Raw genomic sequence first — 57,671 nt, 5'->3', positions numbered from 1 at the left:
GGGTTTGCTAAAAATGAGTTTAGTTCATCTTCATCGTCAGGAATTATACCAGTATAGTGGTCCCTATCTGTAATTTGTCCGCCGTAGTAGGCAATAAAACTATTTTTATCCTCATTAAAATTTATTTGATAATCTACACTACCCATTAAAACATTATGTGTGCGTTCTTCAGATTGTTTTGCTAAGTGTGCCGCTTTATCTACTTGTTCTCCTCCATATCTGTACTCGTAAATACTGCTTATACTAGCTTCTATCTTTTCGTTATCAGATGGTAAATAAAATAGGTTAGCTCCAAAAGAATTATTCTTTAGGCTAGGTAATTCAGAGTAATTATCTCCATTATCATCATACGTATTTCTATCTCTTTTGTTAATAAAAAACGTTGCGCCTGCAGTTCTGTCTTCATTAACTACAGTAGCGTTGCCAAGCAAAATATTATCAGACGCATTTTTATTTATACTCTGGTATGTATAGGTTAAGTTGTATTCGTTTTTAATAGGTATTTTGGTAATTACGTTAACCGTGCCACCAATAGCGCTAGACCCATAAAGTGCAGAAACACCGCCTCTAACCACTTCAATTCTTTCTATCATATTTACCGGAATTTGCTCCATACCGTACAAACCAGTCAAAGGACTAAATATTGGCCTGCCATTAATTAGTATTTGAGAATAACCACCTTGTAACCCGTTCATACGTAATTGTGTGTAATTACAAGTTTGGCAATCTGTTTCTACTCTTAAGCCTGGCTGAAAACGCAATCCTTCAGATAAGTTGGTAGCTACAGCATTATCTAAGGTTTTGCTGTTAATAAGATTTACAATTACTGGAGAATCTGTTCTTCTTTTTTCGGTTTTTGTGCCAGTAACAACTACTTGATCTAAGCCTAAAACATCTTCTTTTAAATTTAAGTTTAGTGTGGTGTTTTTAGTTAGTGTTACCTGTTTTTCTAAAGTTCTAAACCCAATACTTTTGCATATTAAAGTATAAGTGCCATTTGGTAAACTTATGTTGTAATATCCGTTTTTGTCAGATACTGCCCCTTGCTTAAGCTCTTTAACCTGTATGGTAGCAAAAGGTATGGGTTTATTTTGGTTGCTTATTGTTCCTTTTAATTCAAAATCTTGAGCATTAATGAAATAAGACGCGAGTAAAATGAGTAAAAATATTTTTTTCATCAGGTTAAACAAATTTTTAGACAAATCTAAAAATTTGTTTTTAATAATAAAAATGTATTTTTGGTAAAAATTAAAATTGATGACGCATTCTGAGGAAAATTATTTAAAAGCAATTTTTCACATTGGTAAGGGAGGAGTTAATGATATTTCTACTAACGCTATTGCAGAGCAGATGGAAACTAAACCATCTTCTGTTACAGATATGATTAAAAAATTATCAGAAAAAAACCTGGTAAATTATAAAAAATACAAAGGAGTTTCATTAACAGATACTGGTAAATCTATGGCTTTGTCTATTATTAGAAAGCATAGGTTATGGGAGGTTTTTTTGGTAGAAAAATTAGACTTTTCTTGGGATGAAGTACATGAGGTAGCGGAACAGTTAGAACATATAGAGAGCGAAAAATTAATAGATAAACTAGATAAGCTTTTAGATTATCCTAAATATGATCCACACGGAGATCCTATACCAGACAAGAATGGTAATTTTAAAGTGATAGATAAAAAACTTTTGAGTGAGCTTTCTATAAAAGATAAAGGTATTTGTGTTGGGGTAAAAGATTCTTCAAGTCAGTTTTTAAAGTTTTTAGATAAAAATAAAATTGCATTAGGAGATGTAATAGAGGTAATAGATAAAGAGGATTTTGATGGTTCTTTTCAGTTAAAAATTAATGCTAATAGCTTTAACGTGTCTAACCAAATTGCGTCTAATTTATTTGTGCAGGTAACAGAATAAATATTTAAATGAAAAAGATAACATACATAATAGTAGGAGCGGTAATACTTAGTTTGTTTGCGTGTAAAACAGATGCTAAAAAAACTAAAAACGGAAAATTAAATGTAGTTACAACAACTACAATGATTACAGATTTGTTATACAATATTGGTGGTGATGCTATTAATGTTGTTGGTTTAATGGGTAGTGGTGTAGATCCGCACCTATATAAGGCTAGTGAAGGTGATGTTACAAAATTAGTTGAAGCTGATATTGTTTTTTATGGAGGTTTACATTTAGAAGGTAAGTTGGTAGAGGTATTTGAAAAAATGGAACATACAGGTAAAAAAACGGTTGCTGTTTCTGATGCTTTAGATAAAAAAGAACTTATTGGCTCAGAATATTTTGCTTCTAATTACGACCCGCACATTTGGTTTAATGTTACATTTTGGAAACAAATAACAGCTTACGTAACAAACGAGCTTAAAAAATTAGATCCTAAAAACGCTGGTGTTTACGAAGAGAATAGCAAAGCATATTTAGAAAAATTAACAAAGTTAGATTTAGATTTAAGAGAAACAATTAGTCAGCTTTCAAAAGAAAAAAGAATTTTGGTTACTGCTCATGACGCGTTTAATTACTTTGGAAAATCTTATGGCTTTAATGTTGTTGGCTTGCAGGGCATTTCTACGGCAACAGAAGCTGGTGTGCAAGATGTACAAGAATTATCTAAATTTATAATAGACAATAAAGTGAAAGCTATTTTTGTAGAGACTTCTGTTCCTAAAAGAACTATAGAAGCTCTACAAGCATCAGTACAATCTAAAAACCATAATGTAACTATTGGTGGTACGTTGTATTCTGATGCGCTAGGAGATAAAGGCACTGTAGAAGGTACTTATTTAGGAATGTTTAAGTACAATGTAACAACAATTGTAAATGCCTTAAAATAATAATTTATGGAAACAAACTATGCCATTACGGTAGATGACCTTACGGTTGCCTATAACTATAAACCAGTTTTGTGGGATATAGATTTGGCAATACCAGAAGGTGTGCTTATGGCAATTGTTGGGCCAAACGGAGCTGGTAAATCTACCTTAATAAAATCTATTTTAGGAATTATTAAGCCTATTGCAGGTAGCGTAAAAATTTTTGGAAAACCCTATAAAAAACAATTTAAAGAGGTTGCTTACGTGCCGCAAAAGGGCAGTGTAGATTGGGATTTTCCTACCACAGCTTTAGATGTTGTAATGATGGGAACTTATGGCAGTTTAGGTTGGATTAAAAGACCTGGGCAAAAAGAAAAAAAGGCGGCATTAGAAGCTTTAGAAAAAGTAGGTATGTTGTCTTTTAAATCTAGACAAATTAGCCAGCTTAGTGGCGGACAACAACAACGTATATTTTTAGCTAGAGCATTAGTGCAAAATGCAAGTATTTATTTAATGGATGAGCCTTTTCAGGGCGTAGATGCTACTACAGAAAAAGCTATCATTAATATTTTAAAAGAACTGCGCAAAGCCGGAAAAACACTAATTGTAGTACACCATGATTTACAAACTGTACCCGAATATTTTGATTGGGTTACGTTTTTAAATGTGAAAAAAATAGCAACTGGTCCGGTTAAAGATATTTTTAATGATGGAAATTTAACCAAAACTTATGGTATAAACTATAAAGTAAGTGTGCAAGAGTAAACTCTAGACAAAACAATTAAACTGTGAATATAACTGAATATTTTAACCTTCTTTTTACAGACTACACGTTACAAACTATAACGTTGGGTACAGCTGTTTTAGGTGCTTTGTGTGGTATGCTGGGGAGTTTTGCGGTGTTGCGTAAACAGAGTTTGCTAGGAGATGCTATATCTCATGCGGCACTACCAGGTATAGCATTAGCCTTTTTAATTACAGGAGCAAAAGATAGTAATACGTTGTTGTTAGGTGCACTAGTGAGTGGTTTAGTTGGTACTTTTTGGATAAGGGGAATTGTTAAAAAAACACATTTAAAAACTGATACGGCTTTAGGTTTAATTTTGTCTTTGTTTTTTGGTTTTGGTATGTTGTTGTTAACCTTTATACAAAAAATGCCTAATGCAAATCAGGCCGGTTTAGATAAGTATTTATTTGGACAAGCAGCTACTTTGGTAGCTAGTGATGTATGGACAATGTGTATTATTGCTGGTTTAAGTTTACTTATTCTATTGGTTTTTTGGAAAGAATTTAAACTATTACTTTTTGATGCTGATTACACAAAATCATTAGGTTTTAATGTAAAATTTTTAGATGTTTTAATTACTTTTTTTATAGTAATTTCTATTGTTGTGGGACTACAAACTGTTGGTGTAGTTTTAATGAGTGCTATGCTATTAGCGCCAGCAGCTGCAGCAAGGCAATGGACAAATAGTTTAAGTGTAATGGTAGTTTTAGCGGCTATTTTTGGAGCTTTCTCAGGAGTGTTTGGTACTGCAATAAGTGCAAGTTCTAATAATTTATCTACAGGGCCAGTAATTGTTTTAATAGCTGCTGTTTTTGTATTGTTTTCGTTTATTTTTTCGCCTAAAAGAGGATTGTTGTTTAGGGAGATTAGGTATCGTAACAACCGTAAAGATTTGGAGTTGAATAAAACCCTGGCCTTTATGTATCAGATTGTGGAGTCGCACGATAACATTGACCATCCGCATGCTATAAAAATTTTAAATAATTTTCACGGATTTACACGTAAATCCCTTCAGAAATTAGAAGATAGAGAACTAATTACAGTAACTAAAACAATGTGGTCTTTAACAGAAAAAGGGTTTACCACTGCGGCTAATTTATATAATCAACTAGAAGAAAATGAGTAGCGCACAATTAGAAATACAACTTATTGCTTGTCTGGTGGCTATTGCATGTGCCATACCTGGTACTTTTTTAGTGCTTCGTAAAATGGCTATGATAAGTGATGCTATTAGTCACTCTATATTACCAGGTTTGGTAATTGGTTTCTTTTTAACCGAAGACTTAAACTCGCCTTGGCTTATATTGCTTGCTGCTGTTACGGGAGTTATTACAGTTGTTTTGGTAGAATACATTCAAAAAACCGGACTCGTAAAAGAAGATACTGCTATAGGATTGGTTTTTCCAGCATTGTTTAGTATGGGTGTAATTTTAATTGCAAAAAACGCGAATGATGTACATTTAGATGTAGATGCTGTTTTATTAGGAGAACTTGCTTTTGCTCCTTTTGATAGGCTTATCGTGAGTGGTGTAGATATAGGAGCAAAATCGCTTTGGGTCATTGGTAGTATTGTAGTTGTAACTTTAATTTTACTGTTTACGTTTTTTAAAGAACTAAAAGTAAGTACGTTTGATAAGCAACTTGCTGCAACTTTAGGTTTTTCTCCTTTAGTAATACATTATGGGTTAATGTCTGTTGCGTCTGTTACTACAGTTGGAGCTTTTGATGCTGTTGGTGCCATACTTGTAGTGGCGCTTATGATTGCTCCTGCTGCAATGGCTTATTTACTTACAAATGACCTAAAAAAAATGCTTATTATAGCAGTTGTTTCTGGTGTGGTTTCTGCGTTAATAGGGTATTGGGTTGCACATTATTTAGACGCTTCTATTGCAGGTTCTATGACTACCGTTTTGGGTGTGTTATTTTTATTAGTGTATTTATTTGCGCCAAGTAAAGGGTTAATATCAGTAGTGTTTAGACAAAAAAGACAACAGGTAGAGGTGTATTTGTTAACCTTTATGTTGCACTTGCAAAATCATACAGAAGAGTCAGAACGACATATAAATCACCTTGGGGAACATATAAATTGGGGAAAAATGCAATCTAAAACTGTATTAGACCTCGCGTTAAAAAATAATATGATTGTAATAGATGATAACATTATATCACTAACAGAAAAGGGGCAAGGTTTTACAAACAAAGCTATAGATTATATTACAACCAATAGTACTGTGGCAATAGAGGAAATGAAAGAAGATTTCTTTTTGTTTAGAGGGTAATTATTAATATTATTTTTCTAAAAATTGTACATTCGTATTCACAATGAAAAATTCAAAAAAACACTGGCTTTGGAACATAGTTATAGTATTAACTCTTGTGTTAGTAGCTATAGCTTTTTTAATGCACTATAAAAACTGGATTAAGGTAGAGGATAATCAATTTAAAATATTATCTGGTATCTATTATAAAAAGTTAGACTTTGCAGATATTAATACTGTAGAAATGGTAGATAAAATACCTTCTCTAGAACGTATTAATGGTTTTTCTGTAAGTGAAACTGAAAAAGGTGTTTTTAGAGATTCTATTTATAATACAGACGTTTATATTTTTGTAGATAAATTATCTAAACAAAAAATAAAAGTTACTTACAGGGACTCTTTACAGCTATTTTTTAACGTCTCAGACTCTTTAGAGACAGAAAAAATGTACACAATGTTTTCTCATAAAATAGATAGTTTATCTAGCGTTAAATAACCTATTCATAAAAATTATACTTATGATTATCACAATAAAAGTATTTGCTGCCTTATACGGTATGTTGGCTGTTGTTTTTGGAGCTTTTGGTGCCCACGCTCTAAAAAAAATATTTACAGATGACCAACTCAAAAATTTTGAAACTGGTGTAAAGTATCAAATGTATCATGCTATTGTGTTGTTAGTTTTGGGTTTTAACTATAGTTTTTCTTCAACCATAGAGGTTGTAATGGGTTATGCTTTTATTATAGGTATCTTTTTATTTTCTTTTAGCATATACGGTTTGTGTATTTCATCAGCTAAAGGAAAAAAAATAAAAATTCTTGGTCCAATAACGCCCCTAGGAGGTTTGGGACTAGTCCTAGGTTGGGCGCTTTTGTTACTTAATTTTATTAATCTATAGTATAAAGTTTTATTCTTCTGCAGTAAACTCTTTTATGGCTTGGTTAGGCTCTATAATATTGTAGCCTTTCCAAAATTCTGGATCATATTTACGCAAGTATTCTGGCTTAATGCCCTTGCTTTCTTTAAAGTCGTTGTAAGTTGATTTTGAAATGTTTTCAGCATCAAAAACAACAATTTCATACTTGGTTACACTTGTAATTGCCATATCTAACTTTACGTAAAGTTCATTTTGCTTATTTCTTCCTTTAACAACCTTATTCTTTTCAATTATTTTTAATGGTCTTCTTATGCCTGCTTTATTTCCGGCCTCTCGTTCTAGATATTGTAAGTCGTAGGTGTTGTTTTCATTTTTTGCAAAAATCATTTTTCCTCTAGATAAATGTTCTTGGTAAGAAATTCCGAATAGCTTAATACTTTTTAATGTTTTTACATTATCATAATCTATACGTATTACAGCAAAATCATCTGCATTTACATACATAGTTCCTTCGTAATCTGCACCTCTCTTAGGTTCAAAATCTATAATGTAAACAGGAGCGTTGCCCCAATATGTATAATCTTTTATGGTAAAGTCATAACGGCCAGATTTTGTTATTACGTTTAGTTTTGCATCATCCATATAAAACAAGTTACTAAATTGGTTGCCTATAGTAGTTTTTTTATACGTTGCATAACTAGCTTTGCGTGCTTCTTCTAATTTTTTCTTTTCCTTTAATTCTTTTTTTAGTGCTGCACTATCTTTTTTTACGTCACTAGGATTGCTTAGTTCGCCATCAACTTTAACACCAATGATACCCGATTTTATTTTAAAATATGAATCTGGCTTTACATTTTTTTTAATAATGTCATTAAACTTTTCTTCAAGCTTAGTAATATCTAATTCAGAGTTTTTATCATATAACCTACATGCCTTTATAGGATCTATTTTTAAGGTTTCTGCATTATAATTTCCATAGATATCACACAAAACTTCAGAATAACTATTATCTCTTTTAGGTAAAGCAGTTATAACGCTATCTAAAAAGGGTTTGTTAAGTTCTTTTATGGTAGATTTCATAAAGGTGTAATTTGTCTTATCTAACCCTTCATAATTAGACTCTCTAAGGAATATTTTTTTTCTAGTGAAATCCTTGTTATAGTTTTTATCTAAACTGTCTTTAACCATATCTATAATTTCTTCTCCTGTGTAGTTTTTATTAGATACCAAAACCTCATTAAGTTCTATGGTTTTTGGAGTCATATAAATAATACTATCTGTAAATGTGCTTACTGGTTGTGCAATGGTCTCGTATCCAATACAACTAATAAAAATAGAATCTATAGCAGTTGTATTTGTGGTGCTTAAAGAAAATTTTCCTTCTCCATTTGTTATAACACCTTTTTTATTAGATAATACAACAGAAACATAAGGTATAGCTTCTTTATTAGCTGCATCTTTAATACTTGCTGTAAGTTCTTGAGCGGTTGAGTAATTGCTTATAATCAGAGTAAAAATTAAGATTACAAGCTGTGTAGTTTTACGCATTTTTTTTGATTTTAGTTTCTTATTAGTATAGACAAGAACTTTTTAGATTCCGTTGCCTGAAAAAGCTAAAACAACTAAAATAAAAATTTAAATCAATGGTAGTTAGTCTGTTGAGTGTTCTCTTTTTTTTGTTGTTTTTTTAGCTGCCGGCTAATTAAAGTAATACTATGACTACAAAAAAGAGTTTTTTGATAATTTTAATACACTATTCTTATTTATTTAACTTAATTGTGAATGTTTTAAGAAAAGTGTTGGGTATTTGGTAAGATTTTAACTGCAGCCACAATCGTCAGAGCCACAAGATTTTTTGTTTTTGTTACTAGCAAAAAGAGATTTAGGAAGAAAGAATTTTTTAGCAATATATCCAAAAGCAATAGCTGCAGTTATAAAAACCAAAATATGTTGCAATGTTTCCATAATCTATAATTTTATAAAGGGTCATTTTGTAGAAAACAACCCTTATTTAGATTGTGTAAAGATAACGAAAATTTATTATTTAAAGGCATTAAGACCTGTAATATCCATACCTGTTATAAGTAAATGAATATCGTGTGTGCCTTCATAAGTGATAACACTTTCTAGGTTCATCATATGTCGCATAATGCTGTATTCGCCAGTAATACCCATAGCACCTAAAATTTGTCTTGCTTCTCTTGCAATATTTAATGCCATATCTACATTATTACGTTTTGCCATAGATATTTGTGCAGTGCTTGCTTTACCTTCATTTTTAAGCTGCCCTAAGCGTAATGCTAGTAACTGTGCTTTGGTAATTTCGGTAATCATTTCTGCTAATTTTTTTTGCTGTAGCTGGTATGCACCAATTGGCTTACCAAATTGTATGCGCTCTTTTGCATAACGTAAAGCGGTATCATAACAATCCATTGCAGCTCCAATTGCACCCCAAGCAATACCATACCTAGCAGAATCTAAACAACCTAACGGTGCCCCCAATCCGTTTTTGTTAGGTAATAAGTTTTCTTTTGGCACTTTTACATTGTCAAAAATAAGCTCACCCGTAGCAGATGCTCTTAAAGACCATTTATTGTGAGTTTCAGGAGTAGAAAAGCCTTCCATTCCGCGTTCTACAATTAGTCCGTTTATTCTGCCTTCTTCGTTTTTAGCCCAAACTACAGCAACATCACAAAAAGGAGAATTAGAAATCCATAATTTAGCACCATTTAAAAGGTAATGGTCGCCCATATCCTTGTATTTAGTCTCCATACCACCTGGGTTAGAGCCGTGGTTAGGTTCTGTTAAACCAAAACTACCCATAAACTCACCACTTGCTAATTTTGGTAGGTATTTTTTACGTTGCTCTTCAGTACCGTAAGTGTATATTGGATACATTACTAATGAAGATTGTACAGACGCCGTAGAGCGTACACCGCTATCTCCACGTTCTATCTCTTGCATAATTAAACCATAACTAATTTGGTCTAAACCTGCACCTCCGTATTCTTCAGGAATGTAAGGGCCAAAAGCGCCTATTTCTGCTAATCCGCTAATTATTTGTTTTGGAAACTCTGCTTTTTGAGCATAATCTTCAATAATAGGAGATACATCTCTTTTTACCCATTGTCGGGCAGCATCTCTCACCAATTTATGTTCTTCAGACAATAAATCGTCTATATTATAATAATCTGGTGCTTCAAATAAATCTGGTTTCATAGCTGTATTTTAGGATATGTAACCAAAGATAGGTAAAGAAATATAACAATACAAAGACTAAATGTTACATTTTTAAATAAAAATCTCTTGTTAAATTAGTATAATCTTCGGTGTATACGTGTCTATCTTTCTCTATAACAAGCTCTTCTGTTTTTAAGTTTGATGAAGGTTTTTTTGTGAACTCCAAAAGGCTTCGTTTTACCTCTGCGTCAGCGTTACCTTTAACTCTTGTAATTTGTTTTGGAAATAGCTGGTAATTTGCAGCAAGTTTGATGAATTCTTCCTCTTCTTTAAAAGGTATAATGGTGCAAAAAGTACCAATACTAGTAAGTAGTTTAGATGCGCCACTTATCAATTCACTAAAAGGAAGTGACGTATTTTGGCGTGCATTGTCTCTTGCTTCATTACCGCTTGTTACATCTTCTGCATAAAAAGGAGGATTAGACACAATTAAATCATACAGCTCATCTTCTTCTGTCTCATCTGTAGCGTATTCATCTACAAACTCATCAAAACCAGCGTGAAAGCAAAATAGTCTATCTGCCCAGTCTGATGCTTCAAAATTCTCTGTGCATTGCTCGTAGGCATCAGCATCTAACTCTATAGCCTCTATGTTATCTGCAGCACTACGTTGCGCTAACATTAAGGCAATAATACCTGTACCAGAGCCAATATCTAAAATAGAGTAAGGGTTATGGTCTAAAGGTGTCCAGGCACCAAGTAAAACTCCGTCTGTACCAATTTTCATAGCACAGCGGTCTTGATTAATTGTAAATTGCTTAAAAGTAAAAGGTTTGCTCATTGTATGGGTTTAAAAACAAAAGAGGCAAGCTTGTAAAAAGCTTACCTCTTACGGTTACAAAATTAAGGAGTTTATCTTACTCTATTTCTAATATCTTGTAAAGAATCATCAATAAGTAATTTACCATCTTTAAAAACTTCTTTTAACTCTCCTGTTTTTTCTTGCTCCCAATTTACTTGATCTACAAGTTTATAAGTACCGTTTTCTTTTTCAATTTTAAGTAAACCTTTGGCAGATTTTTTAGTTCCATCATCTGTAATAGGATCTTTAAAAATTTCTCTTCCCTCACCGTTTACTTCGCCATAGGTAGCTTTCATTGCAAAACCAAAAGTATCTCTAGTGTTGTATTGGTAGGTAAAAGAACCAATGCCTAAAACTACGTTTGTAGACGCAAACCCTTTTTGCTTTAATCTTTCGCAAATATTTGTAGCGCGCTCCGTTGTAATGCTATCGCCATAGATTGCACCAATGTGTGGGTCTAATTCTTTATAGCCTTTACTGTTAGTTTTACCACCAAATATCTCCCATAACAGTTCTATAACTCCTTTTTTCTCCTCTTCAGTTTTTCCGTTAGGATTACCACAAATAATATCTGCAGGGTCGCCGCTATCTGGTCTAATAACAACTTTGCCGTCTCTTGCTAAAACCTCATCTTTTAAGTTGGGTAGGTACTCTGTAAGTACTTTCCATAAATCCCAGGTGTCCGAAACTATAGAAACAATTCCGTTAGGGTAAACCTCAGTAATTAACCTTTTAAATGTTTCTTCTTCTCCTGTGTTTGTTCCCATACACATTACAGAGTGCTCTGTGGCTGCTACAGAGCCACCAACTAGTTCAGTGTCAGAATTAGCGTTATAGTATTCTTCTAAAAAGTCTATAGCAGGTATAGTATCTGTACCAGAAAAACTTAACAAGTGTGCAGAAGCACTCATAACTGAGGCTTCCATACCAGCAATACCTCGCATAGAAAAATCGTGACCTTGCCAATCTACAAATTCAGGAACTGTAGAGGTTTCTTCTGCATATTTATCTAATATTCCTCTATACTGTTTTGCAATTGTTGCAGAGGTACAAGGCATCCAAATAGTTGTGCTTAAAATGGTCTCAAAATAATTTGTTAACCAAAAAAACTCTGGCAATGTGTTGTACATTGTCATCATAGGTACGCGTATTGGTACACTAGAGCCTTCGGGTAATGCTTTTATGACCATTGGTAAATAGCCAAGATCGTGTAAATCTTCTATGTGTTTAATACCAACTGAGTTTGGACCTAGGTAATTATTAATTCTTCTGCTATATTTTTCTGCAATTTCCTTTTTAGGTTTGTTAAAAAAGTTGGTGTTAAATTCTTCAATAATGTACTTTTTAATAAAGTATTGAAGTCCAAAAAACACGACTTCTTCTATAGCATCTATTCTACTTTTTCTAGGTGTCCAGTTAGAGTATACTAAGGTTGTACCTTCTGGATATTGTCTTCTGTGATCTACTTTATAACCGTCTGTATATAATAATGGGTTCATAATATATCTATTTTATAATTAAAGACTTATGCTAATAAGTCCGCTATTTTTAATTGGGTAATATTTGTTTGTTCTTTTAATGTGTTAAAAGAATCTGTTGTGTAAATACCTTTGTAGTAGCTACTTAGGTTCTCTAATCCTTTGCTAAAAATACCGTGACTTACAGCTAGGTATAAGTTGCCCGCATTTTTGTTTTTAAGTTCTTGTGCTAAACCGTTAAATGTGCCTCCGCCATCACAAATATCATCTACCACCAAACAATCTTTACCTTTTAAATCATCTGCGTACACTTTAAAGCCAGATAGTTTTCCTGTTTTTACATCTCTAGATTTAGAGCACTCTATAACTTCCTTACCTCCTAGGTATTCTGCTACTTTGTATATTTTTTTAAGAGCACCACCATCTGGAGAAATTAAAACTACATTGTTATTTAAGGTTGATAGCACTTTTTCTATAAAAGTGTAATTTGTAATAGTAGTGCAGTTGTTTAGCAATGCAGGTGTAACTTCAGAATGTGGGTCGTAAACGGTAACTTCATTTAATTGAAGGTTATTTATAAGATCTGCGTATACTTTTACAGATAAAGATTCACCTGCAACCATTAACCTATCTTGCCTAGCTGCCGGAAAATAAGGAATAAAAACGTTTATAGTATTTACACCCATACGTTTTAGTGCATCTACAGTTATTAGTAATAAGCCAACATCGTTAAAAGATTGTAATCTGTGTGTTACTGTAATAGTTTCTGAGGTGTTAAAATTGTTTTCAATTTTAATGTGAGGTTCTCCGCCAGAAAATAAAAACGATTTAAATTCGATGCTTTTCTGATTTGGGAACGGGTTAAACTGTGGATCTAAATTTAATATCATTTGCGTTTTTTTTACACAAAGTTAAATAAGTAAATGGATTACTGAAAACATTTTGTGTTAAAATTACGCAAACTTAATTTCAAAGTGCATTCCGTTTTCTTCTAATGCTTTGTATTTGTTGTGGTTAAAGGTAAATAGTTGGGCGGGTCTACCGCTGCCATTTTTTTGTTTTTCATTAGATTTTTTTATAAATCCAAAGCTTAAGATCTTTTTTCTAAAATTTCTGCGATCTATTTCTTGTTCTAAAATAGTACTGTATAAATGCTCTAAATCTGAAAAAGGAAATTTTTTCGGAAGCAAATCAAAACCAATAGGTTGGTAATGTACTTTTGCTTTTAGTCTTTTAAATGCAGTTTTTATTATCTGGTTATGGTCAAAAGGTAATGCGGGTATATTATTTATGTTTTGCCATTTTACATCTTGCGCATCTGTAGCAGCAGATAGTTTTAAATTATCTGGATTTACCAAAGCAAAATAAGAAACAGAAATTACGTGGTTTCTTTTATCACGCTCTATATCATCACCAAAAGTATAAAGTTGCTCTAAGTAATTAACAGTAATGCCTGCTTCTTCTTGTAACTCTCTGTGAACTGCTTTGGTTAAAGTTTCGCCATTTTGTACTAGACCACCAGGCAAAACCCACTCATCTTTATACATACCGTACTTTTGTTGTACTAGTAAAATATAAAGAGCGTTGTCTTGGTAGCCAAAAACAACAGCATCTACAGCTATTTTTATATTCTGATTGTTTTGCATAATATGTGTACTATATACGCAAAAATACAGGTTTTATTATGTAAGAGGTAATTTTAACTTAAGTATAAGTCTACTAAGCCTTCTGGTGTAGTTACAGCTATTGTTTTGTTTTCGCGGTCTACGTTTGTAATAATTTCGTCGTTAATAGGTATAAGTAGTTGCTTGTCTCCTTTTTGCACTTCAAAAAGTGCTTGTGATGTGGTGTCGTTAACACTGGTAATTTCTCCAATATCTCCGTGTACACTATCTAGTAGAGTAAAACCTATAACTTCATGAAAATAAAATTTGTTACCAGTTAATTTAGGTAACATTGTAAGTGGTAAGTAAAGTTTAGAGCCCATAATGCGGTCTGCATCAGACTCATTTAAAACTTCTTCAAACCTTATACGTAACAAACTAGACTTGTGTAGTCTACATTTATCAATAAAAAATGGAACCAGGTTATTTCCTAAAGAAATAAACACTGATTCCATATTTTCGTATAAATCGGGTTCATCCGCATCAACCTTAATTAACACTTCGCCCTTAAAACTATATTTTGAAACGATTTTACCTAAGTAGAAACAATCTTCCTTTTGCATATCGTTTTTTATATAAATTTATTCTTCTTCAGAAGCTGCTGCTGCATCTTCAGAATCTGCTGGTGCTTCTTCTGCTACAGGAGCTGCTGCCGCTGCTGCTTCAGCTGCACGTTTTTCGTTAACTGCTTTTTCTGCTTCAAATTTCTTTGCAGCTTCATCAGCTTTTACTTTATCTAAACCTTCAACTTTACCAGCTACAGATTTTTCTTTTTCAGCAATCCAAGCATTGAATTTTTCTTCTGCTTGCTCTTCAGTTAATGCACCTTTACGTACACCACCTTGTAAATGGTGCTTTAATAAAACACCTTTGTAAGATAAAATTCTTTTTGCAGTATCAGATGGTTGTGCACCATTAGATAACCATTTTACTGAACTATCTACATCTAAATTAATTGTTGCAGGATTTGTGTTTGGGTTGTAAGTTCCTAATTTTTCAAGGTATTTACCATCTCTTTTAGCACGAGAATCTGCTGCTACTACCCAGTAGAAAGGTTTTCCTTTTTTACCGTGTCTTTGTAATCTAATTTTAACTGGCATATCACATTAAATTTGTAGGGTGCCCGACCCCTGTTATTAATTCTTTCGTTTGCTTTTGGCTTAAAAGCGGGTGCAAATATACACTTTCTGTTTAATTGACAATGCTTTGCGGTGCAAAAATAATGGTTTTGACTTAACATTTGTTAAGATTAGTAGTTAAACTTAGGCTAAACCGCTTTGTTTTTTTGTAATTGGCTGCTTATCTGTCTAATTTGGAGGGGAAAGATTGTTGATAATCAGCAATGATAATTAATTTAAATGATAAGAGATATTATGAAGTATACAGAAAAAATTACAAAGAGATTAAATAGTTTGTTAGAGAAAACTTATGATGCCGAAAAGGGATATAAACTTGGTGCAGATAAGGTAGAAACCCCCTCTATTAAACGGTTCTTAGAATCTAAAGCAGAACAGCGTTACAATTTTGGACATCAACTTAAAGCAGAAATAATTGCATTTGGAGAGTTACCTGAAAAAAGCGGAAGTTTAAAAGGAGATTTACATAGAACTTGGATGAATTTAACCGCAACATTATCAGCTAATGAAGAAGAGCAGATTTTAGATGAAGTAGAACGCGGAGAAAAATCTTTTATAGAAGAGTATGATGAAATTTTAAAAGATAAAGATATGGTGTTAGCGCCATCTACAGAAAACCTGTTGCTTGCTCAGCGTAATAGTGTGCAATCTGCATTAAATACGGCAAAAGTATATCAGGAAATGGTTTCATAATTATCTTGTAGTTTGATTAATTGTTGAGGAAGCAGGACGAAAGTCCTGCTTTTTTTATACAGTTAATAACTCTTGCTTAAATGCCTTTATAAAACGGAGGATTTTTGGTATTTTTATCCACTGCTTTTTTAAGACTACAAACAACACACTATGTACTTAATTTTTGATACTGAAACTACCGGATTACCTAAGCGTTGGGATGTTCCTTATACAGATACGGACAACTGGCCTAGGTGTATACAGATTGCATGGCAATTGCATGATGATATGGGTAATGTTATTGAGCATCAAGATTATTTGGTAAAACCTGACGGATTTAATATTCCGTATGATGCCGAAAAAATTCACGGTATATCTACTGCTTTAGCAGAACAAGATGGTATACCATTAGCAGAGGTTTTAGAAAAATTTAATGAGGCTTTAAATAAAACTAAGTTTGTAGTAGGGCAAAATGTTGGGTTTGACCTTAACATTATGGGGGCAGAGTTTCATCGTCTTCAGGTAGAAAACCAATTGCAAGAGTTACCTGTTTTAGATACGTGTACAGAGCATACGGCAACTCTTTGTCAGATTCCTGGTGGTCGTGGAGGTAAATTTAAATTGCCAACATTAACAGAGTTACATCAGTTTTTATTTGGAGAGCCTTTTGGAGAAGCACACAACGCAACTGCCGATGTAGAGGCAACAACACGTTGTTTTTTAGAGCTTGTACGTAAACAACAATACACGGTAGAACAGTTAGATGTTGAGCCAGATTATTTTAAAAATTTCTCAGAGGCCAATCCTCAGCCAATTAAACTTATTGGTCTAAAGCACATCAACCTAAAAAAGGCTTCTAAAAAAATAGCAGATGCGCTGTGGGCTAAAGATACTGGTGGTATAAGTAAAGAAGAAATTAAAGAGAATTTAGCAAATTTAGAGTCGGCTGAGTTTTCTCATTTACACAATCATACTCAGTTTTCTATACTGCAATCTACAATTAGTATTCCTGCTTTAATACAAGCTGCTGCAAAAAATAATATGCCAGCTGTTGCAATGACAGACCATGCTAATATGATGGGGGCTTTTCATTTTGTAAACGGTGTTCTTAATCATAACAAAGGAGTAAAATCTAGGAACGATGCTAATGAAATACGTTATGAGGCAACCCAAGAGGGACGCTTAGAAGAAGGAGAAGAACCTTTGCATGAATTTGTTCCAGAAAAGGAAATTACACCAATTATTGGTTGCGAGTTTCAGGTGTGTGAGGATCATACCAATAAATCTCAAAAAGACAATGGTTACCAAATAGTACTGCTTGCTAAAAATAAAAATGGATACCACAACTTAGCAAAAATGTCTTCTATTGCCTTTGTAGATGGTAAATATTACGTGCCTCGTATAGATAAAAAAGTTATAGAGCAGTACAAAGAAGATATCATTGTGCTAACGGGTAACTTGTATGGTGAGGTTCCAAATTTGGTCTTAAATGTTGGAGAAAAGCAAGCGGAAGAAGCATTGCTATGGTGGAAAGAGCAGTTTGGAGACGACTTGTATATGGAGATCATGCGTCACGGACAAGAAGATGAAGACCGTGTAAACCAAGTATTAATACAGTTTGCTAAAAAACACAATGTAAAATTGGTGGCAACCAATAATACGTATTATGTAGATAAAGAAAACGCTTATGCACACGATATACTCTTGTGTGTAAAAGATGGCGAAAAACAAGCTACACCAATTGGTCGTGGTCGTGGTTACCGTTATGGTTTACCAAATCAGGAATATTACTTTAAGTCTTCAGATGAAATGAAGGAACTTTTTAAAGATATTCCAGAAGCAATTACCAATATACAAGATGTTGTAGACAAAGTAGAAACTTTTACACTTGCCCGTGACGTACTGTTACCTGCTTTTGATATTCCAGAAGAGTTTTCTTTTGAAGAAGATAAGTTAGATGGTGGTAAACGTGGAGAGAATAAGTTTTTAAGACACCTAACTTATGAAGGTGCAAAAATAAGATATGGTGAAATTACACCAGAGATTGATGAGCGTTTAGATTTTGAGCTTAAAGTAATTGAAAAAACAGGATACCCAGGGTATTTCCTAATTGTAGAAGATTTTATTAGAGCCGCCCGTAAAATGGATGTATCTGTAGGGCCTGGTCGTGGTTCTGCCGCAGGTTCTGCCGTTGCTTACTGTTTGTGGATTACAAATTTAGATCCTATTAAGTACGATTTGCTTTTTGAGCGTTTTTTAAATCCAGATCGTGTATCTATGCCAGATATTGATATAGATTTTGATGATGAAGGGCGTGGTCGTGTAATGGACTATGTAATTGATAAATACGGATCTAACCAAGTAGCACAGATTATTACCTATGGTACAATGGCTGCCAAATCTTCAATTAGAGATACAGCCCGTGCTTTAGACTTACCGTTAGGTGATGCAGACCGTATGGCAAAGCTTATACCTAATATGTCTAAGCTAAAAAAAATTATAGGGATTGATGAAAAAACACTAAAAAGTAAATTTAATAGTGAAGAGCTTGCTAAAATTAATGAGCTTATAGAAATTTCTGAGGGAGACGATTTAGAGTCAGAAACCTTAAACCAAGCTTATATATTAGAAGGGTCTGTGCGTAACACAGGTATACATGCTTGTGGTGTAATTATTACTCCAGATGATATTACCAAGTTTGTTCCTGTGGCTTTGGCAAAGGACTCAGAAATGTATTGTACCCAGTTTGATAACTCTGTTGTGGAGGATGCGGGCTTGTTAAAAATGGATTTCTTGGGGTTAAAAACATTAACCCTAATTAAGGATACCGTTAAAATTGTAAAAGCAAAACACGGTGTAGAGTTAGATCCAGAGAATTTTCCGTTAGATGATGAAAAAACATACGAGCTTTTCCAAAGAGGAGAAACAGTAGGTGTTTTCCAGTATGAATCTCCTGGGATGCAAAAACACATGCGATCACTAAAACCAACAGTGTTTGCAGATTTAATTGCCATGAACGCATTGTACCGTCCTGGTCCAATGGAATATATACCAAGTTTTATTGCGCGTAAACATGGTACAGAAGAAATTATATATGATTTAGATGCTACCGAGGAGTATTTAGCAGAAACTTATGGTATTACGGTTTACCAAGAGCAAGTGATGCTTTTGTCGCAAAAGTTAGCAGATTTTACCAAAGGTGAAGCCGATGTTTTGCGTAAAGCAATGGGTAAAAAGCAAAAGCACGTTCTAGATAAAATGAAGCCTAAGTTTATAGATCAGGCTTCTGCAAAAGGACATGCGGTAGACAAGTTAGAGAAAATCTGGAAAGATTGGGAAGCATTTGCTGCTTACGCCTTTAACAAGTCTCACTCTACTTGTTACGCTTGGATTGCGTACCAAACAGCATATTGTAAAGCACATTACCCAGCAGAATATATGGCTGCAGTACTGTCTAACAATATGAATGATATAAAAACGGTTACCTTTTTTATGGAAGAGTGTAAGCGTATGGGCTTAGAAGTTTTAGGTCCAGATGTAAACGAATCTTACTACAAGTTTGCAGTTAACGATGCCGGAGCTGTACGTTTTGGTATGGGAGCTGTAAAAGGTGTTGGTCGTGGAGCTGTAGAAACAATTGTAGAAAATAGAAAAGAAGACGGGCCATATAAATCTGTGTTTGATTTGGCAAAGCGTATAGACTTGCGTGCGGCAAATAAAAGAGCTTTTGAGAACTTAACATACGCTGGTGGTTTTGATTCTTTTGGAGACGCACATAGAGCACAGTATTTACATGATGAAGGAGACGGAATTACGTTTTTAGAAAAGGTGATGAGGTACGGTTCTAAGTTTCAAGAAAGTCAAAACTCATCTCAAGTAAGTTTGTTTGGTGAGGCTAGTGATGTGCAAATTCCAGAGCCTGTTGTTCCGCCTTGTGAGGAATGGGGAACAATGGAAAAACTTAGAAAAGAAAAGGAAGTTGTAGGTATTTATATTTCTGGTCACCCTTTAGACGATTTTAAGGCAGAAATAAAATCGTTTTGTAACTCTGGTATCGCCGCTGTACATAATATGGAGCAATTTGTAAATAAAGAACTTGCCATAGCAGGTGTAATTACAGATGTACAGCATAGAGTGTCTAAAAACGGAAAAGGTTGGGCAATGTTTTCTATGGAAGACTATACAGACTCCTATGAGTTTAGAATTTTTGGAGAGGAATACTTAAAATTTCGTCACTTTTTAATGATTAGCTCTTTTGTGTACTTAAAAGTATTTATTAGAGAAGGTTGGACTAATAAGGATACAGGCAAAAAAGGAGATCCTAGACTACAGTTTAATAGTTTTATGCTGTTGCAAGATGTAATGGAGCAATACGCTAAAAAGCTAACCATAAAACTTAATATAGATACGCTTAAAGAACAAGATGTTTATAATTTAAAACAGACATTAAATTCTGATGATCAAGAAGGAAAACATCCTTTAAAATTTGAAGTTTATGAAATGGAAGAGCAAATTAAGGTAGATTTGGCTAGCCGTAAACAAAAGATAAATATTACAACCAAATTATTGGCAGACTTAGAGGCGCAAGATGTTATTTTTAAACTGAATTAAAAATCGTTAAGAAATATTTAACAGTAGGGGATTTAAACGCTTAGTTGTTTAAAGGTTGATAAATGAATTTAACCTTAACACAATTAAAAATGAAACAATTACTTTTAAGTCTGATCTTAATTTTAGCTTTAACTTCTTGCCAGTCTGAGGAAGAGTTTGAAACTCCTGACGAACAAGCAGAAACCCCTCTGGTGGAAACAGAAGAAAATACAGAAGATGACACTAAAAATACTGATGACAAAACTAATGGAGATCAGGGTAGTGAAAATGAAGAGGACAACCAAGAGAATCAAAATAATGAAGAAAAAGGTATTACAGTTACATTACTAACAGATATTCTTTTAAAAAATACGTGGAATATAGATAACTTAGTGGAGAAAAAAGGCCTTACTGCTTATATAGATAGGACTTCTAAATTATCAAGTTTTACCTTTGTTTTCAAAGACTCTGGTGAAGTTGTAGCAGAGGCAAATAATACCACTGTAAATGGCAGCTGGACAATTAATAGTCAAGAAAAAGATGGTTTAATTTTAATGTTAGATTTTGATACCAAACTAGCAGATTTTACAGTGTTAAATAGCAATTGGCCAATTGTATCATTATCTCACACAGGTATGGGGTATATATACGGAAAATTAGATGTTGCAGCCAATAAAGACAACAGAGTGTTTTTAAGTTTTGATAAAGTTTAATAAACTTAATAATCGAATAAAAAAACCGCAAAAGGCACTAGATGTTTATTGTGGTTTTTTTTATTTGTAAGTATCTTGTTGTTTAACTTATATATTTTTCCTTGGCAACTTTTGTTGTTTTAAACTCTTGTAAGTCTATACTATATACTTCTTTTGAGGTCTTTATTTTGTAATTAAAACTATTAGAGCCACCAAGTATATACAACTTGCCATTTAAATAATGCATATTGGCATATTTTAAAGGGATATCTATTTTGTACTCCTTTAAAAGATTTGTTTTAGTGTTGTAAGTAAGTATTTTTTTAGAGTTGAAAATATAAATAATGTTATTGTTGTAAGCTAGTGCAGGTTTTTCAATTCCGTTAAATAATGTTCCTTGTAATTCCCATTTTGCAGTTTCTAAATCGTAAGATTCAATGTTCTTTAATGGTCCGTTACGAAAACCTCCAATTAAAAAGACTTTGTTATTTGCTGCTATACCGTTAGCTTCTTTGTCTTTTAACATATTTGTTAATTGGTGCCAGTAACCTGTAGTGGTATTAAATATATAAGAATTGTTACGATACAATTTTTTTCCGTTGTCTAATAATTTAGTAGAACCTCCCATTATAATTATATTTTCTTGGTAGGTTACAGCAGTGAAATTTATAGCTTGGTGTGGGTATGCATCATCAATAACAATCTCATTTGTGGCTGTATTTAATATTTCAATTTTATTATTTAAATATTCTCTCTTTTTGTTTGGAGATATTGTTTTACCTCCAAAAATGTATAATTTATTATTGACAGCAACTGTTTTGTGAAATGCCTTTTTATCTAGTTTTTCCTTAGTAACTTCCCAAGAATTATTTTTAAAATCATATATCTGTATTTTGTTACTATAACCCTCCCAGGAGCCATTTAATTTTAAGTTTGAAAATAACTTAGACATAGTTTCAGAATTATCTATAGCTCTTTTTTCATTTTCTTCAATAAAAGATAAATCACCAGCAGTTACGTACAGCTTATCATTAATAATTGTAGATCCAAAGTTAGATACACCAAAAGGCATTTCTGCTAGTTTTTTATAGCCAATATTTCTTTTTAATTTTTTATTAGAAGAAACTATAATCTCTTTTAAGTTTTCTACTTTGGGTAAAAGAAAAACAACATAATTATTTTGTTTTAGTACCTCGGCAAATACTTCTTTTTTGTTGTAGCCAATACTAGAAAAAATTAGTTTGGTAGTAGATTTTATTTTTGAGCTGTAATGTAATGCAAATTGCCCTTTACTGTTGGTATATGTGCCTGTAGATTCACCTTTAATTGTTATGCTTACATTTTCTATAGGTTTGTTGGTTTCCTTGTTTAAAACAGTTCCCTTTATGTTTTGTGCGTTTACCGCTATTGTAAACAAAAAAAATAAGAGTGTAAATTTCATAATTAAAAGGGATTGTTTTGTGCTTTGTTAGCAATTAGTATAGCAGTTAAGTTTATTGCTTTTGTAGCCATAATCTAATTTCTTTTCGTAATGACGTTTCTGGCTTAGGTAGCGGAATTGTTTTTCCAAACTGTTTACTTCTCTTAAATTTTGAAAATGTAATTTTAAGTTTTTTCCAATCCTCAGGGTATAACTCTAAGAACTTATTAAAAAAGCTCTGTTCGTCAATTTTCCCTTCTATTTTAGAAAGTACCTCTTTAAATTTTTCTTCTTTTTCAATAATCATTTTCTTGTAAAGGTTCAGGAGTTAATACAGCTAGTTGTAGTATGTGTTATATGGCCAAATATAAATATTTTACGTTTAATGTCCTGAAATTAAATTTTATGATTGGTATAATAAAAAAACTCTTTACATAATTGTTTACACAACCAGTTATTGTAAAAAAAATAATGCAACTAGTAGAAAAAAGAAACAGAGAAGTGAACTTCCCTGTTTCTTTAATTTTTTATTTAAATACTACTTTTTTAGTAATTGTTTCTTCTCCTAATTTACCTTTAAGAATATAAATTCCTTTTAAACCATTAAAGTTCCAATACAGTTCATTTTTACCTATAACCGTTTTATTAGTAAGCCTTTTTATGAGTTGTCCTTTTAAATCATATAAGTCTAATGTTAAGTTTTTAGGTAGGTCTGTGTTGTAGCTAAAAGTTAATTCCCCGTTTGAAGATGGATTTGGGTATACAGCCAGTTGATTTAATGTTGAGTTAGCGGCAAAAGACCTTGATGTATTTTTTTGACTGGCAGTAATATTAACTGTGTAGGTTTTACTTTGAGTACCATCATAATCTCCAATTTTAATAAAACTAGGAGAAAAGGTATAGTTAGGGTGTTCAAAAAAAAGTGCTCTATTGTCATTTGGTCTTGCAGGAAAAGAGTAAAATAAATTCCATTTTGCTCTTTCTCCTTTATACTCAATGTTTTTAATTTTTTTCCATTGACCATTTACATATTCGGCTAAATAAGTTGTCACATTTTTAATGTGAGAATTAGGGTTTCTAGAGTCAATAAATCTACCTCTAACTTCATTAAAAGTGTTTACTTCGTTAATCTGAGATATGGTAGATCTTCCATTAGATAAATTATAATAATCTATAGCAACCGAAGGTCTGTGCCCAAACTGAAACCAAGCAGTTACCGCTTTTTTGCTTACATCTTTGTTGGCTTCTCTAGATTTATTTTTGTCTGCGTTGTATGTTGGTGCGTCTCCTGCAAAATGGTTTACTGTAAGTATTGTTTTGTGGTCTATGCCTCTGTCTACCTTAAACTTATTGGTATCCCAAAGATGACTTACTTTCCCTGCTCTATACGGGTTTTGTACTGTATTTGTAAACTCGTATCTGTAAATATTACTATTGTAGTTGGTTTCACTAAAAATAACTAGTCTTTTATTAGAGTTAATCATTTCCTGAATTGTAGGGTAAGTATCTGAGCCAGAATTTGCAGGTCTACTAGCACTAACAAAAGTACTGTGGTTGTATATGTAGTTAGACATATTTTTGTAGCCACTTCTTCTTCCGTAAAAAATATCATCCATACCAGAAATCCCTAAGTTACGGCCGGCTTGTACGTGTAGTGTAATAATGTCTAACGGATGATTTTTTAACCAATCTTCAATAATGTTGTTAAAGTCTTTGGCATCCATCATACACATATTTGGTGATCCGTGTTTTAATCTTAATTCGCCATGAACATTGTGTATATCTACCATAAACTTTCTAATACCATCTTGTAGTTGGGCTTTAATACCTTTTCCTTGATTTCTTCCGCCTAAGCAGCCAAAAAAACCTTGTGGGCCATCTGTATTATTATTGTTTGCGTTGTGGGTAATAAGCCATGATATTTCATCATATCTGCGCTGTTTGTTCATTTGGTTTGCATCTTGTGCAGAAACACTTTGTAAACTGGTTAAAATAATGATACATATCATCATTTTTGTTTTAAGTAGGTTTTTCATTTTTTAAATTTTGGTTAAAAGTTGTTATTAATTTTAGTCAAAATTACTAGGCAAATACTTTAAGCAGATTAACTAATGGTTATTAGTAAATTAACAATCAGTTTTTTGCTTTTAGTACTGTGTAAAGAAGATAAAGTGTTTAGTTAATGAAGAAAATAGCTGGTTTTTTTTATTTGACAGCTCTTTTTAAATAGGGTTTTAATTCTTTTTTTAGTCCTTCAATAATTTTGTTCAGTTCAGAATTATTAAAATTACAGTCCACAAAATAATCCTTTTCATCATCTGCATTCTGAGGCTTAGATTCCAAATCAAATTTTATGCGAATAGTATTAAAGTCCACACCAGTGTTTATTAGTTCAAAAGCCAAATTTGGCTCAATAAACTCCAAACATTTATATTTTGGCGTTTCGTTTTTATATATTTTTTTTAACCAATCTATAATTTCTAAAACTTCCTTTACTAACAGGGATGGATCTGTGTATTGCCAATTACCAAAATCACTTTTTACATTTAAGTAAATTAGAAGCCAATTAGAGTTATATTCACAATTGGTAATTTTAGGAAACTGATAATCTATTATCCTTAGTTCTACAGTTTGGTTGTTAGTTCCTTGAAATATCATTTAATATAGCCATTTGTATTCTGATGATTAGGAGGCCCTAAAATCATATAAATACTAAGTTATCGCATTAATTATATCTGGGTATTAACAGCAGTTGTTACTGATGTATTTTATTTTTGTTTCTCAATAAAATTATCAACCGAAGGACTCCACGTTCTATTGTATTTACCAACAGGCTTATAATCAATATAACGAACATCGCTTTCTGCATCTAAAGATTTTCCCAAAGAATTTAATGTTTTAGGATCAGTATTTGGCCATTCTCCATTTTCAATTCGTTGTACCATTGTTTCAATTGCTGCCAACCATTCAGCTAAAGAAAAAGTACAATGCCCCCAACTATTAACGTAAGCTTGTCTAAAAAGTTTGGAATAGCCTTTTTCTTCAACCAACTCTCCATAACCTTGTGCCATACTAGGATAAACTAAACCATCGCCAGTTGTGTTTATTCGTAATAGTGGTATTTTAGGTTCTCCAATATGTGTTCGTCCCGGGGAACTCCAGTAGTTTAGTGCTTTTGCATTAGCTTTTACTCTAGGAGCTGCGTTTATTTTTATAAGTTCATCTTCCAGCTTTATATTTGCTTTTTTATATAATTTTTCAACAGCCTTTTTAAAATCAGGATTGCCATTTTTGTAATACTCAGTATAATCAACTCCATCATTAAACCTTAGTTGTCCACCACCAGATTGCTCTAGCATACCTGTGCCAAAAGCTTTTTGGGATGGTAGTAATTTTATTAAGCACTTATACATGCTTTCTTGAAGTTCATCTGCATTGTTTACATCTGGTTGGGGAAAAGGTTCCATCCAAGCAGCTCCCCATGCAGGCCATTGACCAATGGTAAATGCTAAGGCTATACGTGCACGCCCCTCTGGTGTTTGTTGTGCTGCTTTAATAGCTTTTTGCCAACTTAACTCTATTTCTTCTATTCTTTTACCTTTTAAAGGAAGTCCAACAATAGGTAATTTTGGAGCAATTAGAGCTTGTAATACAAATAGGGCGTCCATATGTGTATTTGCCATCCAAGCACTTGTTGCGGCACAACCTGCAATTCCTCCGTCTATGCGGTCAGGATGAATTTCAGCCATAGCCAAAGTTATTGTGCCACCACCAGAACAACCCAATTGTATTGTGTGTTTTGGCTTTCCAAATGTTTTTTCAAAAATATCAAGCACCGAAATAATGTCGTGGATTTCGTGAGCAGGGTCATAATTCGAAAATCTATCTGGACGGCGTTTAGTGCCTGATAATGCATATCCTTCTTCTAAAAGGTGAAGATTTCTTTCTGAATTGGCAGACTGTAAATAATCTAAATCGTTCAATAAAATCCCATTCCATGCTTCTGGAACTCTAATCATGTATTGTGTTCCACGAATTGGTATAGTGTCATTTATTTCTGAATAATTGGTTTCAGTTTTAACAACTACCGATGAGTTTTTTATCTCTGGTAGTTCCCATGTTTGCTCTGTCTTCTTTTCTTGGGAATATGAAATATGTGGTATGCTAAAAACTAGTATAGTCAATAAACTTATTAGAATTAAGTTTTTATAGGTATGCTTTGTTTGCAAATTATTTATTGTTGAAAAATAGTTTGAAGTCATAATGTTTTATTTTCTTTATAATTGCATTTGTTTACTAAATATTTTATTTGCCTAACGCTAAAGTTGTAGCTATGAGTAAAATCCTGTAGAAATCTGGCAGGCTTTTAGCTTCTGGTCAAGCAAATCTTTTTAATTTTTCTTATTCAAAGTCAAATCAAAATATTTGGCATACTTTATAAAAATACACTAAACTTTGGGTTAAGAACTTATTAGTTTTGTTTAGGTATTTAATTGCGTTAAAATTTTTTCTTTGTCTTTGTTCCAAATTGTGTACGTAAATGTCTTTTTGTTATGAAAAAACATTTCGTCTTCCAATAAAGTTGAACTTGAGAATATTAAAAATACGATACTAAAAAGTTGTAATAGATTTTTAATAAATGATGTCAAAAATGATGGGTTATCTCCAAAATCGTCAATTACTCTCATACCAAAGATATATTTCCCAAATGTTTTACCAGTTAATGATTCAAAAATCGGATTGATAATAAATAAGGCAAGAAAAGCTATTATAAAAGGATAGCAGTTTATTTCCTTAAACATTTTGTTAAACAAGTAGAAGAATCCTGCATAAATACTATAATCAGATAATTTGGCAAAGAATCTAATCCAAAATCCGTCAATATTTGGGTTTAGAGGAAATTCATAATCATATTCTTCACCTCTTCTTGTTATTGTTTTGTAAGTCTTAACGTTAGATATTCTATTCGTGTTTTTCTTTTTTAGCTCATAAGTAATCAAATAATTAGATAAGTAATAAACTCCAAAGTACGCGAGTATTAAAACCGCTAAGAAAATTATTTCAAATGTCAATTCTTTCATAATAATTTAAGCTGTTTTTGGAATTAAACACAACGGTCTTGTGAATGAAACGTAGCGTGTAAAAAGATGCCGAATTTTTATGTTTTTAATTTTTCATTTTTAAAAGCAAAAAAAAAACCATTTCGCTGTCGCGTAATATTCTATTTAGCGGACTTTATAAATATACACAAACCTTACGGTTTATCTTAAATTCTGCATTACGTTTAGGCAGGCATTGTTGTAAACAGTTTTTGTGACAGCTGCCCATCACAGAATAATTCATAATAATTTCATTTCTTTCAAATGTAATGTTTAACTATCCCACATTAATTCTATTCTTAGAATATCTAGTTAATATTTGGTTAAACCTTGAGTTTTTTTGTAAAATGAATGCTTTTCTACATAGCTTAAATTGCTTAAAACCATTACTGCAAACAAGTTTAGGCTAAGTAACCTTTGTTTTTTATACTTATAGAATTCCATTCAATTTTAATAACTAATTTGCTGTATTTGGCACAAACCAAAGTTATTGTATCACCCACCTTTACTTTATTGAAATCATTTTTTCTTACATCATATACCGTCAAAAAATCGTTGTTTTCAAACAACAGTCTATAGGTGGTTGTACTAATATTACTCCTGCTAGATCCTGTTTTAACAAGCTCATTCTTTTCTTTTATAATAATTGCAGTTTTTATTTTTTTTCTTTCCTTGCTATCTTTTCTTAAGTCTTTGCTACTAAGTATAGTACCTATTAAATTTAGAAATAATAATAATACAGCTATGCCAAATAATATATTGAAAAGTATTAAGGAGAAATCATAATTAGTTCTGTTTTTATTTGACAAATAAAATAGTATGGTAAACACCAAAAACATAATAGCATTTACCAGTATAGATTTCCAGTATTTCTTCTTAATTTTTTTAAGTTCTTTTTCAGAAAGTTTATATTCTTTAATCTCCAATAGTACTTTGTTGTGGTGTCGTTTATTATTCTAATTAAAATCGGTAACCAATTCTTAAATGTAAATTCAAAGCAGCTTCTTCTTCATTTTCCAAATACCCCACACTTTTAGCATAAATATATCTGTATCCAATTCCAATTCCAGTTTCGTATGTAAAATGATTCCCAATATTTCTTCTAATTCCCCAAGTTGGTATTATGGAAATTTGGTCAGCCACTTCTACATTATCATAATTTGATATTACAAACCAATTTGGGTTATAATTTGTTTGTAGTGTTAAAAAATTCCCGCTATTTCCGCTAATATTTCTCGATTTAGAGACTCTTTTGTTAAGATTATAATACCATCTAGGCTCTAATCTAATTACAGGTGTCATTAAATATCCATTTTCAGGATAAAAACTTCCTCCCCAAAAACCAGCATCCATTCCAATTTCTGCTCTTAAAACAATTTGATTAGATAATTTTGTCTCTTTATGAGCCCAAATTCCTAAAACTCCTGTTTGTATTCCATAAATGGATTGTTCAACACTTGCGGTTTGTGATTTTGCAATTAAAGTCAGTGCACAAAAAGCTAGTGTTAGTAATGATTTTCTCATTTAAACTGTTTTTTTATAGTTAAAATATTATAGGAATTTAACAATAATTATGCCGTTTTTAGAAATGTTGTTCAACGTGTTTTTGTATGGTTTGCTGAGTGGTTTAAGCACCTAATTAAATAACTACCAAAGGAAGCATAACAATAGCTAGTCTTAGTAGAAATTTTTTAATCATATCCGTTTTTATAGTCTTTACTAAGAGTAATATTAGAATTATTAATACTAATGTTACCACCAAACTATATTCGTTAGCTTTTAATTTATATTTAGTGTCAAAAAATGACATTTTATTTTTTTTCTCAATACGCTATTATAGCTAATTATTCTTCTTATAATTTTCTACTATATTTTCAATAAACTTTTCTTTGTTACCTCTTAACATTTTTAACTCTTCACCTGCATATAAATCAGAATGAAACTCTCGTAGATTAGCATCACTCCAAATAGATAGTTCTACAATTAATGGTGTAAGTGCAATTCCTTTTTCGGTTAATGTGTATATGTTTGTTTTCTTGTTTTCAGGAAGTTTTCCTTTTACTATAATTTTAAATTCTTCTAACATTTTTAATCTCGAAGACAAAATATTTGTTGCTATAGCTTCTTCGCTCTCAATAAAATCTTTAAAGGTCTTTTTCTCTTCAGTCAACATTTGCTTAATAATTACTAAAGACCATTTATCTCCAATAATATCAATAGCGCTTGTAATAGGGCAGCTGCATCTAAATTTATGTTCCATTTTTAATGTGGTATTATCATACTAATAATTCTGTAAAAATACGTTTAATTATTTATTACTTGCAAAATAAAAGTAAAATAGTATCTTTGCTTGCAATTAGCAAGTAATATTTTGATATAAATAAATATAATAAAATGAAAAAAGTATTAGTAACAGGAGTTTCAGGGTATGTTGGTCTGCACGCAGCAGTGGAATTACTAAAAAACGGATATGCCGTAAAAGGTTCTGTCAGGAACTTATCTAAAACAGATGAATTAATAAGATTAATTAAAAAAGAAGTTGAACCCAATGGTAATTTAGAGTTTTGTGAGCTTAACCTTTTAAAAGATGAAGGCTGGATGGAAGCAATGCAAGATTGTGACTATGTTTTACATATTGCCTCGCCTTATGTGGCAAGTGAGCCTAAAGATGAAAACGAAATTATAAAACCTGCTATTGACGGTACACAACGTGCATTAAATTTTGCTAAAAGTGCAGGTGTAAAACGCGTGGTTTTAACTTCTTCTATGGTAGCAATGTTTGGTGATGCAAATAAGTCATTAAACATAGAACAAGATACTTGGACTAACCCAAATGCTAAAAATATGTCTGCCTATGTAAAAAGTAAAACACTTGCAGAAAAAAGTGCCTGGGATTTTATTGAAACTCAAAAAGGAGATAATAAGTTGGAATTGGTTGTTGTTAATCCAGGTCCAATTTGGGGACCAACCTTGTCAGATAAACTCTCTGGAGAATCAATGAATATTGTTAAGGATATGATTACGGGTAAAATGCCAATGCTTGCCAAAGTACGTATGAATATGTCTGATGTAAGAGATATTGCCAGTATACACGTTAAGGCTTTAGAAAATGAGAAGGCAAACGGACAACGATTTGTTGTTGCAACCGAAAATCCATATTCGTTTAAAGAAATGGCTCAAATTCTAAAATCAAATGGAAACGATAAAGTAAGCACTTTAGAAGGTCCAAATTTCTTATTAAAATTTATGTCTAATTTTAATAGCGATTTAAAAGGTATGAAACCTTTTATTGGGAACACTTATAACGCAGATGTTAGCAAAACAAAAGAAGTGTTTAACTGGAAGCCAATTTCTTTTGAAAAATCTGTTCTAGACACGGTTAAATCTGTAAAACAACGGTTAAATTAATAGTTAGTTTTTAAGAATCACTCGAGTTTTAATTAGAGTTCGAGTGGTTTTTTAATTAGGTATAAACGGTCTTTTTGTATGAAATGTAACGTGTAAAAAGGCACTAACTTTTAAGATTAAACACAACCCGAATTTTTATGTTTTAATTTTTTAGCCATATTAAATGACTTTTATTTTACTGTAGAATTACATGTTATTTGATATGTTTCCTTACCAACATAAAGAAACCAATAACAATAAGTATAGCAGAAACATAATTCCGAATAATGTATAAGATAGGGCTTCTTAAATCTAAAAAGACATTAAGGAAAATACACACAACAAATAATCCAAGACCAGTATTTAATAAAATACTAGATAACGAACGCTTTGTTTTTACTAGTAAGTCTAAAGACAAGCCCCAAATAATAAGAACCATAATAAAATGAAATTTAGACATGATGAGTTTTAATTTAAATATTTTTTACTTAACTAGAATTCGTATCGCAATAAATGATAACGCGTTTGTATAAGATTAGTTGCGTGTTTCAGTAACTAATTTAATAAATAAAAACTAGATAAAATTTTATGGCTTCGAGATCCAAAGTAACGGAATACTGTGCCTTTGCTAAAGCTAAATCACGTATAATATATGGTGATTCTTATAGAGGTACTTTAGCTAAAAATTAATGGGCTTTTACTTGTTTTTTGCCACAGGGCTTTGTTGGCGAATATTATTCTTTAATATTTCCAAACTGATAAATAACTTTCTTTTTAAACTTACCATTAATGTCATAAAAAACGCACTCCCCATCTAATTTATCACCCCGCATTTTTCCAGTTAATTTTAATTTTCCATTGGGATGATATTCTGAATATTTTATACTGCTTAGTCTTATAGATTTTATTTGTCCAGACTTATAATATTCTTTTTCATTTCCTACTTCTACATTTCTACGATAATATGCAATTTTTTTTAGTTCTCCTGTGGTGTAGAAAAATTTCCACCTACCACTCTTATACTTGACACCGCTCATTTTCCCTTCGCCAATAAGTTGATTATCTTTATTATATAGCGATGCATTATATTTTTCGTAATCAAATAATAGCGATTCACTTATAGGTTCTATACTTAAAGGTTCTTTATTTAATGTTATTATATAGTAATCGCCATTTTCAAAAAATCTTTTTTCATTAATTTTTAATTCATTATTGTATTCGGTGATTCGGACTACTTTCTCTTCTGAAGAGTAATAATCAAAATATTTCCAAATACCATCTTTAAGTCCATTTTTAAAATTTCCTGTACTTTCAAGATTTCCAGTTTCATAATATGAAATGTAGTTTCCATTTTCCTTTCTTAGGCTATTGAACTTTACTTTAAGTTTTATTGTTTTGCCATCAGGGTAATATTCAATAGACTCGCCATTTGGATATTCTGTAATACTTTTTAGTTTTCCATTTTCGTAAAATTCTTTAAATAATCCATCTTCAAGGCTATTTTTAAATTGTCCTTTTATTTTTAAGTTACCATTTTTATAAAAAACTTTATGTATTCCATCTGGGAGTTTACTTAAAATAGATAAATTTCCGTTTTCGTAATACTCTTTCCATTTTCCTATGGGTACTCCTTCGGTATTAAAATTTCTGTCTGATTTTAATTGACCATTTTCATAATATTCAACATAGTTTCCGCTATATAATGTATCATTAATGTGTGTGCATTTTTTTTCTATTTGTTTGTTTGTGTGGTAGCTTATGGCCTTACCTTTTTTAATTCCATTTTCAAAATTTCTAATAGTTCTTATATTACCATTTTTATAAAATTCAGTAAATTTTCCTTGAAGTTCATCCTTTTTAAGTTGTCCATTAAATTTTTGCTCTCCAGTTTTGTAAAACCCATTCAATTCTCCATCTAGATAATTAGCTTTGTAGTATAATTTACCGTTTTCATAGTATTCTTTCCAAACACCTATTTTATTTCCTTTTTCATCATAATACATTTCTTTTTCAATAGTATTATTGTTAAAATAGTATTTCCAAGATTTTACTCTAACTCCTAATTTATTGAAGTATTTTATATGTTTAAGTTTGCCATTTTTGAAGTACTCTTTCCATTCACCAATTTTAACACCATCGTTGTTGTAGTTTTCTATAGAGTGTAATAGTTTTTCTTTATATTCATAGTAGGAAGTCCATTTTCCAATCTTTATAGTATCATTTTTATATGTTCCTATTGTTTTTGGAAACTTGCTCATTGGCTTATAATTCTCATCAAAAATCTTTGCATTAGTTTCATAATAACCATCTCTTAAGCCATTCTTATATGTTATTTTTTTATAAATCTCACCTAGCTTATTATATTTAATAGCAAGACCATCCATTAAATTATTTTTATAATTTATTTTTGTTTTAATGATACTATCTTCACTGTAAGTTATCCATAGCCCTTCTTTTTTATCATTTATTAGTAGTCCTTCTTCTTTAAGTGCGCCTGAATTAAAATATACTTTTTCAACATTTTTATTACTAGACTTTTGAGTTTGAGCACAAGAAACAAGGGTTGAAATTAAAAATATAATTAAAAGTTTCATTTTTTTAATGTTTGTTAATGTTCAGGCTATGGGTGTTTAGTACTGCATTTAAGTAGCTAATTTAGTGTGTAATTACTTACTTGTAAAATCCGTAAGTCCCGATGCTGTGGGATTCATAATTAGGTAAGAACTAGCTATTAATTATTTGCGGTGTTGTGTGTAAGTATCTTTCATCGTTGCTCGCATCAATTAAAATAAATTAATCGTCAGTTAAAATTAAGTATACAGGTAAATTAAATTCTGTCTTTATTGGTGTGCTATCTTTAATGGCTGCCTTCATTCTTGGCAGTCTGTCAAATACCATAGAGACTCTCCTTTCTAAGTATTTATGAGGTGCTTTTATTGAAATAATATTTGCATTTCCTTTTTCATCAACTTCAAACTGTACGTTCACTGTTTTTCTACCGGGAGATAAGCCTAATGAATTGGCTGAAATATCTCTAATATTCAAATGCCTAGTAATATGTTTGTTTAATTCGCTGCTAAAACAGCTAGCATAGTCAAAACTTTTTTCGCATCCTGGAAAAATAGGTCCATGATTATCTTTTGTAGATAATTTTTGTTTAAAATTTAGCAAAGCATTTTCATATATTTTATCGTAATCATCACCTTTTTTAACAAAGATCAACTCTTTGTTAATTCCATCATATAAAGCAATTATACGTTCGGTGTCAATAGGAATATATTTAGTAAAAATTGTAGGATCAACAAGTTTATCGCCACGATCAAATTCAATAATTAATTTATATCCAGATTCTGGATTTTTAGGATATTTGAATCGAAATTCGCCTTTCTTATTAATTGTATTATACCTTTGGCTTGAAATCTTAAATATATTAAATCTAAATTTTTTTAAAGTATCACCTAAATTCAAAAAAACTCCCTTAACTTCTTTTGTTTTTTCTTTATCTAATTGTTTAAAAGCGTTTACTTCTTTATCGTATATGCTTTTGAAATCTTCGTCTTTATTAACTACTATTATTTTTTGCCAAAACTCAACTCCATTGTTTAATACAATTACATTTTTAGTTTTGTTTGTAATGCGACCATATTTCGAAACTACTAAATCTCCAACACTATTTTTAATATTTAAAGAATACGTTTTTCTTTTCTTTGGTACTTTAAATTTAAATTCGCCTTCTTCATTAATTTTTATATTTTCAAGTTTTTTATTATTTGCTAAAGTAGCAATATAACCATCATTTTGTTGTATATCTAAATTAATAAAAGTACCATTAATTTCCTTGGTGGCACTGCAACTGGCTATTAAACAAGTTATTGAAATTGTAATTAAAAATTTTAGGTATTTCATTTGTATATAATTTTATATATTCTCTAACCAACGTTTAGTGAAAGAAAAGTAGGATAGAGCATTAGTACTTAGCTATCCCAACGCTTCGGGATTTATTTTGCTTTAGTCTTTTACAGTATTAATACCTCCAGAAGCGTTGGGATAATAACTGGGAGGGCTTATTTGAAAGCACTAAACTTTGGGTTAGATTATGAACCCTTATTATTTTTACACTTTGTTAATAAAAGTTATTTTTTTTGACCATCAATTGTCCATCGAGTTAATCTCTTTATTGTTGACCCAAATTTTCGTTGAGAAATCATTACGGTTATTTCAGGTTCTTTATTCGCTTCTTTTTCTACACTTAAAGATGTACAATATGCTTTTTCAACATTTGTTTCTTTTTTAAATTCTTCAATAGATTTTGAAATTATTTTTCTTAGACTCTCCAAATTAATTTGTTTATCAGAAAATAGGAATGGTTTGTAAGTCTCGTATGTATTGGATAATTTTTGATCCATCATATCTCCCACTGAAATATCTACAATGTAATTACTCAATCTACCTTCATTATTTACAGTATATTCTACAATCCTGTCGGTATTACTTCCTTTTACTAAATTCATTGATAAAGAACTAGATATTTCATCTCGTTGTGGGTGTATTGAGCTGTTATAAGAAAACTCCATTACCTCAATATTGTCTTTTAAGTTAGGGTAGTGTGAATAAATATATTCAGTAAGTTTTTCGTAAGCCTTATCGTCTTCAATTACATCATTTGGTAATTTTACTTGATTACAAGCAGTTAATATTCCTAATAGTAGTCCAAATAATGTGATTTTTAATTTTTTCATAATTTATTTTAATTGCTGTTACCGTTGTTTTATATGGTTTGTTGTGCGTTTAAAGTGGCTAATCTAGTAAATAATTACTTACGCACAAAATCTGTTAGCCCCAACGGTTCGAGATTCGTAAACAACCAAGTACTAAGCATTACCACTGTAAAAATCCCGCTTAATATATGATGATTCTTATAGAAGTACTTTAGCTAAAAATTAATGGATTTTCACTTGTTTTTACCACAGGGCTTTGTTGTATGCTGTTTTAAAATTCTTCAACTAAGATTTTTTTAAACTCAAATGGAATTTTTGAAATCGACTCTTCATTTTCTATCATTAATTCTATCTTAATATTGTTTATTTTATTTGTGTCATAGATTTGATTAAAATCAAATCTATGACACATGTAATAAGTTATTCCATTTTCTTTATTTGTAATAATTATTTTACTTTTGAAAGGGTTTGGCGCAATTTCATTATTAAAAACACCTATTATTTTTTTATTCTTAGGGAATCTAATAGCATAAACCAATGCAATTTTTGAAAAATCTATAGGCTCACCATCAAAAGTCAAACTAGGAGGGAGTAGTTTTTTCATGTCATCTATGTCAACTAGTCCAAAGTACAGAGAGGACTCTTTAGTTAATATATTTTCTGGAATAAGATTTTCTCCAGTCTTTAATTCTTTATATCGCCCTAAATAAATATGTGAACTTTTCTCTTTTGAGGGTTGAAAGTACTCTATAACACCATTTATGTTTACGTATTTAAATTTTTCTTTATTTTCATAGTGTCTTAACATAAAATTTCCTGTAGAGTAATCTTTAAAATACCTGGAAACTTCTTTGAAAATTCTACCTTTATCATCTATTACAGAAATCGTGTCAATCTCTATTAAATGAAGTTTATTATTAGGCTTTTCCAAATTAAGTCTAACTTGGTAACCATTAAAGCCATTATAAACAAAAGTAAATTTCCCTAAATTTACTTCTTGGTTTTGGGCATAAATATTTACTGATACAATCAATAGTACAATCACTAATATTCTATTCATGTTATATGGTTTAAATTTTTATCGTTTTTTATATTTGACTGAAAATCAAGCGTTAGTAATTCTGTTTTTGAGTTAATTAAACCTTTGTGTAAAGTAATTATTTTCTTTCCCGAAAAAAGTGTAATTGCATACAACGTTTCGTGTATGGTTTAGTACGGGAATAGAAAGTCAGAAGACTTTTAATTTAGCACGAGGTAAAGCATTTTGTTTGCCTTTATTTTTTTCATTTTAAGAGCAAAAAAAGACCATTTCGCTGTCTTGTAATATTCTATTTGGCGGTCATTGCAAATAAAACACAAACTTTTGGGTTAAGCACTTATTAGCTATGTTTTATACACATTGTTAGCCGTTGTACTTTTCCATCTCGTAATTCAATGTCTTCTCCACTCCTGGCCATTCTTGTTCAGTTATTGAAAAAACTACAGTGTCTCTACAACTACCATCGGCATTTAATCTATGATTTCTTAAAACCCCGTCTTGCTTTGCTCCAAGTCTGGCAATTGCCTTTCTTGAAGGTAAATTGTGCCAATTTGTTAAAAATTGTACAGCAATACAGTTTAAGTCATCAAAGGCATATTTTAACATAAGATATTTACATTCCGTATTTACTCCAGTCCGTTGATTCTTTTTCGCGTACCAAGTATAGCCGATTTCCAATCTCCTGTGTTCCGGTTGAATATTATAATATCTTGTAGAACCAATTATATTTCCATTTTTTTTGTCTAACACCACAAACGGAAACTCAGCCCCATTTTGTTTTTGAATTAGGGCGTGGTCAATATAATTATCGATATTTTTTTCTGAAGGAACCGAAGTAAACCACATTTCCCATAATTTTCCATCCGTTGCCGCTTTTAAAAGTCCAATCTTATGTGATTTCTCTAATGGAATCAATTTCACTTTTTTGCCTTCTAGTTCTATTTTTTCAATCCAATTTCCCATTTTTATTATGTTTTTTTGGTATAATGACAACGGTTTTATGTATGGTTAGTTGCGTGTTTTAAGCAACTAATTTAGTAAATAATTACCGAGTGAAAAAGTCAGAAAGGACTTTCGTAAATAGGCTAGAACAAGCAATTACTTATAGCCATTGTTGTGCATTGTTATTTATTCAATACTTCTTTTATTTTATCTAAATCAACTTGTGGGTTTCCAATAAACAAAACTTGATTTTCGTTATTCAATATAACTAACCTTGGGTAAGTTCCTTTATTATTAAAAACTTTCAGTAGCTTTTCAGTCGCATAACCGTGAGACCAATTCATTTCTTTTTTCTCAATCATTTTTTTTAACTTACTTATATTTCTATCATCGGCGTTGATTGAGAAAATTGATAGATTATCTTCATAAGTTTTTTTTAACTCTTTAATTTTTTCATTTGCAAGTAAGCAAGGTACGCACCAAGTTCCCCAAAACTCTACAATTGTATATTTCTTTTGTTTAGTAATATCATAAAGTTTAATAAGGTCATTTTCGAAAACATTTCTGAATGCAAAATTGTCAACTTGATTTCCAACTTTTATTGATTTGTCAGATAATTTTTGGTTTTCATCAATAGGACTATATTTTGTTTTAATATCAACTATTAAATGTTTTCCCAAAATATTTTTGAAATTAGATATATTTATTTTGTTAATTGACTGAGCCTCAAAATCTATATTCCCACCTCCATTTAAATGTTTAGTTCTTTTTAGTACTAAAAACCCATTAATAATTAAGTCTGGGTATTCTAATTCTGAATTTTCTAATTTTACTTTTGAAATCCAAATTTTATTCCAGCCATTTTTAGATTTTGAAATCCACGCTTCACATTCCTCTCCTATTATTTTTTGGTCTTCAGTAGAAATTCTTTCGTAATTATTAATTTTACGATATTTTGATGTAATATATGGGTTATTCCATTTAGTTTTTTTTCCAGAGTTTAAATCAAGTCTATCGTTTATATTAGAATTCCTAATATACATTGTTTTTGAAGGACCAATTTTTTTCGGAAACTGTTCAACCAATATGGTGTCCTTATTTATGATTACAATTTCCTTTTCGGCTGTAAGAATACGCTCTGAAATTTCACTATCCATTTTGCTGTAAAATTTAGAATACTTGAGGCTATCTTTTATGTTGTCAAAATAAAGTTTTCCACTGAATTCAATTTCAAAAGCCGAATTGTTTTGAGCGTAAATAAAACAACTTAATAGTAAAAATGTTATAGTTTGAATTTTCTTCATAATGTTTTTCATAATGATGCACAACGTCTCGGCTATGGTTAGTACGGAAATTAAAAGTAATTAATTTTCGATTAAGCCCTTAACCAAAGCTTTTATATTTTGTTTTAAAGCCAAATCAAAAGATTTGGTGGATTCGGTTAAAACAACTAAGTCTTTAAATATAGTACTTTTGCCTTATTTGTTACAGGCATTGTTATAACAAGTTGTAACACATAAAAGTAAGCACGTACTGACCATATTCCTCCCGATTAAAATTACGACTGCGCAAACTCACAGGAAAGTCCATTTAGATTCCCTCTGCTTGAATAAGAATTCAGTATCTTTTAATTATATCTGATTATTTTCCAATTAATGTCACAGGAATAGTGAAAGAGGTTGCAGTTGGTATATTATTTTGTTTATTCGGAATCATTTGAGGAAACTTCTTAAAAGCTTTTTTAATTTTTCTATCAATTTTCTTGTGTTCAGAGTCCGTAATTGTTTCTGAAATATTACCTTCTCTATCAATTTTAATAGTAACTCTTATTTTGTATTTACCCTTTATTCCCTCTTTTATAGCTAATTTACTATCGATATTTTTACCTATATATTCATAGATCTTTTGGTACGTGCATTTTTCTCTTGCAGTTTTCCCACCTATTTTTTCACAACCAAAAAAAATTGCCTGTTCTTCTGAAACCGCAAAAATAGTTTCTTCTGATTTTTTTTCCTGTCCAAAGGCAGTAAGACAACATATCAATAAAGTAGTTGTGAGTAGTTTTTTCATTTTGTTGATTTTTAAGGTTTAAAGTTCAGAGTTGGTTTTTTTTCAGCTTGGCCATAACGGTTTTGTATATGGAAAGTTGCGTGAAAATAAGCGGTTACTTTTTGGTCTAGCACTTAGCCAAAACTTTTTATTTTGTTTTAAAGCCAAAAAAGACCATTTCGCTGTCGTGTAATATTCTATTTGGCGGTCTTAGTAAATAAACAACAGCTTTTGGATTAAGTGCTAATCACCCAATTTGCTATATATAGTGTTAGCAAATGTTATTTATTTGAGCTCATAATTTCTTTAATTATTTGTGCAGCATAATTATCAAACTTCTTTTTAATTCTTTTTTCTTCACTCATTAAGTCCTTTTTAGAAACTAAACTGTCGTAATTTAGATTAATCACTTTTTTTAAAAGTTTATTATTATTAAAATAAAAATGATTTTCAGTTATTGAATCATTAGAAATGGTTTCCTTTTCTATTACTAGTTTTAAATTGCTGTCCTTTAAATAGAATTCGGAAATTTTTACTAAGCCTTTTAAGTTTTTAGTAACTTCCATTTTTCTAAGTTGCCCATTAAGTAAAAAAGCGGTTATATTTTCATTTGGGTCAATTTGACCCTTAATTTTATATATCTGATTTGAATTCCATTTGACAGAACTGATATTCTCATATTCAGATATTATACTTATTATTTCTGATTCAGCCTTTTCTTTATAGGATATGCTTTTTATTTCTGGTTTTATCTCACTAATTACAGGGGCTATCTTTTTTTGATTATTTTCATTTTTACAAGAAGTGAAAAGAATTGAAAAAGTCAGAATGAATAATATTTTGTTTTTCATTTTTTTATATTAATTATTTTTTTTGTTCTTTTTTATATTTGCTAACGGTTTAGAATATGGTTTGTTGCGTGGTTTAAGCACTAAATTTAGTAAATAATTACCGAGTAAAAAAGTCAGAAACGACTTTCGTAAATAGGGTAGAAGTAGCAATTAATTTTATGAGTTGTTGTGCTTAGTTTTATTCTTCGTAATATTCTTTTATTATAATTTTCTTGCCTTTGGTTAGTTTTTTCAATTCACTTAAAATATAATATCTGTGCATAAATCCACAGAGAACAACAATTCGTTTGCCATTGTTCTGTTCAGAAATCGTCATTATATTTTTTGCCATTGTTTTATTTCTTAAATCCCAAAAATCACAAGCTAACTGAAACCCATCTCGGTAACTTATTTTTTCTCCATTTGGTTTGGTATGAAAGCGATTTGAGAACTCATCTCTTACATTTGTAATTTTCGATAACATTTTATATTGATAATACTGTCTTTCTGCGCAAATACTATCCGTTGTGCTGTTGTTAAAATTTTCAGGTGATTTAGAAGCCAATATTATTAGTGGCTCCAAAAGAGATTCATATTTATTGTAAATTTTAGATTCAGCAGCAGTTAATAAATTAGCTTTATTTAAGCTATCCAATAATTTTGTTGTAAAACCGTCTGTTGGGCGTGAACCAATATTTAATCGGTATTCATTTCTGCCTTCAAACTCATAAGGTCTTAATTTTGTCTTGGAATATTTTTTAAAATATTTTTCTGATGCTATAGCTTCATTGCTTGTTGATACATTTTTGTATCTAAAATCAGAAGTAAAGAATGAAGAATCTACTTCTCGTAATATAAAATCAGGTTTTACTTCTTCTAGTATATTAAAGAGAATCTCTGAATTAAAATTAGATTCTGGTTTATGAAGTGTTCCAATAACAATTATTTCAGTTGACTTTTCAGTTTTACAAGATAAAATTGTTATTAAAATAAGTACTATTAGTATTGGTTTATTCATTTTTTAATTGGGAACAACATTTTTGTGTATGTTAGTTGCGTGGTTTAAGCACTAAATTTAGCAAATAAAAACTAGATAAAATTTCAACGCTTTAGGATTTGTAAGTAGGATAGAACTAGCAATTACTTATAGCCATTATTCTGCTTTCTTTTTTTTATTCGGTTAACAATTTCAAATCCCAAATAATCTTTCAGTTTCGGAAATTTGCACCTATAATATTCATTCCAATAGCTTATCATTCTACTTTCAGTCTGTTGCCAATATTTAGGATTTTCATCTATAAAATCAACGTAATAATCCAGAGTGTTTTTGTTTATTTTTTTTTCAATAACTGGAAGCAATTCATAAACATATTCACCAATTAATTGAATTATGAATGGAACAGTCCACTTTTCTGAATTATCAGATATTAAATTCAGTCGTTTTTCTCTTAAATATCCATTGTGATGACGTAAATAAATACAATTTAAAATGTCTTTTTGTTTGTCAGTCAAAGATTTCTCTAATTCTGGATTTGGTTCATTAAAATAAAGTCTAGAAGGAATTATTAGAGTTTCGTTGTTAAATTCAATATTCAATTCCAATTCGTGAATTAGATTGTCAACCTTATGAGTTTGGCCATCACATAATTTAACTAGATTCTTATCTAATGGTAAAATTTTCAAAACTTCATTCAAGTCCGAATACAATTCTTTTGGAAACGATTTTTTTAATCTTTCCTCGTATTCAGACTTAATATTTCGCTTAAATATCATTACCATTTCGGTTATCTCAAATCACAAAAAATGTTCATTATAAGAATTGTAGGGCAGGTGGTAAGTACTATCGTTTCGGTTTATTACTTAGCTAAATATAAATATTTTGCTTTTATCTTTTCTTTGATTTAAAAGCCAAATTAAAAATTTGGCGGACTTTCTAAATATACATAAACCTTTCGGTTAAGCACTTATTAGCTATGTTTTATACACCGTGTTGTATGTAGTTTATTTCATTTCAGAAATATATTTTTTGTCAATAATTTCGTTTCCATTATTTAGTAATAACCCATCCATATAATTTGCTAATTCTAAGAGTTTTTCGAGGTGTTTTTTTGTAATTTTTTTCATAAAAGTCGTGGAAATAATTCCATATTCTTTATTAAATGAAATAACAATTACATAATAATTATTTCTTGAATTAAATTCCGCTAAAGCCTTTTTTTTATTATAACCTTCCTTAACCTTTTCTATCATAGATGTAGGTATCCTATCAAGATTGGCTAATGTTAATTTTCCTTGTTTAGTATTTTTGGACCAAGTAAAATAATCACTATTATTATCAATGAAGCGGACCCATTTTTCATATTCCAATTTGGAAGTTATCTGTGAGATACTACTAAAAGTTTCTAAGGCAATATTTGGGTCTTTTATTTCCATTCTTTAATTACATATAACGTTGTTATATAAGATTAGTTGCGTGGTTTAAACAATGAAGTTAGTAAATAAAACACGAACCAAGAAAATCCGCGAGGATTTTTGTAAGTAGGCTATAACTAGCAATGAATTATATAAGGTTTTAGCCCTAGTTGTTGTTCAGAGCGAATAATAATTCGTCCATTTTTTTTAATCGGCTAGATAATTTATCTATTGTGTTCTGGTTATCAATTAAACTTCTGGTGGGATGCGCAATTCTTTTTCTGATTTCATTTATGCTGTTAAATTTTTTCCATTCTTTCTTGGTTAAACCTAATTTCTCAAAAAGTTTTACTTCGTTAAAGATGTTGAAAAAGTCTACAAAATAAAAATGCTCAGTAATTGTATTTTCCAAATCTAAACTAAGTAGTTTGTCGTAAAGCTCTAAAATACCTTTGTATTTATCCTCTTCGTTTTCTGGATTGACTTTTTGCTCAATCCAATTAATTATTTCTTTTTGCTCAAGATTATCTAGTAAAAACTCATCTAAACTTCTTTCTAAATCACATAATCTTTGAAAAATATAGATTTGAACTTGGCGACAATTTAAGTTTCCAATAGTAATTAAACCAGCAATTTCTTTTTGAAAAGTTAGGAAATAAAATGTTCTTTTTTCGGAACAGAAATTATTAATTACTGTTCTAATATTTGTTGTTAGTTCTAAAGTGTCCGAAAATGTTATTTTATGTCGCTCAATATTGCTAAAATCGTTCGGTTTGCTTGTGATAAAATACTCTTTAACCTCGTTATTTAAAACAATAGGAATTAAGTCAAACCTATTACTTTGCATTATAGCAATATAATTATCTGTTTCAATATCTCTTCCAGTAGCACAAGCCCATCGTCTTTTGCTAATACCAACTGAAGCAGCTGTTATATTAACTTTTCCATCATCTTTAAAATAGAGTTCATCAATCATTTTCGAAGTTTGTTTTCAATTAGGGTTAACGTGTTTGTATAAGATTAGTTGCGTGGTTTAGCAACTAATTTAGTAAACTTTTACGAACCTGGGAATATTCCAGATGAGGAGAGGCAAAGCAATTAATTATACACGGTGTTGGCAAATCGTATTTATTTCCACCACTTTATGTACAATTTAGATGTTTCTATTTTATTTCCTGATTTCTTTAAATTACACGATTCACACAATAATTGCATATTAGTTGGGTCATTTGCTCCAAATTGATTTAATGGAACTATATGGTCATAATGTTGTTTTGTATCAACTGCAATTAGTCCAGTTAAGTCTCTACTGCATTTAGTACACCTTCCTTTGTCTCTCAAAAAGACTGCTTTCTTTACCCATTGTGGAATATATTTCCGTTTTAATTTTCCGCTTGTATTTAAATTCTCTTTTGGAAATGTTGTATCATAAACATTTTTAGCGACTAATTGATTAAATTTCAAGAGCAACATTCTGTTCCCAAAAAGGATGTAAAAAACGTCATCTGCGATTTTGTTAAATAATTCTCTGAATTTTATTTCATTATTATTCCACCAATCTTTTAATTTTTGATCTAAATCATCTCCTTCGTAAGTTTCAAAATCGATTTTCTCGTCTAAGTATTCAAAATTCACATTATATGAAATAGAAAGCTCTCTAACGTATTCAAAGAAGCCAGCATCATCAATATAAAAATCTGTACTTTTTCTGATGTCATAATTGTAGTGATTCCAAATAGTTGTTTCAATGTAGAGGTGAAGTAAAGTTTCTTTTTTAAAACTAATCGCTCGTTCAATGAAATATTCTTCTGGATAATTCCAAAAGTTTTCTTCGGAAAATATAGAAGATTCAACCATACTCGCAAAGTGATAAATGTTATTGAAGTGTAGTTCGTCCATATGTTTGCTAACGTTAAGTGTATGGTGTCGTAGCTAGCCCGCAGGGTAGCTATGCACTATACACCTTGTTGTGTACAGTTATTTTTTTTCTAAGAATTTTTCGATCATTTTATTCGTCCCTTCTTCTGTGTAGTAACTTTTTGATTTAACTTTGGTTTTTTCAGATGTCTGCTCAATAAAGAAGTCAAAATGTTCAATAGCTAAGTCGCAAATCTTCGTCATTATATTATCAAATTTGGTTTTTGATTCTGCCAAGTTTTTGATTCCGGTAATAATCTTATTAGGAACATTTTTCTTGTAAATATCCACTTTTGTATGGAATTCGTTATCTATTGATATAAAAAGTAATAATAGGAAATGGTGTCTTAAACTTAATAGATATGGATACTTCGACCTTAAGAATCTATCCAAATAGTTAAAGGCAAGTGAAGAAATGTAATATGACCTTAAATCTTGTTTTGTTTGACCATTATTTTTTGTTCCTAAGAAATCTTTTTGTTTCAGCATTTCTCTTTCAAAACCGCCATATCCAACAGTTAATCTATGCGGAGCAATACCGAAAGATGAATAATAGCTTCTAAATAAATCGGTAGTTTGAATTTTATAGGCATTTCCAACTTCAGGATACTGGTTAGACAATCTTTCATAATGTAACCTATCTCCACTTCTAACTTCATTGTTAAACATACCTTGTATGGCTTTAGCTTCATCAGTAATTGAAATAAGCTGAATTGTTTTTACATCATTTGCTGTATTTGCAGTTTCAGTTATAAGAGCTCTTAAATCAGTGTTTCCAGTGATAATAATTTTAACAGGGATATTCACAGTTTTTAAGTATTCACCTGTGTGTGTATTTTCTTTAACCCATTCATATATTATATTAGATGTTTGGCATCCGTTAATAATTGAAAATGCTTTTATTTCTAGGTTTCCGTTTTGAGGGTTAAAATGCTTGGAATGAGCGGTAATTGTAATACCGTTATGTAGAAGATGGAAAATATCATCATTTACTGATAAACTATTAAATATCTTACTGTTAACACTATCTTCTCCGCCAAAACCTTCGAAATATCGAATATTATCAAAGAATACGTCATCTAGACCACCATCTTCTGAGCTAATAAGATCATTAACTTCATTTAGGTTGAGATAACCAATGAAGCACGTAGCTTTTTCATTAGTTATCTCTATAAAACGATCTTTTAGGTTTTTAACTGGATAATCACGCTGGTTTGGTGCTAGTATTCCTTCAAGTTTTTCTAGATATTCTTGACCTGATTTTATTTCGATATCTACATTTGAAAAAATGATTGACTTTAAATCCTTTTTTTGCTTGGCAATTGCAGTACTCCATTGGATATTAGAAATTGTCCTTTCAAGAGTTCTGTTGTCTTTGTTTATAGCACATATTTTTACAACTAACTCTAGGTTATGTTCTTTTTCGCAAACCTTTTCAAACAGAAACTTGACTGATTGTACTTGCTTATTAGAGTGCAAGTCAGATGGTTCTTCATTAAAAATATCATACACAGCATCGCAAACACCTTTGAACTTATCTAATTCTATTTTTGATGATTTTGATTGAATGAATATAAATTTTGCATCAACTTTAGAAGATTCATCAATTATTTCGATAATTCGATTTTTCCAATCTATAAAGAAGTCTGTTTCATTTTTTTCAGGAAAACCAATAAATTGATTATTTAGCACAAGATATATACCATCAATTCCTCTCATATCTCCAGTAGAAATTGATTTTATTTCCTCGCTATCAATTACTTTTTGTAAAGTGTAATATTCAATCGAGTTTACGAAATACTCATATTTTAAAGCTTTACGATGGGCTTCGGATTCAGAATTATTACCTAGAACAGAATAATCTATATCAGGAAAGTGATTATTTATAAATGTTTCAATTTTTTGATCTATGCTTGCCATATTTGTTTTTTGCAATTGTACACAACGTCTCGTATATGAAATGTAGCGCTGAAAATAAGCCATAAATTTCGGATAATACACAAGCCGGATTTTTAAATTTTACTAATTATTTTATTTTTGGGAATTTGTCAAATTTAAAAATTTGGCGACTTTCCAAAAACACCCAAGCCTTAGTGTTAGCAATGACTTGCGCTATTTTTTATATACATTGTTATGCATAGTTATTTTTCGTGATTATAAAAAGTTTCGATTATTCCATTTGTATTTATATGAATCTCATAATAATCCCCATTGAATCTTATTAGTCTATCTCCAAATCGGCTAAATCTTTTATCAGGATGATTATTAAAGTGACTGTTTATATCATCTTCTAAGAGATGAAGGCAAGAATTAATTAAATCCTTAATATTTGATAATTCATATGGTATCCTACTCTTTGCTACATTATTTTTGCCAATGTTGCAAACCTTGCAATGTCTGAAAACAACGTGCATAAATCCTTTAAAATCTAAAACAATTTTTGGCTTTGTTCCGTAAAGCACAATTTCATCCTCATATCTAACACCAATTTGAATTAAGCCAGCATAAAGTCCTAAGTGTTCTTTAATTTCAGATGGTTTCTTTGGGTCAATTCCTGCTTTAATAAATTCGTAACCAACAATTTTCTTCGCAAATTCAAACTTGTCTTTGAGGACTTGGTCAGAATAATTTTTTGATTCACCAATATCAAATGAAATATCCTCTACAAGAAAATTAAATTCAGCTTTTCTTTTCTCAACAATCTCGTTATGGATATAATTAGGTTCTGTTTCCTTGATACTTAAAACTTTTTGAATTGCTGACATTTTCAATTTTTCAAAATCAACTAAATGGTCGTTGCTATCAATTCTTCTTTTGAATAAATTATAAAGCATTTTTAGACCTGATTGTTCATCCAAATCATTCGGAACTCTTATTGGTATTGGTTCATTTAGCTTCTTTTTTTTCTTATTGAAGTAAGTTGGATTATGCTTATAAGCATAATAGCTGATGTTTAAAATATCTGTATTATCAAATCCTTCTGTAAAAAGTGATTTAACTTTCTCTTCTGATAATTTATCTTTTAGTAAAGTTGTAAATAAAACTTTTCCGTCAGTTTCATATTTTACTCCTGAGTTTAGTTTAATTTTTAATAGTCTTCTTTCCTTTTTTGTGTAATATAGAATACCTGTAATCATTTTACCATATTTCACATAACCATTTGAATTTTGTTTAAAAATTATAGTAATTGTAAAATCATATTGACCTGCTTCAAAATATAATCTTTCTCTTGACCATTTTCTGAGGTTTTCGGGTTTAATTATTTGATTGGACTTTCCATTTTTTAGCCTAGTCTTTCCATAAGAATTTTTAGTTCTTTTTCCCTTTCTAGTTTTTTTATCTCCTTTCCCCATTCTCAGTTCAGTTCTCTAATTATGCATAACTAGTGTATAAACTCAAATCATTGCGTTTATTCCGCCAATATGGCTGTGTAAACGCACATATTGCCTTTCTAGTTGTTTGTTTGGTTGCTATTTTTCTCACAATTTAAAACTATTTTATGTACTGCAATTACGGAAATGTGTAATTGGCTCCATTTTATGTATAAAATGCACTAGAAAATGCTTATTTACAATAATATTTTAGGTTGCTTGTGTCGTTTTTAAACGACTACAAACATTTACAACCGAAAGTAAGCGCTTTGTACCCGACTAAAATTTGCTGGTGCCCATAAGTTTGCAGTGCCATTGCAATAGTGCTTTGGTAGTATTAACTGTTAAACATTAAAACACACAAATTATGAACGCACTTAAAAACAGAGTACAGTTGATTGGGAACCTTGGTAACGACCCAGAAATTATGAACTTAGATGGCGGTAAAAAATTGGCACGCTTTTCTGTAGCTACTAACGAGACTTACAAAAATGCTGCTGGCGAAAAAGTAACAGATACCCAATGGCACAATGTTGTTGCTTGGGGTAAAACCGCAGAAATTGTAGAAAAATATATTACCAAAGGAAAAGAAATTGCTTTAGAGGGCAAGTTGGTTAGCAGGTCTTACGAGACTAAAGAAGGAGAAAAAAAATACATTACAGAGGTTAATTGTAACGAGATTTTAATGCTTGGTAAAGGATAAAATATACCAAACACTAACCAAAATTTAAAAGGCTTTCTATACTGGTTTAGAAAGCCTTTTTTGTATTATATATTTTTGTGTAATGCTAGTTGTATGCGTTTACGGGCAACATCTACCTCTAATACTTTTACTAGTATTTGTTGGTGTAGACTTACGTGCTCATTAACATCTTTTACAAAAGTATCTGCCAAGTTAGATATGTGTATTAAACCACTTTCTTTAATACCAACATCTACAAAGCAACCAAAATTGGTAATGTTGTTTACTATGCCAGGTAGTAGTTGTCCTGGGCTTAAATCTGTAATAGACCGTATGTTTTGGTTAAAAGAAAACACTTTGGCTTTTTCTCTAATGTCTAAACCTGGTTTTTCTAGCTCCTTAACAATGTCTTGCAATGTTGGTAAACCAACAGTATCTGTACAATAGTTTTGCAGGTTTACTTTTTGCAGTACTTCTTTATTACCAATTAACTCTTGTATGCTAACTTTAGCATCTTTAGTTATTTGTTGTACTATGCTGTAACTTTCTGGGTGTACGGCAGAATCATCTAACGGGTTTTTAGCATTTTTTATACGTAAAAAAGCTGCGCCTTGCTCGTAAGCTTTGCCGCCCAAACGTGGTACTTTTTTTATGGCTGTTCTGCTTGTAAAAGCACCATTTTCGTTTCTGTAGTTTACTATGTTTTCTGCTAATTTTGGTCCAATACCAGACACATAACTTAATAAAGATGTGCTTGCGGTGTTTATATTTACACCAACCGAGTTTACACAACTCTCTACAACGGTATCTAAAGATTGTTTTAGTTTGCTTTGGTCTACATCATGTTGGTATTGCCCAACACCAATAGATTTGGCATCTATTTTTACCAATTCTGCTAACGGGTCTGCTAGTCTACGACCAATAGAAACTGCACCACGTACGGTTACATCATAATCTGGAAACTCATCCCTAGCAATTTTTGATGCCGAGTATATAGATGCTCCTGCCTCGCTTACCACAAAAACCTCTACAGGGTTTTTAAAATGTATTTGTTTTACCAAATGCTCTGTTTCTCTAGATGCTGTACCGTTACCAATTGCTATGGCTTCAATTTTATAAGCATCTGTTAACGAGCTAATTTTTTTAATAGCTTCTGTGCTTTTGTTTTGTGGTGCATGCGGATAAATGGTTTCATTATGCAACAAATCTCCTTGCGCATCTAAACATACCAATTTGCAACCGGTTCTAAAGCCAGGATCTAAAGCTAAAATTCTTTTTTCGCCTAACGGAGAACCTAAAAGTAACTGCTTTAAATTTTTAGAGAAAACAGCTATTGCATCTGCATCTGCTTTTTCTTTTGCATTTTTTAAAAGCTCGTTAGACAAAGAGGGTAGTAGTAGTCTTTTGTAGGCATCTTGTATGGCTAGTTCTATTTGAGAGCTACACGCGTTGTTGCTTTTAATAATTCTACTTTCAATTTTGTCTAAAGCACGTTCTTTGTCTATTTCTATTTTAACACGAATAAAACCTTCTTTTTCGGCTCTTAAAATAGCAAGTAACCTGTGTGATGGGCAACGTTTTAAAGCCTCGCTCCAGTCAAAATAATCTCTAAACTTTTGCGCTTTTTCATCTTCTTTTTTAGTGCCAATTACTTTGGTAGCAATTAGGGCGTAATTTTCAAGCTGGTAACGTATGCCGTTTCTAATATCACTACGCTCATTAATCCATTCAGCAATAATATGTCTGGCTCCTTCTAAAGCCAAGTCTTCATTAATAATGGTTTCATTTAAGTATTTAGAGGCAGTGTATTCAATTTCATCATTACGCTGTGCCATTATTATTTTGGCCAATGGCTCTAGGCCATTTTTAATAGCGGTTTCTGCTTTTGTCTTGCGCTTCTTCTTGTAAGGCAAGTACATATCTTCTAAAGTAGTAAGGTTGTCTGTAGCAGCAATTTTAGTTTGGAGTTCTGTGGTTAAAACATTTTGCTCCTGTAAAGCTTTAAGTATTGCTGTTTTTCTTTTTTCTAAGGCTTCAAACTGTGCTTTATAAGTAACAATATCACCAATTTGAACCTCGTCTAAATTACCTGTTTTTTCTTTTCGGTATCTAGATATAAAAGGTATGGTGCAATCTTCATTTAAAAGCTCTATAGTATTTTTTACACTTAGTTCTGGTAACTGTGTGTGTTTAAGTATATATTTTATCATTAAAAAAGACCTTATAAAAATTAGTTTTATAAGGTCTCTAATATATTTAACTCAATTGATTTAATCGAATTTCTATGCTATAAATTTTCTAGTTTTCGCCAGACTGCATTTTAGCATCATTTATCATTTTCTCATTAGGTAAAATAGCAACGTTAACTCTTCTGTTTTTTGCTCTACCTTCTGCAGTAGAATTGTCGTTAGTTGGTTGTTCTTCACCAAACCATTGTGTAGTAAATCTACTAGCAGCAATACCTTTAGCTGTTAAGTATGATGTTACTGCGTTTGCTCTATTTTTAGATAATGTCATATTATAATCTGCAGCACCAGAACTATCTGTGTGGCCTACTACCAATATGTTAGTATCTGGATACTCTGTAAATACACTTGCTAATTTATCTAAAGATGTTTTAGAAGCACCGTTAATGTTGTATTTAGCTGTGTCAAAAAATACACCACTATTTTCATCAAAAGTTACAACAATACCATTGTCTACACGCTCTACTTGTGCACCAGGAATTTCGTTCTCAATTTTTTGAGCTTGCTTATCCATTCTGTTACCAATAAGTACACCAGCACCACCACCAACAACACCACCAATAACAGCACCTAACTCGCTATTACCTTTACCAACGTTGTTACCAATTATTGCTCCTAAAATTGCACCACCAGCAACACCTATTGCGCCACCTTTTTGTTTATTGTTTGCATTTTGTACCGCATCACAGCTTGTAAAATTTGCCATTAATAGTAATGCAAAAGCACCTAATGTTATTTTTTTTATTGTTGTTTTCATGTGTTTATTTTTAAAATTATTTAATAAGTAATGGGTTGTGTTTATTGCCAGTCTGCTTTTGTAAAATTCATTGTAATAGTAAATGGTTTACCATCTACAGATAATGTTTGTGTCCATGTCATGTTAGACTCTGTTAACAATGCCAATGATAATCTAAAACCAACATTGTTTTGGCTTTTTCCTTTTGCGTCTGTTGGCTTAATTAAAAAGTCATACAAACCTGTAGTTTCATCAATTTCCTGAATTGTAAAAATGAAATTACGTTCTCCTGTAGCACAATTTGCATTGTTTATGCTGTACTTACCTGTATTGTTGTTAGGTATAAAAGACCAAGAACTACCGTTAAAACAATCCTTAGATACATCATTTAAAAGTGTAACGTTGTATTCGCCAGCTTCACTATAAGTAATGTTGCTAAGTGTCCATTCTCCTTTAATTACTTTTTTTGATGTTCTTACTGTTTTTGATGCTCCGCAAGAAACTAAACTTACTGCAAGTAGTAGTACTATTAACTGTTTCATAATATTTATTTGTTTTATGTATATACGAAATAACTCAATTATTAGACCACAGTGTAACTCATTTGCATAAAATAATGATGCAAATAATTTTGTAGTCCAAATATGATGTAAAGATACTGGAAGTAGTGTTAATTAGGTGTAAATAAAAATGAAAATTAGATAAAGTGCATAGGTTTATGCCACTTTTTTAAGCAAATCAAAACAAGGACATTTTTTACATCGCTTGCTTTCAGACTTTTTGTATTTGCTACAGCATTTGCTTTTTACCTTACCGGCTACTTTAGGAGTATCCTTTAGTAATTTTTTTAATGCTTTTTTTTCTTTTTTCTTGTCCTTCTTTTTGCCCATAACTACTTATGCCTAAAAATAGTAAGGCAAAAGTAGTTATTTTAAATTAATCTAAATAAGATTATTATGTTAAACTTATTGTGGGTTTTCTGTAGAGGCGGTAGATACTGTTATTTGCTGTATATCTCTATCAAATAAGTACAGGCCACCTTTATCATCTCCAATAAGGTTTATTTTATCTAAAATAGTGCGTGCCATAGCTTCTTCTTCTATTTGCTCAGATACGTACCATTGTAAAAAGTTATGTGTAGCATAGTCTTTTTCTTGTAAACTAATATGTACTAGTTCGTTAATACTGTTAGATACAAAAACTTCGTGCTCAAATAATTTTTCAAACATTTCTTTAAAAGAAGAAAAAGTAACGTTTGGTGCAGCAAGCTCAGATATTTGTGCGTGTCCGCCACGTTCATTAACAAACTTAATAAGCTTAAGCATATGGTCTCTTTCTTCGTTAGACTGGTCGTACATAAAACCAGCAACGCCTTCTAAACCTTTAACCTCTGCCCAACAAGCCATTGCTAAATAAATTTGAGAAGATTCTGCTTCTATTTTTATCTGGTTGTTAAGTGCTTTTTCTATATTTTTTGATAACATAATTTTCTGCTTTTTATAAAATTACAAATTAATTAATTGTTTCTCCACTATTTACACCATCTTCATCTGGATTTACAAAAACTAATTTGCCGTCTGCATTCTCTGTCATCAAAATCATTCCTTCACTATCTACACCACGTAATGCTCTTGGTGCTAAGTTTACAAGTACAGTTACTTTTTTACCTACAATTTCTTCAGGAGTAAAGCTTTCTGCAATACCAGAAACTATAGTACGTGTATCTAAACCAGTATCTACCTTTAAAACCAATAACTTTTTAGCTTTTGGCATTTTCTCAGCTTCTACTATAGTACCAACACGCATATCTAACTTTGTAAAATCGTCAAAAGTAATGGTGTCTTTTTGTGGAGTAACCTCTTTATTCATTTGTAGGTTTGCTTTTTTTGTAGCTTCTAATTTTGCTAGTTGAGCTTCAATTTCTTTGTCTTCAACTTTTCTAAACAATAACTCTGCTTTGTTAATTGTATGTCCGGCTGGTAATAATACATCTAAGGTAGAAACTGTGTTCCATTCTACAGTTGTATCTGCCGCAGCTACATTTAAAATATTTTTAAGTTTTGTTGATGTAAACGGTAAAAAAGGTTCACTTAAAACGGCTAATGCAGATGCTATTTGTAGCGCAACATACATTATGGTTTTTACACGTTCTTCATCTTGTTTTATTACTTTCCAAGGTTCTTCATCTGCTAAATACTTGTTACCAAGTCTAGCTAAATTCATTAATTCTTGTCCGGCTTCTCTAAATCTATATCGTTCTAAAGAGCTAGAAATTATGCTTGGGTATTTTTTAACCTCTTCTAAAGTAGCTTTATCAACGTCTGTAAATGCAGCAGGTGTTGGTAAAACACCATTGTAATATTTGTTTGTTAATACCACAACTCTATTTATAAAGTTACCAAAAATGGCAACCAACTCGTTGTTATTACGTGCCTGAAAATCTTTCCAAGTAAAATCGTTATCCTTAGTTTCTGGTGCATTTGCAGTTAATGTATAACGCAACACATCTTGCATATCAGGAAAATCTTCTAAATACTCATGCAACCAAACGGCCCAGTTTTTAGAGGTTGATAATTTATTACCTTCTAAGTTTAAGAATTCGTTTGCAGGTACATTTTCAGGTAAAATAAAATCTCCGTGTGCTTTTAACATACTAGGAAAAATAATACAGTGAAATACTATATTGTCTTTACCAATAAAATGAAGCATTTTTGTATTCTCGTCTTTCCAGTATGGCTCCCAGTCTTTGCCCTCGCGAGCAGCCCACTCCTTTGTAGATGATATGTAACCAATAGGAGCATCAAACCAAACGTAAAGTACTTTGCCTTCTCCGCCAGGTACCGGAACAGGAATTCCCCAGTCTAAATCTCTTGTTACTGCACGTGGTTTTAAACCGTCATCAATCCAAGATTTACATTGTCCGTAAACGTTAGGTTTCCAATCGTTTTTGTGTCCTTCTAAAATCCATTCTTTTAAAAAGTCTTCGTATCTATCTAAAGGTAAAAACCAGTGTTTTGTTTCTTTTAATGTTGGTACAGCACCAGATATTGTAGATTTTGGGTTTATTAGCTCGGTAGCATTTAAGGTAGATCCGCAATTTTCGCACTGGTCACCATAAGCCTCTTCATGACCACATTTTGGGCACGTACCAATTACAAACCTATCTGCTAAAAATTGCTTAGCTTCTGCATCATACAATTGTTCTGTAGTTTCTTCTATAAAGTCACCCTTGTCATATAAGTTTTTAAAAAACTCAGAAGCTGTATCATGGTGTACTTGTGCAGATGTACGCGAGTAATTATCAAACGTAATACCAAAATCTAAAAAAGATTGTTTAATAATTGCGTGGTACTTATCTATAACTTCTTTAGGTGTAATACCTTCTTTTTTGGCTTTCATAGAAATGGCAACACCGTGCTCATCACTACCACATACAAATGCAACATCTTTATTTGTGCCTCTTAAATAACGTGCATAAATATCTGCAGGTACATATACACCTGCCAAATGGCCAATATGTATTGGTCCGTTTGTATAGGGTAATGCTGCTGTAATTGTATATCTGCTTGGTGTTTTAGTTTCTTGTGCCATTAAAATTGAATTAAGCTGCAAAAATACATTTTTAGCCAGCAGTACTAAAGAAAAAGATTGAAATAAATGTAAAGGTTGATGCCCTTAATACTTAAAAATAGTTGTGATACACCGATTAATTAAAATATAAGACGTACTTTTTAGTTGTAATAGTATAAAATGTAATCATATGAGTGGCAAACCAGTACACAAAGATATTTTAAAATCTGTTGATTTAGATAAATTAAAAGATGTTCCTAAAAATGAAGAAGATGTAACTAGAGTATATAAAAATAAAAACTCTAGAGTTAAAAAAGAGCTCGACTTTAAAACAAAAAAGAGCAATACTAAACTGACATAAAAAAGCACCTAAAATTAAAATAATAGGTGCTTTTGAGTAACAATTAATTGTAATGTAAACTGATTAAGATACCATTACAGATTTGCTCATTTTCTGATTTTGAACACTTATTCTGTAAATATATTTACCAGTAGCAAGGTTTACAGGTATGCGTTCTCTTATGTTAATTTCTTGATCTCCTTCTGTAGTCATAGCGTTGTACACTGTTCCTAAGTTTTGACCTAAAATATTATATAACTGTATGTCTACGTGTGCAGTAAAAGGCATTTCTAAATGTATAGAAGGGTTTCCTTTTGTTGGGTAATATGGTTTGTGTACAATAACATTTTCCGGTATTGGTTCAGGTTCTGTTGGGTCAGTAGGGTCAGTGCCACCATCTCCAGGTCCTGGTAAAACAGGATTTTCATCATCTATAGCAATATCTGGAAAATCTTCTCCGCTACAATTAAAACCTAAGTTTACAGGTACGTAAGGACGACCTAAAAGATGTTGTTCTACTAAATTTCTTGGTACACATAGCCATTCTGCTAAAACAGTACCGTAAAGATCTCTAAAGTCCATTGTGTACTCTAAGTTTCCTCTTTCATTAGGATCTTCTAATGAAGGATGATCACCAACAAAAGCACTACCGTTTAATCCTGATCCAAAAAATAAAGTAGGACTAGCTTTACCGTGATCTGTACCGTTAGATCCGTTTTCATATATTCTACGTCCAAACTCAGAGAAGGTCATACTTAAAACCTTATCATCTTGATCTGTACAGGCTAAGTCTTGATAAAAATCGCTTACTGCAACAGATAAGTTGGTCATTAGTCGTTCATGTGCTAATGGTTGATTACCGTGTGTGTCAAAACCACCCATAGAAATCATATATACTTTTGTACCTAAATTTCCTTTAATAAGTTTAGCTAGTACAGCTAATTGTTTAGCAAAACTATTGTCTTGGTATTCTATGCCACAACCTAAGGCTTCACCACGTTTGTAAGCCTCGTGTATTGTTCCAGAATACTCATAAGTTGTATTTGCAACGCCTCTTAAAAACTTAAGTTGATCGTCATACATACAACCATCAAAAAGAGCTGGATCTAAGGCAAAATTATCACCTGTTTCTGCAATTTTCTCTAATTGATTAATATTACTAGTTACAAAGGCATAATTTGTTTCTTCACCTTCAAATACCAAGCTTCCGTATTGTCCTATTTGTATAGCTGCTGGTGCAGGTGGTGGACTCATAAGATAATCAGGAAAACACTCTTCAAAGTGTCTACCCATCCAACCAGTTCTTGTTCCTGTAAATCCAGTAGTATTTAAGTCTGTATTAGCAAAAATATCTGAACCTGTAAAGTGAGAAAGACTTTGTCCTTCATAACCAACGCCGTGTACAGCCTTAAATTGGCCTTCTCCCCACATACGCTCTAAAGGCGCCATATAAGAAGGAACTCCAAAATTATCAGTTAATTTTAATACTTTACTTTCTGGTATATATATGTTTGGTCTTGCGTTAGCATATGTGTCATATTGCTCTATAGGTATAACGGTACTTAAGCCATCATTACCACCTGCAAGTCTAATTAATATTAATATTTTTCCGTCTGCTTCTGCATCAGCTATAGCAGTAGCTAAAGGTGATGTAGCCGAAGCATTAAGTACATTACTACCTAGTAGCATAGATCCAGAACCAACCATACCCATAGCTTGTAAAAAAGAACGTCTGTTCCATTTTTTATGCTCTAAGTCATGAGCCTCTTTGTCTGCATGTTGTACTTTAGAATTTGTATCGCACATAGTAAGTGGTTATTTTAATTGAAATTCTGGTTGTCTAATAATGTGTAGTAGTAGTTGGTATACCTGAACATCTGCTCCAGGATTG

53 protein-coding genes (1 of these 53 running past the window's edge) are annotated in these 57,671 nt (G+C 31.3%); 13 read left to right on the top strand and 40 right to left on the bottom strand.

What is annotated here, in order from left to right:
• Positions 1–1,178 carry the 5' portion of a TonB-dependent receptor gene (locus ABJD66_RS10685; protein WP_348131301.1) on the bottom strand. The gene continues 1,117 nt to the left of window position 1, outside the view, so 1,178 of the gene's 2,295 nt are visible here — the first part of the coding sequence; it begins with the start codon at positions 1,176–1,178; its stop codon lies off the left edge, out of view.
• A 79-nt stretch (positions 1,179–1,257) separates the two neighbouring features.
• Here ABJD66_RS10685 and ABJD66_RS10680 point away from each other — a divergent pair, with 79 nt between their 5' ends.
• Genes ABJD66_RS10680 through ABJD66_RS10650 form a run of 7 tightly spaced genes read left to right on the top strand, consistent with a single transcriptional unit; the run spans position 1,258 to position 6,769 of the window.
• Positions 1,258–1,914 carry a metal-dependent transcriptional regulator gene (locus ABJD66_RS10680; RefSeq protein ID WP_100894062.1) on the top strand — a complete coding sequence of 219 codons (657 nt, stop codon included), beginning with the start codon at positions 1,258–1,260 and terminating at the stop codon, positions 1,912–1,914.
• 8 nt (positions 1,915–1,922) lie between these two features.
• Complete coding sequence (locus ABJD66_RS10675; protein WP_348131297.1) at positions 1,923–2,846, top strand: zinc ABC transporter substrate-binding protein; 924 nt, start codon at positions 1,923–1,925, stop codon at positions 2,844–2,846.
• A 6-nt stretch (positions 2,847–2,852) separates the two neighbouring features.
• The gene (locus ABJD66_RS10670) at positions 2,853–3,590 is read left to right on the top strand and encodes a metal ABC transporter ATP-binding protein (RefSeq protein WP_100894060.1); all 738 of its coding nucleotides are present in this window, start codon (positions 2,853–2,855) and stop codon (positions 3,588–3,590) included.
• A gap of 23 nt (positions 3,591–3,613) precedes the next feature.
• A complete protein-coding gene (locus ABJD66_RS10665) occupies positions 3,614–4,738 on the top strand; it encodes a metal ABC transporter permease (RefSeq protein ID WP_348131293.1) in 1,125 nt (374 codons plus the stop codon).
• Positions 4,731–5,891: a metal ABC transporter permease gene (locus ABJD66_RS10660; protein WP_348131290.1), complete on the top strand. Its 1,161-nt coding sequence runs from the start codon at positions 4,731–4,733 to the stop codon at positions 5,889–5,891. Before ABJD66_RS10665 ends, ABJD66_RS10660 begins: the two co-directional genes overlap by 8 nt.
• 43 nt (positions 5,892–5,934) lie before the next feature.
• On the top strand, positions 5,935–6,366 hold the full coding sequence (locus tag ABJD66_RS10655; protein ID WP_100894057.1) for a hypothetical protein: 432 nt from the start codon (positions 5,935–5,937) through the stop codon (positions 6,364–6,366).
• A 22-nt stretch (positions 6,367–6,388) separates the two neighbouring features.
• Positions 6,389–6,769, top strand: coding sequence for a DUF423 domain-containing protein (locus ABJD66_RS10650; protein ID WP_348131286.1), 381 nt, complete (start codon positions 6,389–6,391; stop codon positions 6,767–6,769).
• 9 nt (positions 6,770–6,778) lie between these two features.
• Here the strand turns inward: ABJD66_RS10650 and ABJD66_RS10645 are convergent, their stop codons facing one another.
• The 9 genes from ABJD66_RS10645 to ABJD66_RS10605 all read right to left on the bottom strand — a co-directional run bounded on the left by ABJD66_RS10645 (position 6,779) and on the right by ABJD66_RS10605 (position 15,032).
• Positions 6,779–8,296, bottom strand: coding sequence for a carboxypeptidase-like regulatory domain-containing protein (locus tag ABJD66_RS10645; protein ID WP_348131283.1), 1,518 nt, complete (start codon positions 8,294–8,296; stop codon positions 6,779–6,781).
• A 270-nt stretch (positions 8,297–8,566) separates the two neighbouring features.
• On the bottom strand, positions 8,567–8,713 hold the full coding sequence (locus ABJD66_RS10640) for a hypothetical protein (protein ID WP_198519396.1): 147 nt from the start codon (positions 8,711–8,713) through the stop codon (positions 8,567–8,569).
• Positions 8,714–8,788: 75 nt separating this feature from the next.
• Positions 8,789–9,967 (bottom strand): acyl-CoA dehydrogenase family protein, encoded by a 1,179-nt coding sequence (locus tag ABJD66_RS10635; protein WP_100894054.1) that lies wholly within the window; start codon positions 9,965–9,967, stop codon positions 8,789–8,791.
• Positions 9,968–10,031: 64 nt separating this feature from the next.
• Complete coding sequence (locus ABJD66_RS10630) at positions 10,032–10,769, bottom strand: methyltransferase (RefSeq protein ID WP_348131278.1); 738 nt, start codon at positions 10,767–10,769, stop codon at positions 10,032–10,034.
• Positions 10,770–10,840: 71 nt separating this feature from the next.
• Positions 10,841–12,289 (bottom strand): nicotinate phosphoribosyltransferase, encoded by a 1,449-nt coding sequence (locus ABJD66_RS10625; RefSeq protein WP_348131275.1) that lies wholly within the window; start codon positions 12,287–12,289, stop codon positions 10,841–10,843.
• Positions 12,290–12,315: 26 nt separating this feature from the next.
• Entirely contained in the window at positions 12,316–13,158 is an 843-nt protein-coding gene (gene prs / locus ABJD66_RS10620) for a ribose-phosphate diphosphokinase (protein ID WP_348131272.1), read from the bottom strand.
• A gap of 63 nt (positions 13,159–13,221) precedes the next feature.
• Positions 13,222–13,914, bottom strand: a complete 693-nt coding sequence (locus ABJD66_RS10615; protein ID WP_348131269.1) for an NUDIX domain-containing protein — start codon at positions 13,912–13,914, stop codon at positions 13,222–13,224.
• Between the two features lie 53 nt (positions 13,915–13,967).
• Entirely contained in the window at positions 13,968–14,495 is a 528-nt protein-coding gene (gene rimM, locus ABJD66_RS10610) for a ribosome maturation factor RimM (RefSeq protein ID WP_100894049.1), read from the bottom strand.
• An 18-nt stretch (positions 14,496–14,513) separates the two neighbouring features.
• A complete protein-coding gene (locus ABJD66_RS10605; RefSeq protein ID WP_348131266.1) occupies positions 14,514–15,032 on the bottom strand; it encodes a 30S ribosomal protein S16 in 519 nt (172 codons plus the stop codon).
• A gap of 258 nt (positions 15,033–15,290) precedes the next feature.
• Between ABJD66_RS10605 and ABJD66_RS10600 the strand changes: the two genes are divergently transcribed.
• From ABJD66_RS10600 to ABJD66_RS10590, 3 genes are all read left to right on the top strand, one after another.
• The gene (locus ABJD66_RS10600; protein WP_348131263.1) at positions 15,291–15,761 is read left to right on the top strand and encodes a PA2169 family four-helix-bundle protein; all 471 of its coding nucleotides are present in this window, start codon (positions 15,291–15,293) and stop codon (positions 15,759–15,761) included.
• A 150-nt stretch (positions 15,762–15,911) separates the two neighbouring features.
• Positions 15,912–20,351, top strand: a complete 4,440-nt coding sequence (gene dnaE / locus ABJD66_RS10595) for a DNA polymerase III subunit alpha (RefSeq protein ID WP_100894046.1) — start codon at positions 15,912–15,914, stop codon at positions 20,349–20,351.
• An 89-nt stretch (positions 20,352–20,440) separates the two neighbouring features.
• Positions 20,441–21,043: a hypothetical protein gene (locus ABJD66_RS10590; RefSeq protein ID WP_348131260.1), complete on the top strand. Its 603-nt coding sequence runs from the start codon at positions 20,441–20,443 to the stop codon at positions 21,041–21,043.
• A gap of 82 nt (positions 21,044–21,125) precedes the next feature.
• On the opposite strand, the gene ABJD66_RS10585 is transcribed toward ABJD66_RS10590, so the two are convergent.
• From ABJD66_RS10585 to ABJD66_RS10545, 9 genes are all read right to left on the bottom strand, one after another.
• Positions 21,126–22,463: a carboxypeptidase-like regulatory domain-containing protein gene (locus ABJD66_RS10585; protein WP_348131257.1), complete on the bottom strand. Its 1,338-nt coding sequence runs from the start codon at positions 22,461–22,463 to the stop codon at positions 21,126–21,128.
• Positions 22,464–22,515: 52 nt separating this feature from the next.
• Positions 22,516–22,749, bottom strand: coding sequence for a hypothetical protein (locus ABJD66_RS10580; RefSeq protein WP_100894043.1), 234 nt, complete (start codon positions 22,747–22,749; stop codon positions 22,516–22,518).
• 220 nt (positions 22,750–22,969) lie between these two features.
• Complete coding sequence (locus tag ABJD66_RS10575) at positions 22,970–24,478, bottom strand: T9SS type A sorting domain-containing protein (RefSeq protein ID WP_348131253.1); 1,509 nt, start codon at positions 24,476–24,478, stop codon at positions 22,970–22,972.
• 169 nt (positions 24,479–24,647) lie between these two features.
• Positions 24,648–25,100, bottom strand: coding sequence for a hypothetical protein (locus tag ABJD66_RS10570; protein ID WP_348131250.1), 453 nt, complete (start codon positions 25,098–25,100; stop codon positions 24,648–24,650).
• A gap of 110 nt (positions 25,101–25,210) precedes the next feature.
• Positions 25,211–26,704: a hypothetical protein gene (locus ABJD66_RS10565; protein WP_348131247.1), complete on the bottom strand. Its 1,494-nt coding sequence runs from the start codon at positions 26,702–26,704 to the stop codon at positions 25,211–25,213.
• Positions 26,705–26,923: 219 nt separating this feature from the next.
• Positions 26,924–27,523, bottom strand: a complete 600-nt coding sequence (locus ABJD66_RS10560) for an RDD family protein (RefSeq protein WP_348131244.1) — start codon at positions 27,521–27,523, stop codon at positions 26,924–26,926.
• A 419-nt stretch (positions 27,524–27,942) separates the two neighbouring features.
• Positions 27,943–28,467, bottom strand: a complete 525-nt coding sequence (locus ABJD66_RS10555; RefSeq protein WP_348131241.1) for a hypothetical protein — start codon at positions 28,465–28,467, stop codon at positions 27,943–27,945.
• Positions 28,468–28,501: 34 nt separating this feature from the next.
• Entirely contained in the window at positions 28,502–29,065 is a 564-nt protein-coding gene (locus ABJD66_RS10550; RefSeq protein WP_348131239.1) for a hypothetical protein, read from the bottom strand.
• A 316-nt stretch (positions 29,066–29,381) separates the two neighbouring features.
• On the bottom strand, positions 29,382–29,801 hold the full coding sequence (locus tag ABJD66_RS10545; RefSeq protein WP_348131236.1) for a helix-turn-helix domain-containing protein: 420 nt from the start codon (positions 29,799–29,801) through the stop codon (positions 29,382–29,384).
• Between the two features lie 134 nt (positions 29,802–29,935).
• Between ABJD66_RS10545 and ABJD66_RS10540 the strand changes: the two genes are divergently transcribed.
• On the top strand, positions 29,936–30,949 hold the full coding sequence (locus ABJD66_RS10540) for an NAD-dependent epimerase/dehydratase family protein (protein WP_348131234.1): 1,014 nt from the start codon (positions 29,936–29,938) through the stop codon (positions 30,947–30,949).
• Positions 30,950–31,662: 713 nt separating this feature from the next.
• Here the strand turns inward: ABJD66_RS10540 and ABJD66_RS10535 are convergent.
• The 15 genes from ABJD66_RS10535 to ABJD66_RS10465 form a co-directional block, all read right to left on the bottom strand.
• Positions 31,663–33,522, bottom strand: coding sequence for a hypothetical protein (locus ABJD66_RS10535; RefSeq protein ID WP_348131231.1), 1,860 nt, complete (start codon positions 33,520–33,522; stop codon positions 31,663–31,665).
• A 199-nt stretch (positions 33,523–33,721) separates the two neighbouring features.
• Positions 33,722–34,834 (bottom strand): hypothetical protein, encoded by a 1,113-nt coding sequence (locus tag ABJD66_RS10530; RefSeq protein WP_348131228.1) that lies wholly within the window; start codon positions 34,832–34,834, stop codon positions 33,722–33,724.
• 227 nt (positions 34,835–35,061) lie between these two features.
• Positions 35,062–35,667 (bottom strand): hypothetical protein, encoded by a 606-nt coding sequence (locus ABJD66_RS10525; RefSeq protein WP_348131225.1) that lies wholly within the window; start codon positions 35,665–35,667, stop codon positions 35,062–35,064.
• Positions 35,668–35,917: 250 nt separating this feature from the next.
• Positions 35,918–36,706 carry a hypothetical protein gene (locus ABJD66_RS10520; protein ID WP_348131222.1) on the bottom strand — a complete coding sequence of 263 codons (789 nt, stop codon included), beginning with the start codon at positions 36,704–36,706 and terminating at the stop codon, positions 35,918–35,920.
• A gap of 342 nt (positions 36,707–37,048) precedes the next feature.
• On the bottom strand, positions 37,049–37,648 hold the full coding sequence (locus ABJD66_RS10515; RefSeq protein WP_348131219.1) for a GNAT family protein: 600 nt from the start codon (positions 37,646–37,648) through the stop codon (positions 37,049–37,051).
• Positions 37,649–37,809: 161 nt separating this feature from the next.
• Positions 37,810–38,931 (bottom strand): TlpA disulfide reductase family protein, encoded by a 1,122-nt coding sequence (locus ABJD66_RS10510; RefSeq protein ID WP_348131216.1) that lies wholly within the window; start codon positions 38,929–38,931, stop codon positions 37,810–37,812.
• Positions 38,932–39,268: 337 nt separating this feature from the next.
• A complete protein-coding gene (locus ABJD66_RS10505) occupies positions 39,269–39,697 on the bottom strand; it encodes an energy transducer TonB (protein WP_348131213.1) in 429 nt (142 codons plus the stop codon).
• A 260-nt stretch (positions 39,698–39,957) separates the two neighbouring features.
• The gene (locus ABJD66_RS10500; protein ID WP_348131210.1) at positions 39,958–40,527 is read right to left on the bottom strand and encodes a hypothetical protein; all 570 of its coding nucleotides are present in this window, start codon (positions 40,525–40,527) and stop codon (positions 39,958–39,960) included.
• Between the two features lie 178 nt (positions 40,528–40,705).
• Positions 40,706–41,524: a hypothetical protein gene (locus ABJD66_RS10495; protein WP_348131207.1), complete on the bottom strand. Its 819-nt coding sequence runs from the start codon at positions 41,522–41,524 to the stop codon at positions 40,706–40,708.
• 122 nt (positions 41,525–41,646) lie between these two features.
• Positions 41,647–42,279 (bottom strand): hypothetical protein, encoded by a 633-nt coding sequence (locus ABJD66_RS10490; RefSeq protein ID WP_348131205.1) that lies wholly within the window; start codon positions 42,277–42,279, stop codon positions 41,647–41,649.
• Positions 42,280–42,507: 228 nt separating this feature from the next.
• A complete protein-coding gene (locus ABJD66_RS10485) occupies positions 42,508–42,939 on the bottom strand; it encodes a hypothetical protein (RefSeq protein WP_348131202.1) in 432 nt (143 codons plus the stop codon).
• 145 nt (positions 42,940–43,084) lie between these two features.
• Positions 43,085–43,894 (bottom strand): hypothetical protein, encoded by an 810-nt coding sequence (locus ABJD66_RS10480; protein ID WP_348131199.1) that lies wholly within the window; start codon positions 43,892–43,894, stop codon positions 43,085–43,087.
• A 152-nt stretch (positions 43,895–44,046) separates the two neighbouring features.
• Positions 44,047–44,817, bottom strand: coding sequence for an HNH endonuclease signature motif containing protein (locus ABJD66_RS10475; protein ID WP_348131196.1), 771 nt, complete (start codon positions 44,815–44,817; stop codon positions 44,047–44,049).
• Positions 44,818–44,895: 78 nt separating this feature from the next.
• On the bottom strand, positions 44,896–46,755 hold the full coding sequence (locus tag ABJD66_RS10470) for an AIPR family protein (RefSeq protein ID WP_348131193.1): 1,860 nt from the start codon (positions 46,753–46,755) through the stop codon (positions 44,896–44,898).
• Positions 46,756–46,976: 221 nt separating this feature from the next.
• A complete protein-coding gene (locus ABJD66_RS10465) occupies positions 46,977–48,188 on the bottom strand; it encodes a 30S ribosomal protein THX (RefSeq protein ID WP_348131190.1) in 1,212 nt (403 codons plus the stop codon).
• A 385-nt stretch (positions 48,189–48,573) separates the two neighbouring features.
• Between ABJD66_RS10465 and ssb the strand changes: the two genes are divergently transcribed.
• Positions 48,574–48,909 (top strand): single-stranded DNA-binding protein, encoded by a 336-nt coding sequence (ssb, locus tag ABJD66_RS10460; RefSeq protein WP_303540296.1) that lies wholly within the window; start codon positions 48,574–48,576, stop codon positions 48,907–48,909.
• A 65-nt stretch (positions 48,910–48,974) separates the two neighbouring features.
• Here the strand turns inward: ssb and ABJD66_RS10455 are convergent, their stop codons facing one another.
• The 5 genes from ABJD66_RS10455 to metG form a co-directional block, all read right to left on the bottom strand.
• On the bottom strand, positions 48,975–51,098 hold the full coding sequence (locus ABJD66_RS10455) for a Tex family protein (RefSeq protein WP_348131186.1): 2,124 nt from the start codon (positions 51,096–51,098) through the stop codon (positions 48,975–48,977).
• A gap of 88 nt (positions 51,099–51,186) precedes the next feature.
• Positions 51,187–51,891, bottom strand: a complete 705-nt coding sequence (locus tag ABJD66_RS10450) for an OmpA family protein (protein WP_100894026.1) — start codon at positions 51,889–51,891, stop codon at positions 51,187–51,189.
• A gap of 41 nt (positions 51,892–51,932) precedes the next feature.
• Positions 51,933–52,412, bottom strand: coding sequence for a lipocalin family protein (locus tag ABJD66_RS10445; protein ID WP_100894025.1), 480 nt, complete (start codon positions 52,410–52,412; stop codon positions 51,933–51,935).
• Between the two features lie 423 nt (positions 52,413–52,835).
• On the bottom strand, positions 52,836–53,354 hold the full coding sequence (locus ABJD66_RS10440; protein WP_100894024.1) for a ferritin: 519 nt from the start codon (positions 53,352–53,354) through the stop codon (positions 52,836–52,838).
• Between the two features lie 28 nt (positions 53,355–53,382).
• On the bottom strand, positions 53,383–55,461 hold the full coding sequence (metG, locus tag ABJD66_RS10435; RefSeq protein WP_348131325.1) for a methionine--tRNA ligase: 2,079 nt from the start codon (positions 55,459–55,461) through the stop codon (positions 53,383–53,385).
• 169 nt (positions 55,462–55,630) lie between these two features.
• On the opposite strand from metG, the gene ABJD66_RS10430 reads away from it, so the two are divergent.
• On the top strand, positions 55,631–55,801 hold the full coding sequence (locus ABJD66_RS10430; protein WP_157811061.1) for a hypothetical protein: 171 nt from the start codon (positions 55,631–55,633) through the stop codon (positions 55,799–55,801).
• Positions 55,802–55,864: 63 nt separating this feature from the next.
• Here ABJD66_RS10430 and ABJD66_RS10425 read toward each other — a convergent pair whose 3' ends face one another.
• Positions 55,865–57,586 (bottom strand): DUF1501 domain-containing protein, encoded by a 1,722-nt coding sequence (locus ABJD66_RS10425; RefSeq protein WP_348131181.1) that lies wholly within the window; start codon positions 57,584–57,586, stop codon positions 55,865–55,867.
• Positions 57,587–57,671: the final 85 nt, after the last annotated feature.

The sequence above is a fragment of the Cellulophaga sp. genome, from assembly GCF_039943695.1.
In the GTDB taxonomy this organism is placed as follows: Bacteria; Bacteroidota; Bacteroidia; order Flavobacteriales; family Flavobacteriaceae; genus Cellulophaga.
This window is presented reverse-complemented; position numbering and strand designations above follow the sequence as displayed.

Excerpts from the sequence above, each read along its gene's own strand:
- ABJD66_RS10680 (WP_100894062.1), top strand. The coding sequence starts at position 1,258 with ATGACGCATTCTGAGGAAAATTATTTAAAAGCAATTTTTCACATTGGT.
- ABJD66_RS10675 (WP_348131297.1), top strand. The coding sequence starts at position 1,923 with ATGAAAAAGATAACATACATAATAGTAGGAGCGGTAATACTTAGTTTG.
- ABJD66_RS10670 (WP_100894060.1), top strand. The coding sequence starts at position 2,853 with ATGGAAACAAACTATGCCATTACGGTAGATGACCTTACGGTTGCCTAT.
- ABJD66_RS10660 (WP_348131290.1), top strand. The coding sequence starts at position 4,731 with ATGAGTAGCGCACAATTAGAAATACAACTTATTGCTTGTCTGGTGGCT.
- ABJD66_RS10655 (WP_100894057.1), top strand. The coding sequence starts at position 5,935 with ATGAAAAATTCAAAAAAACACTGGCTTTGGAACATAGTTATAGTATTA.
- ABJD66_RS10650 (WP_348131286.1), top strand. The coding sequence starts at position 6,389 with ATGATTATCACAATAAAAGTATTTGCTGCCTTATACGGTATGTTGGCT.
- ABJD66_RS10645 (WP_348131283.1), bottom strand. The coding sequence starts at position 8,296 with ATGCGTAAAACTACACAGCTTGTAATCTTAATTTTTACTCTGATTATA.
- ABJD66_RS10640 (WP_198519396.1), bottom strand. The coding sequence starts at position 8,713 with ATGGAAACATTGCAACATATTTTGGTTTTTATAACTGCAGCTATTGCT.
- ABJD66_RS10635 (WP_100894054.1), bottom strand. The coding sequence starts at position 9,967 with ATGAAACCAGATTTATTTGAAGCACCAGATTATTATAATATAGACGAT.
- ABJD66_RS10630 (WP_348131278.1), bottom strand. The coding sequence starts at position 10,769 with ATGAGCAAACCTTTTACTTTTAAGCAATTTACAATTAATCAAGACCGC.
- ABJD66_RS10625 (WP_348131275.1), bottom strand. The coding sequence starts at position 12,289 with ATGAACCCATTATTATATACAGACGGTTATAAAGTAGATCACAGAAGA.
- prs (WP_348131272.1), bottom strand. The coding sequence starts at position 13,158 with ATGATATTAAATTTAGATCCACAGTTTAACCCGTTCCCAAATCAGAAA.
- ABJD66_RS10615 (WP_348131269.1), bottom strand. The coding sequence starts at position 13,914 with ATGCAAAACAATCAGAATATAAAAATAGCTGTAGATGCTGTTGTTTTT.
- rimM (WP_100894049.1), bottom strand. The coding sequence starts at position 14,495 with ATGCAAAAGGAAGATTGTTTCTACTTAGGTAAAATCGTTTCAAAATAT.
- ABJD66_RS10605 (WP_348131266.1), bottom strand. The coding sequence starts at position 15,032 with ATGCCAGTTAAAATTAGATTACAAAGACACGGTAAAAAAGGAAAACCT.
- ABJD66_RS10600 (WP_348131263.1), top strand. The coding sequence starts at position 15,291 with ATGATAAGAGATATTATGAAGTATACAGAAAAAATTACAAAGAGATTA.
- dnaE (WP_100894046.1), top strand. The coding sequence starts at position 15,912 with ATGTACTTAATTTTTGATACTGAAACTACCGGATTACCTAAGCGTTGG.
- ABJD66_RS10590 (WP_348131260.1), top strand. The coding sequence starts at position 20,441 with ATGAAACAATTACTTTTAAGTCTGATCTTAATTTTAGCTTTAACTTCT.
- ABJD66_RS10585 (WP_348131257.1), bottom strand. The coding sequence starts at position 22,463 with ATGAAATTTACACTCTTATTTTTTTTGTTTACAATAGCGGTAAACGCA.
- ABJD66_RS10580 (WP_100894043.1), bottom strand. The coding sequence starts at position 22,749 with ATGATTATTGAAAAAGAAGAAAAATTTAAAGAGGTACTTTCTAAAATA.
- ABJD66_RS10575 (WP_348131253.1), bottom strand. The coding sequence starts at position 24,478 with ATGAAAAACCTACTTAAAACAAAAATGATGATATGTATCATTATTTTA.
- ABJD66_RS10570 (WP_348131250.1), bottom strand. The coding sequence starts at position 25,100 with ATGATATTTCAAGGAACTAACAACCAAACTGTAGAACTAAGGATAATA.
- ABJD66_RS10565 (WP_348131247.1), bottom strand. The coding sequence starts at position 26,704 with ATGACTTCAAACTATTTTTCAACAATAAATAATTTGCAAACAAAGCAT.
- ABJD66_RS10560 (WP_348131244.1), bottom strand. The coding sequence starts at position 27,523 with ATGAAAGAATTGACATTTGAAATAATTTTCTTAGCGGTTTTAATACTC.
- ABJD66_RS10550 (WP_348131239.1), bottom strand. The coding sequence starts at position 29,065 with ATGAGAAAATCATTACTAACACTAGCTTTTTGTGCACTGACTTTAATT.
- ABJD66_RS10545 (WP_348131236.1), bottom strand. The coding sequence starts at position 29,801 with ATGGAACATAAATTTAGATGCAGCTGCCCTATTACAAGCGCTATTGAT.
- ABJD66_RS10540 (WP_348131234.1), top strand. The coding sequence starts at position 29,936 with ATGAAAAAAGTATTAGTAACAGGAGTTTCAGGGTATGTTGGTCTGCAC.
- ABJD66_RS10535 (WP_348131231.1), bottom strand. The coding sequence starts at position 33,522 with ATGAAACTTTTAATTATATTTTTAATTTCAACCCTTGTTTCTTGTGCT.
- ABJD66_RS10530 (WP_348131228.1), bottom strand. The coding sequence starts at position 34,834 with ATGAAATACCTAAAATTTTTAATTACAATTTCAATAACTTGTTTAATA.
- ABJD66_RS10525 (WP_348131225.1), bottom strand. The coding sequence starts at position 35,667 with ATGAAAAAATTAAAAATCACATTATTTGGACTACTATTAGGAATATTA.
- ABJD66_RS10520 (WP_348131222.1), bottom strand. The coding sequence starts at position 36,706 with ATGAATAGAATATTAGTGATTGTACTATTGATTGTATCAGTAAATATT.
- ABJD66_RS10515 (WP_348131219.1), bottom strand. The coding sequence starts at position 37,648 with ATGGGAAATTGGATTGAAAAAATAGAACTAGAAGGCAAAAAAGTGAAA.
- ABJD66_RS10510 (WP_348131216.1), bottom strand. The coding sequence starts at position 38,931 with ATGAAGAAAATTCAAACTATAACATTTTTACTATTAAGTTGTTTTATT.
- ABJD66_RS10505 (WP_348131213.1), bottom strand. The coding sequence starts at position 39,697 with ATGAAAAAACTACTCACAACTACTTTATTGATATGTTGTCTTACTGCC.
- ABJD66_RS10500 (WP_348131210.1), bottom strand. The coding sequence starts at position 40,527 with ATGAAAAACAAAATATTATTCATTCTGACTTTTTCAATTCTTTTCACT.
- ABJD66_RS10495 (WP_348131207.1), bottom strand. The coding sequence starts at position 41,524 with ATGAATAAACCAATACTAATAGTACTTATTTTAATAACAATTTTATCT.
- ABJD66_RS10490 (WP_348131205.1), bottom strand. The coding sequence starts at position 42,279 with ATGATATTTAAGCGAAATATTAAGTCTGAATACGAGGAAAGATTAAAA.
- ABJD66_RS10485 (WP_348131202.1), bottom strand. The coding sequence starts at position 42,939 with ATGGAAATAAAAGACCCAAATATTGCCTTAGAAACTTTTAGTAGTATC.
- ABJD66_RS10480 (WP_348131199.1), bottom strand. The coding sequence starts at position 43,894 with ATGATTGATGAACTCTATTTTAAAGATGATGGAAAAGTTAATATAACA.
- ABJD66_RS10475 (WP_348131196.1), bottom strand. The coding sequence starts at position 44,817 with ATGGACGAACTACACTTCAATAACATTTATCACTTTGCGAGTATGGTT.
- ABJD66_RS10470 (WP_348131193.1), bottom strand. The coding sequence starts at position 46,755 with ATGGCAAGCATAGATCAAAAAATTGAAACATTTATAAATAATCACTTT.
- ABJD66_RS10465 (WP_348131190.1), bottom strand. The coding sequence starts at position 48,188 with ATGGGGAAAGGAGATAAAAAAACTAGAAAGGGAAAAAGAACTAAAAAT.
- ssb (WP_303540296.1), top strand. The coding sequence starts at position 48,574 with ATGAACGCACTTAAAAACAGAGTACAGTTGATTGGGAACCTTGGTAAC.
- ABJD66_RS10455 (WP_348131186.1), bottom strand. The coding sequence starts at position 51,098 with ATGATAAAATATATACTTAAACACACACAGTTACCAGAACTAAGTGTA.
- ABJD66_RS10450 (WP_100894026.1), bottom strand. The coding sequence starts at position 51,891 with ATGAAAACAACAATAAAAAAAATAACATTAGGTGCTTTTGCATTACTA.
- ABJD66_RS10445 (WP_100894025.1), bottom strand. The coding sequence starts at position 52,412 with ATGAAACAGTTAATAGTACTACTACTTGCAGTAAGTTTAGTTTCTTGC.
- ABJD66_RS10440 (WP_100894024.1), bottom strand. The coding sequence starts at position 53,354 with ATGTTATCAAAAAATATAGAAAAAGCACTTAACAACCAGATAAAAATA.
- metG (WP_348131325.1), bottom strand. The coding sequence starts at position 55,461 with ATGGCACAAGAAACTAAAACACCAAGCAGATATACAATTACAGCAGCA.
- ABJD66_RS10430 (WP_157811061.1), top strand. The coding sequence starts at position 55,631 with ATGAGTGGCAAACCAGTACACAAAGATATTTTAAAATCTGTTGATTTA.
- ABJD66_RS10425 (WP_348131181.1), bottom strand. The coding sequence starts at position 57,586 with ATGTGCGATACAAATTCTAAAGTACAACATGCAGACAAAGAGGCTCAT.